We start from the raw sequence: 54,900 nt of genomic DNA, 5'->3' as shown, positions 1-54,900 counted from the left end.
TTGCGTGAAAGGTCGCCGTGACGCTGAGCCAGAGATCGATCAGGTTGTCGTGCGTGCGGTAAAGCTGATGGGCAACAAAAGCAGCGGCATGGATACGCCGGTCATTGTCTGCGCGTTGCTTGAGCTGAAACAACCGTGAGCGCTGAACGCTGCCCGCGAAATATCGAATGCCGGCAGCCCCCAAATCGAGCGCCGATAGAGGGTCGGAAAAGGCTGGCCATGCAAATCGGCGAGCGTCTCAAAGTCAGTGATGGCTTCCTTAATCTTCGTCGGTCTTGCCGACTGCGACAGCTTCTTCAACAGGGTCAGGCGATACCGGTTCTGATCGTCTGGGGTCGTGAAGAGTTCGTCCAGCAAGGCGCGCGCGTCATCGGTGAGATGTGCATTCATCAGCGCGATGAGTTCTACTTTGCGGATCTGCAATCGGATCGGATCAACTCAAGCAAAACACCCGATCTGGGAACCTGGATGCGCCGCTGGATCAAATAATCCACGCATCGATCAAAGATCAGGTGCGGCTTCAGATATGTTCGCGCCATCGTCGCAATCTCGGCGATCAGGTCTTTCCTGGCTTTCCGCCCGAATGGCATGAAGCCATAGAAATCCAGAATGAGATTACGATGGCGCGCGCGGGTCTGTTTGGGGTAGGCTGCTGGCGAGAACTCCGATCCTGTGAGCCCGGGAAGCTTTGCTGCCGCCTCAATATCCGGGGCGTGAAAATCGCGAGGATCGTAGAACGTCTTCGCCGCTTTGAAGTAAGCGCACATCACCAGAAAGCCGATCTGGCTGGCGGGCGAACGCAACTTGGTTGCGATGTCCAACAAGGGTTTTGGCAAATCGAAACATCGTTTGCGCTCGCGGAAGTCGAATACCGGCGGCTTGTCAAACGCCTTTTGCTCGGAGGATGACAGGATTTGCATTCGGGGCATGAGGCTCTCCGTCATAGTGGTGTCCGGGAAACGGTCGTTTGACGGCCCCGTGTTTTGTTGTCCGGCAATATGGCTTGACAACGGAATGTCGGACAAGATGATTGGGATGGAAAAACGGACAAAGACTGCAGAATTAGTTGCGCCGATCGGATACGCGCGCATCTCAACGGCCGATCAATCGCTGGCCCCACAGGTTGACGCTCTGAAGGCTGCCGGTTGCGCCGAAATATTTGAAGACTGTGTATCTGGAGCCAAAACGGATCGGCCTGGACTAAATGAAGCGCTCGATCACCTACGTTCCGGCGACACTCTGATTGTCTGGAAGCTCGACCGTCTCGGGCGCAGCATGAGCCACCTGATTGATACGGTTCGCGATCTTGACCAGCGCGGCGTCGGATTCAGATTTCTGACTGAAGGCATCGACACGACAACGAGCGGGGGCACACTCGTCTTTCATTTGTTCGGTGCCCTTGCCCAGTTCGAACGCGACCTCATCCGAGAGAGAACGCGCGCTGGCCTGAGTGCCGCTGCCGCGCGCGGAAAAGGCGGACGCAAGGCTGTCGTCACTCCTGAAAAACTGGCGCGGGCGAAAATGCTGATCGAAAAGGGCCGGACGGTTCGAGAGGCGGCCCGCATCAAAGTTGGCAAAACCGCACTTTATGACGCGATCAAGTAGGAAACCTCACGAACCACGCCAGACTGATCCGTCGCCCCCCAAATTCAAAGGGACCGAAAACACGAACATTCCGATGGGACCTCACGTACCTTTATGCCGATAGACCCAGAGGTGCACTGACAAAACGTTACATCTCGCGTGTTGACCTTCCCGCGCGGGAGACATGGACACATGTCCCGTGATGGAAGCGTCAGAGGATACCGCGCGCAGGGATTTCCTGTATTACGCAACGGCCGGGGCGGGGTCGTGGCCGCAGGGGCCGCGCTCTGGCCACTGGTGAACCAGATGAACCCTTCCGCCGATGTCCGCGCCTTGGCACAGATCACTGTCGACATTTCCGATCTCGCGCCTGGAACGCAATTGACCGTCAACTGGCGCGGAAAACCTGTCTTTATCCGTCATCGCACAGAGGCAGAAATGGCTCAGGCTCGGGCAGAGGCGGTCTCTGACCAGCCTGACGGCAAGGCGCGCAACCCCAATCTGCCCGCCGATGCGCTGGCGTCGCGTAGCCCTTAATTGGGCTCTGCCTCACTTTGTGTGGCGCAACTATCCTGAAACAGGAAAATTCAGGAGGGATGGTTGTGAGCTCGAAGAAGCATTGGTCGCCCGGGGCCGAAGTTTCGGTTCAATGCGTTGAGCGAAGTGATTTCGGCGGGTGATCGTATCGGGAGCTGACACCAAGCGGCATCTGCCCAGACTGTGGATTGCATTCACGCCGACGTCACGGCTGGCGGCGTCGGCGGTTGCAGGATTATCCCGCCCATGGAGAGGAGGTAACGGTTGATCTCGCGATTTGCCGTTGGCGATGTTTGGCACCCGCTTGCCCACGCCGGACTTTCGCAGACCAACTCACCTCGATTGCGCATCCGTTTGCACGTAGCACTTCGCGTGTCGGGGAGATTGTCAGTCATCTTGGGCATGCAACCGGCGGACGGCCTGCCGAACGGCTCTTGCACCGTTTGGGCCTTGGCGTCAGCGATTACACGGTGCTCAGGCAGTTGAAAAAGCGTGCTCAGGGCACCGCCAAGCCGCCGACGGTCATCGGGATTGACGACTGGAGCTGGCGGAAGTCGCAAACCTACGGCACGATCATTGTGGATCTGGAGCGTCGCGTGGTGATCGACATTCTTGAGGATCGAGATGTCGTCACCTGCACCAACTGGCTCAAGCGACACCCCGAGGTGAAAGTGATTAGCAGAGATCGGTGTGGTCTCTACGCCTAGACTGCACGGCAAGGGGCACCGCAGGCGAAGCAGGTCGCTGATCGGTTCCATATCGTGCAAAACCTGCGGCAGGCCATTGAGGAGCAAATGAACCTCCACGGCCCTGAGACCGGCAGAGCGCTGCTGGCCGACGCCGACAATATCACCGCAGCCGGCAGCCTTCTGAAGTCACGCCTTGCGCACAGGACATCTCGGGAAGAGATTTTCACCACCATCCATGCGCTCCGAAATCAGGGGCTTAACTGTAGCGAGATCGGGCGACGAACAGGGTTCCCGCGCCGCAGCATCGCGAAATGGCTGCAGTTCGAGACGCACCCACCGGACCGCAAACAGGCCGCTTTGAAACCGACTTCGCCGTGGTACTTTGAAGAATTCCTGAGCCAAAGCTGGAAGGACGGCATGATGTACGAACAGGAGAACGGCACTGGCCGAAGCGGCGGCTGCGGCAGGGAAAATGTTGCCACTTTGGCCCTTTCTGTTTGCAGGGAGGGCGGGAGATTTTAGTCGTGGATTTATATTTGAAGGTCCGCCTCGCGCGTCGGGGCGGTATGAGCGAACGGGAGGCCGCCGGCCATTTCGGGATCTCGCGTGCGAGCGTGAAGAAGATGATGATGTTTTCGGTCCCGCCGGGTTATCAGCGAACGGCGCAGATCAAGCGGCCCAAGCTGGACGGGTTCACCGGCTTCATCGACGAATGGATGCAAGACGATCTGAACCGTCCCCGTAAACAGCGCCACACCGCCAAGCGCATTTTTGAACGGCTTTGCGACGAGCACCAGTTTCAAGGCGGCTATACGACGGTCAAGAACTATGTCCGGGAACAAGGGCGGCGCAGCCGAGAGATGTTTGTCCCTCTGGCACATGCCCCCGGCCATGCCCAAGCGGATTTTGGCGAGGCGATGGTCGTGATTGGCGGGGTCGAGCAGAAGGCATATTTCTTTGCACTGGATCTGCCCTACAGCGATGCCTGCTTTGTGCGTGCTTATCCTGCGGCGGTCTCCGAGGCTTGGGTTGATGGCCATGTTCATGCTTTTGCATTCTTCGGCCGGGTTCCGCAGTCGGTTCTTTATGACAACGATCGATGCCTGGTCGCGAAGATTCTGCCGGACGGCTCGCGCAAGCGGACCAAGCTGTTCAGTGGGTTCCTGTCGCATTACTTCATCCAAGATCGTTATGGCCGACCGGGTAAGGGCAACGATAAAGGCGCTGTTGAGGGTCTGGTCGGATATGCCCGGCGCAACTTCATGGTGCCTATCCCACATTTTGCGACATGGGAGGCGTTCAATACCTGGCTGGAAGAACAATGCCGCAGGCGCCAGAGCGATGTCTTGCGCGGTCACAGCGACAGCATCGGGCAACGACTGGTCCGCGATCTTGATGCGATGATGGATTTGCCGGCGTCACCGTTTGATGCCTGTGACCAGGCCAATGGTCAGGTGAACTCACAATCCCTGGTGCGCTACAAAACCAACGATTATTCGGTTCCTGTCGCCTACGGGCACCGCGATGTCTGGCCTCGTGGCTATGTCGATCAGGTGGTCATTGGCTGTGGTGGAGAGGTGATTGCCCGCCACAGCCGGTGCTGGGACCGGGAGGATATGGTCTTTGATCCCGTTCACTATCTGCCGCTGCTGGAGCAAAAGACCGGCGCGCTGGATCAGGCGGCCCCATTGGTGGAATGGGAGCTGCCAGAGGAATTTGTGACCCTGCGCCGCTTGATGGAAGCCCGCATGATCAAGGCGGGGCGGCGTGAGTATGTGCAGGTCTTGCGGCTCTTGGAGACATTCGAGATGGCAGACCTGCAGGTTGCCGTCAAAAACGCACTTCGCATGGGTGCCATTGGGTTTGACGCCGTGAAACACCTCGTGCTGTGCCAGGTCGAGAAGCGGCCGCCCAAGCTGGATCTGGATGTCTATCCGTATCTGCCAAAGGCCAATGTCGGCACGACGTCGGCGGCCAGTTATATGTCCCTGATGAAGCGGGGGCAGGCAGCATGAGCGACGCTCCCCAAATCCTGCTGAACTACCGCCTCAAATCGCTGCGGCTGCCGACCGTTCTGCGGGAATACAGCAAACTGGCCAAGCAGGCCGCAGCCGAGGGACTGGACCATGTACAATTTCTTGCACGTCTGATCGAACTGGAGATGATTGACCGGGAACGCAGGATGATCGAGCGCAGGATCAAAGCCGCAAAGTTCCCAGCCGTCAAAAGCCTGGATAGCTTCGACTTCAAGGCGATCCCCGCCCTGAACAAGATGCAGGTGCTGGAGTTGGCGCGTTGCGAATGGATCGAACGGCGCGAGAATGTCATCGCGCTTGGGCCTTCCGGCACCGGCAAAACCCACATTGCCCTCGGCCTCGGGTTGTCGGCATGCCAGAAAGGCCTGTCTGTCGGTTTTGTCACCGCCGCAGCGCTTGTTCATGAACTGATGGAGGCCAGAGACGAACGCAGGCTCCTGCGGCTTCAAAAACAGATGGTTGGTTACAAGCTGCTGATCATCGACGAGCTGGGCTTTGTGCCACTGAGCAAAACCGGGGCTGAGCTGCTGTTTGAATTGATCTCCCAACGCTACGAGCGCGGCTCCACGCTGATCACAAGCAACCTGCCATTAGAAGAATGGACAGAAACATTTGGGTCAGAACGCCTGACAGGCGCACTGCTCGATCGCCTGACCCACCACGTCAACATCCTGGAGATGAATGGCGAAAGCTACCGCCTTGGCCAGAGCAAGGCGCGTCAAGCAGCGCCCAAAACCTAAACCTCAATCAGCACAGATTGGCCCTGACGGTCCAAAGCATCCGGACAACCGCCCGCTATATAACAAGCGCGGCTGCCCGGATGCTGGCGCTCGTCTTCACGCTGATTATCCCAAACCCAAAGTGGCAACATTTTGCGCTGCCCTTTGGCTCACTTTTACTCTGCCGTTGACAGGCAGCCTGTGTCCGTATGATCCAAGAGCGTGGTTACGAGGGGAGTCAGTCGCATTAAAAGCGGCTGGGGGCGGGCGGGCGCAGAGCCGAAAAGCAAACGAAGGGCCCCGCCGTGGAGCACCAGATCCTGGAGCCGGTCCGGGGCCCGGAAACGGGGCATGCGATCTCTCCGGTCATTGCGGCCGCGCTGTGCATCAAACCCAGCGGAAAGCTCACCTCGGATCAGGCGCGGAAAGTCGACACGCTCAAAGCCGGTTCTCCCGCCTTCACAACGATGCGCAGCCTCGCCATGCGTTTCAACGGTATCATGCGTGGCCGCCAAGCGGGTCCGCTCCCTGCATGGATCGACGACGCCATCGAAACCGGCCTGACGCCCATTGTGCGCTTCGCCCGCACCTTGAACCGGGACTTCAATGTGGTCAAAAAGGCGATCGAGATGCCCTGTAACAACGGCCAGGCGGAAGGTCAGATCAACCGCCTGAAAACCCTCAAGCGCGCCATGTACGGCCGAGCCGGTCCAGAATTGTTGCGGGCGAGAATGCTACCGTTCCGCCACACAGATTGAGGCAGAGCCCAATTAAAGGCTACGCGACACAACCGTTTGATGACTGGCGCCCGATCTTGCGTGTGTCCCCGGTCCCGTGCACCCGGTAATACAGCCACGACAAATAAAGCACGTGGGTTCCAAGCGGGTTGTCAGGACCCGGCGGCCAATAGTCAGGCCATTCGGGGTTGCGCTCTTTCATTGATGGAGTGGGCCGCCAACTGGGCCTCTCCACCTTCCTTATAACCTCTGTATATCCTCGGCGGGTCAGCTCTTCCGAGGCGGGGACACTTGAAGGGTAGAGTTTGTAAACACTTTCGTCTTCCGACCAGTACTGGACTGCACGCGAGTCAATGTCGCACATAATTGCACCGTGCTGAAGGTTATCGAAGTGGTCTTGCCAGGGATCCGCACTGAAGGACAGAAATATTTCTGCGTACCGCCGAGGGCTCCTGCTCCTGAGCACGGAGAAGGGAAGGTGTTCCCAGAAGTCCGATCATAGTTGTCGAGACGAACTGGCACCGTGTTTTCTTTGAATCAGTAATATACTTTGCCTCGCCCTTTTGTTGATGAACGGATACGACCTCTAGCTGCTAGAGCTTCAACCGAAAATTGATGACGTTCTCGTGAGGCGGCGAGACTAGAGATATCCACGTGTTTCAGCGCAATAGTTGCGATACTTGGTGCCGTATTGTTCGCACAGCCATGGCTCTTCTGCGAGCGGGGCAAGGGCCAGCGCGGCAACTCCAACGATGACGACAGGCCAAACCCAAGGTGAGGCGAAGAGAAGACCCAAACCTATTAGGATGGCCATGTCGGCAAGATACTGCGGATTCCGAGAGAAACGGTAGAGACCCGAAGTGATCAGCTCGTCTCTCACCCCACTGGTGGCTTTCAGTCCAATGATGAATGCCCCCCACCAGGCGATCAGATTTCCGATTGCGATCAAGAACGGCCCGACTGCCCAACGGAGCGCGTTGGGCATAGAAGCGGATTTCCAATCCACGATGCCCAAACCGATCACCGCCCCAAACACGGCCAATGTGAGGCCCCATGCAATGATTGGTATGACTGAATGCTCTCTGTTTGGAGGCCAGATGCGCTTGGACGGGCGGACGATCGACCAAAGGAGCGCACCAATCAAAACCAGACCGGACAGCAGGCCTACGACCACTAGTATGCCTTGGGCAATCGTCATGAGCGGTGTCCGAACACCTGCGCCTCCTGATGCGCATTGTCGGTCGCTTCGAATTCAAGCGTGGAATGCTCGATTGAGAAACGTTCATGCAGCACCGATTTGACGTTTTCTTTAATTTTGTCGGCCTCACCCATCCGGTCGCGTTCGACAACAATATGGCAGTCCAATGCCGCAGCGTTCTCCTGCATTTGCCACAGGTGGACATGATGCACGTCCACAACGCCATCGACAATCTGGATCGCTCTGACCACGTCATTTCCATCAATATCTGGTGGGCTCCCAAGCATCAGGGTTCGAATTGGGGCCCCTATTTCGGTGAAGGACAGATACAGGATGTAGCGCATGCCGATGGTGATGGCCGGCTCCACCCAACGCATATCATAAAGTATAATGAGCGTCCCGCCGACTATGACGGCCACTGAAGCCAACGCGTCCGAAAGGTTGTGGAGAAACAGCGCGCGGATGTTCACGCTCCCCTTCTGCATCGAATAGGTCAGCATTGCGGTCAGCGTGTCGACCACAAGCGCAATTCCACCGAGAATGACGACGGTCCACCCCATGACTTCGGGTGGATCAATCATGCGCATGCCACCTTCGTAGATCAGGTAGAAGCCGATCACGATCAGGGTGGTGTAGTTGATCAGGGCAGCGACGATTTCGACCCGGCCATAGCCCGAGGCATGCGCTCATCGGCCGGGCGGCGCGCCCTGCGCGCGGCGGAACAGGACAAGCGAGGCCATATCGGAAAAGTTGTGCAGCGCATCGGCGATAGTGCTAGACCGCCGCCGACATATGCCCCCGACGATTTGCGCAACAGTAAGTAGCCCATTCGCCCAGATCGCATCGCAACCCGTCGATCCCCAGAATTCGGATCGATATTCGCGTGCCCGTGATCATGCGGCATTGGCAGGCTCCTCATGCGCGTGTGTCGCGCGTCGGTCAGTCTTCAGGCGGCCGCTGCGGAAACCACGTACGCGCGCATTCATCCAGTGGCGTATTATATGACGGTAAAGGGCACCACGCAGCCTTCCAAAGGATTGCTCATGGGACAAATAGAAGGCGTCGGGCGTATCGTACACGCCGAAATCTTGCACGATGCCGGTTTTCTGAATGTAGGTATCTTCTCCGTTCCAGGCGACGGGAGGCGCGCCAAGGCAATCCGTGCCCGCGCCATAACCGCAGAGACTGTCCGTGTCCGAGAACGATCTTTGCAGGACTTCGAAGAAAGCGTCATCCAGGATGAAGCCTTCAAGGTTGATCCAGGCCCCTTGAAATTCGATCTCTACCCACGAGTGGAGAATTTCCTCTGGAGCAAGCGGATACACCAACTCTGGGACAACACCGCGCTGCAAGCCTTTGTGGATCGTAAACCCATGCAACCGGCAACGAACGCCAACACCACGCAGCAGCGCCATTAACAGGCTGCTGAAAAAGTCGGGGCTCGACGCTGTTTCAAGAACATGATTCACCCTTGTTACGGCAGCGGTGGCGAGGGTGGCGATGCGTGGGACGGACAAAACGAGCGGTTCGCTGTTCAGCTATGTTGACCTTGAAGAGCGAATTCCTGCGGTTCATCCGCTTCGCAAGATCAGACAGATCGTGAACGATGCACTTACGAGCCTCGATGCCGATTTCGATGCGCTGTATACTGACTTTGGTCGCCCCTCGATTGCGCCTGAGCGCCTGATCCGGGCGAGCCTTCTCCAGATCCTGTTTTCGATCCGCTCCGAGCGGCAGTTGATGGAGCAGATGGATTACAACCTGCTGTTCCGCTGGTTTGTCGGCCTGGGCATCGACGACGCGGTGTGGGTTCCCACGGTGTTCAGCAAGAACCGCGACCGCGCCGCTACTGACCACCGAGATGTCGCGCAAGGTCATGGCCGCGATCCTCGCACACCCCGAGGTCAAGCCGCTGCTGTCGGACGAGCACTTCTCGGTCGACGGCACCCTGATCAAGGCGTGGGCTTCCATGAAGAGTTTCCAGCCGAAAGAATACGCCCCGCCGCCACAGGATGGTGATCCTGGTGGGCCTCCGCCACCGCCAACCGACGATACCGCACTGAACGCCGACCAGCCCCAGCCGACAGAGACCCAGCCGATGACCGATACGCCTCGCCAGCCCCGCAACGCAGAGGTAAACTTCCGGGGCGAGAAGCGCTCGAACGCCACTCATGCCTCGGTTACGGATCCGGATGCCCGCCTTTACAAGAAGGCCCCGGGCGCGGCGGCGATGCTTTGCTTCATGGGACATACACTGATGGAGAACCGCAATGGCTTCGTGGTGCAGGCAGAGTTGACCCACGCAGATGGGTATGGTGAGCGCAAGGCGGCCCTTGAGATGATCAACCGGCATTCACCGGGCTCGACCCGACGACTGACGCTTGGTGCGGACAAGGGATACGACAGTGCCGATTTCGTTGCTGAACTCAGGCGCATGGTTGTGACACCGCACGTCGCGCAGAAAGCCCGGCATTCCGCAATCGATGGACGGACCACCGGGCAGCCCGGCTACGCCCTGTCTCAGCGGCACCGCAAGAAGATCGAGGAACCGTTTGGTTGGGCAAAGACCGTCGGCGGCATGGCGCAGACCACGCTTCGCGGTGTTGAACGTGTCTGGCGCCCGCTTCACGTTAACAATGGCAGCGAATAACCTGGCGCGCCTACCAAAGCTCTTGGCTTAGGAACCGCACAATGGAATACATTTACAGCGTATTGATCGACAAGAACTCAGGATCATGGACCGCGCGATGTCCAGCGATGGAGGAATTCGGAGCCAGAACCGGCGGAGAAACGAAGGAAGAAGCTCTGACCCATCTCCACAGCATACTTCTGATGATCTTGCTTGATCTTGAGGAAAAAGAGCTGGCGATACCAACCGACAAAATGGTCCTCAATGGCGCGAAAATTACCATCAACACAGGCACCGAATGAGTTTTTCAGCAGCCTGCTAAGAGCGTGCCTTTCGTATTGCACTGCCCGTAGCCGTCGGAAAGTACCTCGGATGCGGGGATGTCGTCAGCTCGATTGTATCCGAACGCAATTTCATTTCGAACGAAATCATAGGCAGCTCCGATCCGATCGTATTCGGATAAGTCGCGCCAGCTGCGGCTCTCTATTAGATGCGCAAGAGGCGCGGCATCAAAATCCAGTAGTTTGGTGGGTGCAAGTAGGGGGTTGGTTATCTGCAACGGAGTCGCTCCTCGAATCGTCTTGGAACAGACTAGTCTCTATAGTTACTGTAGCTTCAACCCCTTCTTTTAGAAACGATCTCTCGCAACTACTTGTCCGTGTGAACTGCTTTGTGGTGTTCACCGTGTGCGTCGCGTAGGATATTGACACCGCCCCAGGCCGCGATCCCGGCGATAATCACACCGACGACTAGGTCGGGCCAGTTCGTTCCCAGCCAGGCAACGAGGCCACCTGCGACTACGATTTCCGAGGTTTGCCGCAAAGTCGTTCCAGCTGAAAGTATTGGCCGCGCGGATGTTGACGTCCGGATCTTTGAGCCGAGCGAGCAACCAGACACAAACTGAGTTGATGGCCGCCGCGATCAGCGCCATGACGATCATAACGGTGCCAAGGGGATCCGACCCACCGACATAGCGGCGCCAAGCATCATAAAGGATCCCGATGGCGAACACGATCAGCAGGCCGCCCGAGACATTCGCCGCGCCACGTTTCCATTTCGCAGACCGCGACAATGCAAACAGACTGATTGCGTAGACCAAGCTGTCTGAAAGGTTGTCGAGCCCGTTGGCGATCAGGGCACTGGAATCCCCGAAGGTCCCAGTTGCGAAAAAGGCCGCAGCAAGACTGATATTGAGACCGAGAACGATCCAAAGTGTGCGTCTTTCTGCTCGTTTTTCTGCCGCCATACTTCCCATTCCAATTTGTGAACTATGATCTTTCAACCTCTCTGGCAGATCAGGGTTCCGGATTGATTATTGATGGTCAGTTCCACGTACGACCGTCGGGAGCTTTCAGGCAGGCGCCCCAACCAATGCAGAGCATAGCCCTTTTTATGGGGCGATGAGATCGCGATTTGAGACGGTTTCAAGTTCAAACCATAAAGTTCAATTGGTTCGTGGCGCGGCCAGTATTATAGCTGCGCCGAGCAAGCAAACGGCTGTGCCAAGCGCATCCCACCTGTCCGGTCTGTGACCCTCTGCAAGCCACATCCACAGTACCGAAGCCGCAATGTAGACTCCGCCATAGGCGGCAAAGGCGCGGCCCGCAGCAACCGTTTCGACTTGCGCCAGAAGCCACCCGAATACCACCAAGGCTACAATACCGGGTACGAGCCAAGCCGCGGATGCGCCGAGGCGCCACCAGCTCCAGATCGCGAAACACCCGGCGATCTCGGCCAAGGCCGCAAGCGGGTATGCAAGCGCGGCAGGCATCTCAGGCGCCGATCTCGTCATGTTCGGTCAAACATTCGGAATGATCCCGCAACACCTCAAGCACCTTGCAATCGGCAGTACGTCCACCGCTGCATTCGTGAACCATGCGTTTCAGTTCGGTGCGCAGCGCCTTCAGACGGGCCATGCGCTGCTCCACCTGCTTTAGCTGGCGACGCGCAATCGCGTCGGCTTCTTCGCAGGGCCGATTGGGCTGGTCGCTGAGGTCGAGCAGCTCGCGGATCGCATCAAGCGAGAAGCCGAGTTGTCGCGAATGGCGGATGAAGGACAGTCGGTCGAGCTGTGCGTTGTCATAGCGCCTCTGTCCGCCTTCAGTCCGGCCAGGTTCGGGCATGAGCCCGATCTGCTCGTAGTACCGAATGGTCTGCACCTTTGTGCCGGTCTTCTTTGACAGAGTGCCGATCGTGAGCATCTTCGCCTCCATGAAAAAGTTACAGTCTTTGTAGGTTTTGCCGCCCCAATAGACAAGTGCCGGATTCACAGACGCGTGAGTTTAAGCCACAACGTGATTTCGCGCTTGAACCTCTAGTAGCTAGAGGATGTAAACGCGACAATAATCAAGAACCAAAATCAGGCGCGCAGGTTTGTCCCTTACATCGGCACAGAAATTTCTTTGGGTTTTGGCAGGCGTCGCGTCGCTTGCCTTCGTATGGCTTTTGCTCTGGTCGGACTATCGCGCTGACCGCGCCCGAACCGACAACGATCCAGCGTTTGTCGCTGCATTCGAATTGACGGACCACCAAGGTGTGGTTCGCACGGAAGAAGACTTTTCGGGGCGTTGGATGTTGGTATTTTTCGGCTTCAGCAACTGCCCCGATGTCTGCCCGACGACACTGTCTGAGGTCGCGGCGGTGATGGACGGTCTGGGCGACAATGCCGCGAGGGTCCAGCCGATTTTCATAACCATCGACCCCGAACGGGACACGCCCATGGCACTCGCCGAATTCGTTCCGCTGTTCGATGCGAACATCATCGGGCTGACAGGTACGCCCGAACAGATCGCCGCTACATCCGAAACGTTTCCGATCTTCTTTGAACGCATCGAAGAGGCTACAGCTCCGGATGGCTACACAATGGGCCACACGTCACATCTGTTTCTATTCGACCCCGAGGCAGGCTTTGCAGACTCATGGCCCTATGGCACGTCCGCTGAAGAGATTCTCGCCGATCTGGAAGAGAGGATCTGACCGACATGAACCGCGTACCCGCAGAAACCGCCCTCGGGCTGGCATGGATCGTTGCCCTCGTCGCCTCGCTTGCTGTACTTTTCATCGGCGAAGTGATGGGGCAGACACCCTGCGTGCTGTGCTGGTTCCAGCGCGCCTTCATGTTCCCGCTCGCGATCATTCTCGGCCTCGGCCTTTGGTGGCGAGACGGCAGCGTCGGGCGCTATGGCATCGCTCTGGCGCTTGGTGGTGGCGTGGTCGCCCTGTGGCACATGGGCCTCTACGCGGGCCTGATCCCCGAACGCATCCAGCCCTGCACGGCCACCGGCCCCTCTTGCACCGATGATAACCAATTGGTCTTCGGCATTCCGATCCCGCTGATGGCGCTGGTCGCCTTCGCACTGATCGGGTTCCTGTCGGCACTTTCATTGAAGGAAACACAAACATGAATCGACGCGGCTTAATCCTGTCCGTTCTCGCCCTCGGCGTTGCCGGTTTCGGCGGAGCCACTTGGTACGCGACTCGCCCCGGCCCCGCGGCCGAAGCAAAAACCGTTGCGCCGGAACTCGCGGACGCGATGATCCGCTCTTACTCGCCCATCCTCGGACCTGCCGACGCGCCCGTCACGATTGTCGAATTCTTTGACCCGGCCTGCGAGGCTTGCCGCGCCTTCCATCCGATCGTGAAGGACATCATGGCACAGCATGGAGATGCCGTCCGCGTCGTTATCCGCTACACCGCGTTTCATGGCGAGGCATCCGAGGAAGCGATCCGCGTGCTCGAGGCAGCACGCATGCAAGGCGTTTACGAGCCGGTGCTCGAAGCCGTTCTGCGGGATCAGCCGAGATGGGCGTCGCACGGCGCGCCTGAGCCCGGTCTGATCCTCCAGATCGCCGCCACTGCCGGACTCGATGCAGAGGCCGCGCGCACGCAAATGCTGGCACCGGATGTCGTTGCGATCCTGAATCAGGATCGTGCGGACGTCGAAACCGTGGGAGTTCGCCAGACTCCTACTTTCTTTGTAAACGGCAAGTCGCTCGATCCATTCGGGGAGGCAGAACTGCGTCGATTAGTGGCCGCGGAAGTTGCTGCCGTGCAAAGCTGAATGGAAAAGGCAGGACCAAAACGATGAAAAAGATTATTATGACGGGCACACTGGCCGCGCTCTTGACCTTTGGAGGGCTCTCAGTACCCGCACTGGCCGGACCCGTGGATGTCGTCGTCGAAAGCGCCTGGTCCCGCGCCTCCATAGGGATGAACCGCCCCGGGGCCGCCTACATGACGATCCGCAACACTGGCGACGAGCCGGTGACGCTGATTGGTCTTTCAACACCCCTCGCGATGATGCCCGAGATCCACGAGACGAAGACCAATGCCGAAGGTGTGAGTTCCATGAGCGCGGCAGGTGAGATCGCGATCGCCCCGGGCGAGAGCGTCGCGCTTGAGCCGGGCGGCCTCCACGCGATGTTGATGCGGCTACAACAACCCATGACGGAAGGGGAAACCTTTCCGCTGACCCTACTTTTTGTCGACGGGGGCGAGGTGACAGTCGAGGTGCCGATCCTTGGCATCGCCGCACGCGGACCGGAAGACTAATGCGACGAAGGACGATCGCAGGATACGGCGCGGCCGGTGCCGGTGCAATTGCCTTGACGCTCTTCGTCGGTTGGTGGCGGGTCGACGGACCCGGTGCGCCCGAACCTATCGAGCAGCGGCCTATGGCTCTGACCGAGATGGATTTCCGCCTGACTGACCATGAAGGCAACGAGGTCGGGCCGGAAACCCTGATCGGGCGACCGACGATGGCGTTCTTCGGTTTCACTTACTGCCCCGATGTCTGCCCGACCACGCTCTCGGACATTTCAGGTTGGCTCGACGATTTAGGAGACGAAGCCAAACAGTTGAACGTGGTTTTCATCACGGTCGATCCCGAGCGCGATACCGTCGAGGCGATGGCAGAATATGTCAGTTATTTCCACCCAGCGATCCGCGGCTGGACGGGACCGGAGGGGCAGATTGCGCGCATCGCGGACGGCTTCCGCGCTGCCTACGAGCGGGTGCCCACGGAAGGCGGCGACTACACGATGAACCACACGGCCAGCGTCTTCCTGTTCGGTGCCGCTGGACGGTTCGTCACCATGATTGACTATCATGAACCGAGGGAATTCGCGGTACCGAAGATCCGCCGCGCGTTGGAAGAAGAAACGGAGGGAGCGACATGAGGCTCAGAACTTTTGCGGCAGGTGTCGCGCTTGCGGGGACCGTTTCGGGGGCGGCTATCGCATTCTTCGATGTTCTGTCGAAAGAACCCGTGCCGCCAGAACTTGCCCAGGCAGGTAGCTGGATGCCCCAGCGTCCTGAAGCTCCCCGGAGCCTGGATATTCCGTTGTCGCTGCCAGCTACGGCGTGGGTGGAAGATACACCCGGCTTCGGCCCCTTGCCCCTGCTGCAGGCCGCTGTTGTTGACAGGCCGATGCAGGCCATCGAACCGCCCCTGTTGACTTGGTCTCGCGACATCTCTTCTGGTGAAACGCTCGACTCCTTGCTTTCCGAAGCCGGTCTTGCGGGAGCCGACAGGGCGGAAGTCGCCCTTGCACTTGGCGCGGAATACGATCTGCGACGGTTGCGGCCGGGGAATTCGGTCACTGTTGTTTCGACTATGGATGGCAGCCCCCGCACCGTCTCGCTCGCCGTCGAGGACGGGGTGCGGATCGAGGTGCTTTTTGGCGAGCAGGTGTCCACGCAGGTCGTGGCGCCGGATCCGGAGATCGTAACCCTTGCTGGGGAGGCCGTGATCGACACCTCGATCTTCGCGGCACTCGACAATGCCGGCATCCCCGCCCGATTTGCCGTGGACCTTGCGCAAATGCTGGGTGGAACCGTGGATTTCCGCCGTGAGATGGCTGGAGGCGAGACACTAAGGCTTCTCTGGCGCGAGACGCGCGTCGGCGATGACAAGATCGGACAGCCGGACCTCGCCTTCGCCGCACTGGAAATCGGCGATTCGCTTTACGAGATCGTTTGGCCGGACGACGGCAGCGGTCAGGCGACGATCTACGTCGATGGCGAGGTGCTTCGCGTCTTTGCACAGCCAGTCGAGGGCGCGCGCCTCAGCTCGGTGTTCGGGCGCCGCACACATCCTGTCTACGGAAACGTCCGGATGCACACCGGCGTCGATTTTGCCGCGGCAAGCGGGACGCCGGTACGGACGACGGCACCGGGCCGGGTCAGCTTCATCGGCTGGCGAGGCGGTTATGGACGCGTGGTCGAAATCTCCCATGGCTCCGAGACCATGACGCGCTACGCGCATCTCAGCGCCGTGTCGGAGGGCCTAACACAGGGCCAACGCGTGGCGGCGGGAGATGTGATCGGCCGCGTTGGCGCAACCGGCACAGCGACAGGTCCCAACCTGCACTACGAAGTCCTCGTAGATGGGCGTCCGACTGACCCTCTCTCTGACGACAGGCTCGCCGAAGCCGCAGAGAACGAGGTGGATGATACCGCCGCGCTGTTGCGTCTGACCGAGGCGCGCGCGCTTCTGACTGAAAACCTTGACAGCGAAATTGCCCAGACGACAACCGAAAGGCTCTGACCCATGAAACGCATGACCCAAGCTCTGACCATCGCGCTCGCCCTGTTCCCGGCGGCCCAGGCCCTCGCAGAGGCAACAGCGATAGACGTCCGCAAGACCAACGGATGCGGCTGCTGCCTGTCCTGGATGAACCATCTCGAGGAAAACGGATTCGCGCCGACGGGCGAGAACATGTTTGGCGGGTCGCTGGTTCGTTTCAAGCTCGACAACGGCGTGCCGCAGCGCATGGTCTCCTGCCATACCGCGCTCATAGAGGGCTACGTGATTGAAGGCCATGTCCCGGCCGCTGATATCCGCCGCCTTCTTGAGGAACGCCCGGACGCCGTCGGCCTCGCCGTTCCGGGAATGCCCTATGGCTCGCCCGGCATGGGGCCGGAAGAAAACCGTGAAGCTTATGATGTCTTCCTCATCCGCGAGGACGGGTCGACCGAAGTCTTTTCAAGCTACGCCGAAGGATAATCTGGCCCGCTTATGGAAAACCTGTCTCCGATAATGCTCGGCTTTCTCGGAAGCCTTGCCGCCGGATCGCTCACGGCAGTCGGAGCAATTCCCGTGCTGTTCGGGCGCATCCCGTCGCGGGCGACGCGCGATCTGTCGCTCGGCTTCGCTGCCGGCGTCATGCTCTCAGCCTCGTTCTTTTCTCTGATCATCCCGGCGTTGGATGCGGCGGAGCCGATGTTCGAGAACGGCGCGATGCCTGCGGCCATCGTTTGCGTCTCGATCCTTTTGGGCATGGGGGCCGTTGCATTGATGAATGAAAGGCTGCCGCACGAGCATTTCAGAACGGGACGCGAAGGGCCCGAAGCGGCGTCCTTACGGCGGGTCTGGCTGTTCATCATCGCAATCACGATCCACAACTTCCCGGAAGGCCTCGCGGTCGGAGTTGGCTTCGGTTCCGGAGGTATGGAAGGCGGTCTGCCACTCGCCATCGGCATCGGGCTTCAGAATGCGCCTGAAGGGCTGGCCGTTGCGGTATCCCTGTTGGGCGAAGGATATCCGAAGCTGCGCGCCTGGGGCATCGCCGCGCTAACGGGAATGGTCGAGCCGATTGGCGGTTTGCTCGGGGCCGGCATCATCACACTGTCGGAACCGCTGCTGCCATGGGGCTTGGCCTTTGCCGCAGGCGCCATGCTTTATGTCATCAGCCACGAAATCATCCCCGAAACCCATCGCAGCGGCCATCAGAACAAGGCAACGCTCGGCTTGGCCGTCGGGCTCGTTTTGATGCTTTTTCTCGATGTTTGGTTGGGGTGACGCAATGCCAGTGCATAAACTATCTCCGGTGATCGGCATTTTTGCGGCGCTTGCCGCTTTCGTAATCGATCAGATCACAAAAGCCATTGTTGTGGCGAATGCGGCCTCTTTAAGCACTGGAATCGCCGTGTTTCCAGGTTTTAACCTTGTCTTTTATCGCAATGATGGCGTCACTTTCGGATTACTTGGCGGCGCACCATGGTGGAGCCTCATAGCTCTCGCTCTTGCCATCTGCGGCTGGCTGGGGGTTATGCTGTTTCGCGCCGAAAATGCGGTTGAAACGCTCGCTTACGGAGCGATCATCGGTGGAGCCTCGGGCAATGTCATTGATCGTGTGCGGTATCGGGCTGTAACGGACTTCCTGGATTTCTACATCAACTCAACGCATTGGCCTGCCTTCAACATGGCCGATGTGTTTGTCGTCAGTGGCGTGGGGCTCTTGCTCGCCGCACCCTGGATCAGTGCGCGGCGTCCGATCAAGTCGTGAAGCCGGCAATTCTGAACTGCTTCGCTCTGCGCAAACGTCTGCTCTCGCGGATGACGCTTGGTTTCGCCGCCGGGCCGCTGACCGTTCTAACCTTCCCGCCTTTCTCGATTCTCCTTCTTGTTCCCGTTGCCTATTCTGCGTTGTTTGTCGGTCTTCGCGACCTCTCCTTCGGGCGTGCTTTTCTCGTCGGCTGGGCGTTTGGTCTCGGCCAGTTCGGTTTCGGGATTTCGTGGATCGCGGAAAGTTTCTACGTCGAACCCGAGCGTTTCGGGGCGCTGGCGACCCCGGCCGTCGCGGGATTGTCCGCAGGTCTCGCGATTTTCCCGGCCATTGCCGCCGTGCTCTTCGTCGAAATCGCGCGGCGCGGAGCCATGGGCAGTCTCCTGGCCTGCCTCCTGTTCGCGACCTCCTGGACCGCGGCCGAGTGGTTGCGCGGTCACGTTCTGACAGGTTTTCCGTGGAACCTCGCCGGCTACGCTCTGGTCGATTACGCCGCCCTTCGCCAGCCCGCCGCCTGGGTGGGAAGTTATGGGCTAAGCTTTCTCACCGTGTTCGTAGCGGCACTCCCCGGCGCGGCTCTCATGGCGGTCGGGCGACAACGATTGATCATCTCGCTAATGCCGCTGGCCGGCATCGTGACGATGTGGGCCGTCGGCACGCTTCGCCTCCAGTCGGATGCACCACAGCCACCGGATGTCGACCTGCGCATCGTTCAGGGCAACGTTCCCCAAGAGGAGAAATGGGCGCCCGAGAACCGCGAGGCGACCTTCGCGCTCTATCTCGAGCTTTCAACCCAGCCCGGCGATTTCGACGTTCTTCTCTGGCCGGAAACCGCCTTTCCCGGGTTCCTCGATGAGGATGCCCAGGCGCGGGCCCGCATTGCCGCTGCGCTACCGGACGGCAGCGTGCTGCTAACCGGAGTGCCGGACCGTGTACTGAGCGAGGATGGCACCCGATATTTCAACACCGTCCAGGCTTTTGACGATACCAATGAGATCCTGACCGGATACGCGAAACACCATCTCGTGCCCTTTGGCGAATACGTGCCATTCCGCGGCTGGTTGCCGATCGAGCGGCTGACGGCGGGGCTGGGCGATTTTACGCCCGGACCGGGTCCGCGCACCCTTGCGCTTCCGGGTATGCCGCTGGTCGCCGTGGCGATCTGCTATGAGATCATTTTCCCGGGCCATGTGGTCGACGACATGTTCCGACCCGACTGGATTTTTAACGCGACGAACGATTCCTGGTTTGGAACCAGCATCGGACCCGAGCAGCATCTGGCTTCCGCACGTATGCGCGCCGTAGAGGAAGGCCTTCCTGTCATCCGAGCCGCGAATACGGGCATCTCTGCGGTCATCGACGCGAACGGAGAGATCATTGCGCGGCTCGATACAGGGGAAAGGGGCATCATCGACGCTGATCTTCCCTCAGCGCAGCCGCCTACGCCATATGCGCTTTTCGGGGACTGGATGTTGCTGGCGCTCATCTTGGCTTCGTGGAGCTGGGCTCTGGCGGCCAATGCGACGGCTAACTACCGCCGCATGAGAAAGACCGTCATGCAAAGATGTGGATAGGCGTTCCGTCCTTCACCATTGCATAGATGTCCTCGATCTGCCGATCTGTGACTGCGATGCAGCCAGCTGTCCAGTCGCGGATGTCCGTCGGGTCGATGCCGGGGCGTGGACCACCATGGATGAAGATGTCGCCGCCGGGGGAAAGGCCCTGCGCTGCGGCAAAGGCGATGTCGGCCTCATTTGGATAAGAGATGCCAACTGAAAGATGATACGTACTTTCAGGGTTGCGCTTATCGACTATGTAGGTGCCCTCCGGGGTCCGACCGTCTCCCTCGAATTGCTTGTGACCCTGAGGAGCGAAGCCCAGCCCGATCGGATAGGTTTGCAGCACGCGATCGGATCCGTCGAGAACAAGCAAACGCTGTCCCTTGTAGAGCCGAAGTCGCGTCACTTCGGGTCCGTCATAGCTGCGGAACTTGCCGGCACAGCCCGACAAAAAGGCCGCTAAGCCACCCAACAGGACGGCGCGGCGGGGAAATCGGATGGTTTTCACTGCTCGATGCCTCTTTCGTGAGGTCTGATATGGAAATAATGTTACCTTGCAAATGCCGCGTGATCAATGTCCGTGGGCAAGCGCGGCCTTTGCGATCTGTGGCCCAACCTGCTCGCCACCGGACGGCGGTGCCTTGGCCTCTTGGCTGTTGAGCAGGCGCAGGGCGTTCGCCACCACCAGCAATGACACACCCACGTCGGCTGCAATAGCGCCCCACATCGATGCCATTCCGAACGCGGTAGCGACAACGAAAACTCCCTTGGTCGCCAAGGAAATACCGATGTTCTGATGGATAATCGACATTGTCCGGCGCGAATGACCGATCAGCCAAGGCACCTTGCCGAGGTCGTCGGTCATAAGGGCAATGTCCGCCGTCTCGATTGCCGCGTCAGAACCAACCGCACCCATCGCGATGGCATAATGCGCGCGCGCCATTGCGGGTGCATCGTTCACCCCGTCGCCGATCATGGCAACCATGTCATGAGTTTTGACCAGTTCTTCGATGGCTGTCACCTTGTCTTCGGGCAGAAGCTCAGCGCGCACCTCGTCGATACCGACCTCGGCGGCAACGGCGCGCGCTGTTCGCTCGTTGTCACCGGTCAGCATAACGATGGTTTTCACGCCTTGCGCGTGAAGTTGCGCCACGATGCCCTTGGCATCAGGGCGGATGCGATCGCGCAGTTCAAGAATGCCCGTCACGCCGGATTCATCGCCGACAGCGACAAGGGTGCTGCCGGCGCCTTCGATCCGCTCCCGCAGATCCTTCGGAATGGCGTCGCCGAAACCCTTCTCCTCGGCAAACCGGTCCGACCCCAGCCAGATGGACCGTCCGTCGGTGCGTCCTTCAAGTCCCCTGCCGGGAATGGTGCGGGTATCCTCTGCGGCGGACACCTTGACGCCGTCGGCCTCCGCCCGCGCGAGAATGGCACGCGCCAAAGGGTGCGACGAACGTGCCTCCAGCCCTGCGGCGAGGGTCATCAGATCTTGTGCTGAAGCCCCGCCCAGCGGGTGCACCGCCGCCACTTCCGGCTGACCCATGGTGATTGTGCCGGTCTTGTCCATGGCCAGCGCCGTGGTCCTGCCCGGCGCCTCTACATAGGCACCGCCCTTGATGAGGACGCCCGCCCGCGCCGAAGCGGTGAGCGCTGCGACGATGGAGACAGGGGTCGAGATGACCAGAGCGCATGGGCAAGCGATCACCAGCAGCACGAGGGCATTGTAGAACCAGTAATCCCAGGCTCCGCCGAAGATAAGCGGCGGCAGTAGCGCAATTGCGACGGCGAGAGCCATGACGATAGGCGTGTAGATGCGGGCGAACTTTGCCACCCACTGTTCCACCGGCGCGCGGCGGGCATGGGCGTCGCCGACCATGCGGATGATCTTGGCCAAGACGGTATCCGAGGCGACCTTCGTGGCGCGCACAGTTAGTGTACCTTCGCCGTTGATCGTGCCCGCATAGACCTCGTCTCCGGCCTCTTTGGGTATCAAGGCACTTTCGCCGGTGATCGGCGCCTGGTCGACCGCGCCCGCGCCACCCGTCACCTCGCCGTCGAGCGGGATACGGTCGCCACCGCGTACAATAAAGCTTGAGCCTACGGCGACTTGCACCGCCGGCATGTCGGTCTCGCTTCCGTCATCGTGGATCACGCGCGCCGTAGGTGGCGCAAGATCCAGGAGCGCCGACACAGCGTTCCGCGCGCGCCCAACGCTCCAGCTTTCGAGAAAGAGGGACAGCGAAAAGAAAAAAGCCACTGTCGCTGCCTCGAAGAATTCACCGAGCCCGATGGCTCCGGCGACTGCGACAACCATCAGCAGGTTCATGTCGGGCGACAGCCGACGTGCGGACGACCATGCCTTCGGTGCCACAAGCCAAACGCCGAATAGGATAGCAACTGCAAAAAGCCCTGCCTCGGCCAGCGGCATCGGCGCTTCGCCGTGCCCCGCGAAGAGGCCGAGCGCCCCCCCCATACCGGTCTCGACGATGTGCCAGAGAAAACCCGCCGCCCAGAAGCCGCCGCTGAGAGCCGTAAACAGCCGCTGTCGTGCAAGATGGGCCGCTTGGTCGACCGACGCGTTCTCGGCATTCCACGGCTTCGCCGTCATGCCGGTGCTCGCGACAAGTTCCGCAACTTCGTCGTCCGATACACTCTTTGCGCTGTCGAGAATGGTCATCCTCCCGTTGATTACATCGAACGCGAGATGCTCGGCCCCGCCGATCTGCGGGCCGATTACCTTATTCAAGATCGCGACCTCCTCGGCGCAATCGAGGCCAGACACCTGAAAACTGCGCCCGCCGGTTGGCGCGGGAGTCGTCGGTGCGATGTCGCCGCACTTTCCGGCGCTACCACAGCAACTGCCGCCGCTTGCCTGGGCGTCTTCGGCGTGATCGTGATCGTGGCGGTGGGTGTCGGACGGCATGAACGGACCTCTGGATTCGGGTGCTTTGTCATGACATAGCCCCTACAGTAGCTAGAGCTTCAAGAGAAAAGTTCGGTGGTATTTCCGTTTGTTTTCTTGCTAGACGGTCCGACGACAGCCTCAATCACGGCGTGAGGCATAAAAAGCCGATACGAAGAAAAACAGAAAAGAAAGGAAACTCGATGCAGGTTTTGATGCTGAAGCAAAAAATGATGGTTGCGGTGGCGCTTTTGCTCACGACAGGATGCGCCATCCAGCCGACAGGGCCGGACGACACGGCAGACCAGACGGGCAACGTTCCCGAAGCCGTGGTTGCGATGGCTGCTCCGGATCAGGATGTTGCAACCGCGCGCCTCGTGCCGGAAGACGGCTGCTATTGGTACGAACACAGCGGGCCGGTCGAAACGACGCTGCTGCCGTTGCGCACGGCGAACGGTAATCCGATCTGCGTGGCACGCGAAGCTTGAGGACGCGTCAGACGTTGCATCAACGCGCCTCAGACCTACGCACCACACTCAACTTCGCGCGGTGACACTGTCCTCCGCTGAGTACAAATGTGCCGTCGATTCGATCTCAACGTTGGGATAAAGTTCGTTAATGTGAGCCATGACCATCCGCACGCAACCCGAACTGGCTCGACCGCCGATACTTCTCGGATAGGGCGTGCCGTGTATTCGAAGATAAGTGTCGCGGCCTCCGACGTACAGATAGATGGCTCGTGATCCCAAAGCGTTTTCGGGGCCGGGTTCCATCCCGTCGGCCCATCGTGCGTTTTCCGGATCCCGCTCGATCATGTTCTGGGTCGGTGTCCAATGCGGCCACCTCACCTTGCGTTTGATCGTGTAGACCCCAGGCTCGTATAGGTTGCCCCGGGCAATGGCCACACCGTAGCGCATTGCGGTCCCGCTCTCCTCGATATGATAGAGATACCGCGCGACCGCATCGACATGGATGTCTCCTGGCACGAGCCCGGGTTTCGCAATCACGCGTTGGGGCAAAAAGCGCGGGTGTAGGCCCCAAGGGTTTGACGCGGCCGGATCGAATCCGGGCGGCGTGACTTGCGCGTCCCATTCAGCCTTCTGTGCCTCGGTGGGCCAGGTATCGGCCAACAGGGGGCTGGAAACAGACGCGGAGAATAGCGCCGTTGTTGTTTGAATGAAGTGTCGTCTTGTCAGCATGTCGTACCCTTTCGGTTCCCACCAGAATCTATGGCAAGAACGGTATCTGTTCACTTTGATTAGATAGGACTTCTAGTGGCTAGAGGTTCAAGGACATATTTTCGTGAAAACACACGATCCTTGTGATCCGCAATTTACCATCCGCTACTACGAAAAGATCGGCGCGCCGCCCAGCCTGACCCGGCCTGTTCCCGAGACCACGGTTGCTGCAGAGTCAGATCCTGTCGAAGCTGGCTATGGAGGAAGGCCATATCGCCCGCTTCGCCTGAGCAGCGAACGGCAGTGTGGTGAACTTTGACTTGCACGGTGACGGGGGCAGGCAAAGCAGCAACGACAAACAGGGCCGCGCAGTGTCCAAAATACCGGGCGTCTTGCTCGCCGCCTTCACCAGTCATCATAGATGGTGAAGGCACAACCGCACGGAAGCGCCGGCCACAGCGGCCTTGCGCACTGGCGAGGAGTATCTCCAAATTCGAGCACCTTGATTGCCAAGGTTCCGGCGGGCTTTGCCTCCTCCTACCGGAACTTTGGCCGACTGGCACGCACCCGTCAGGATACCGAGCGATGACGCTCATCTCTTAGGTCGTGGTGCGCCACATCCGGAACCGGCCCTGCCCGGTCACTTCGCAGATCAAACCCCGCGCTTCCATCCAGACGAGGTTGCGCTGGACGGCGGCGCGGCTGGCACCGGTCAGGGTCTCGGCCATTGGGGCGGAGACGAGGGGCCATTCGGCCAGCACGGCGCGCAATGCTGGTGGTGTCTTGCCAGAGAGCGGGGCCATCATGGTTTCCGCCCGCGCTGACCATGCCTGGATATCGTCGAGGTGCCGCATCGCGGTCAGGCATGCTGTTTCCATTCCCTCGAGCCAACGCTCCAAGCGCTCAGCTGGTGGGCCACTGGCGCGCAGCCCCCCTGCCCCGCGCATAGCCAGAGGCGCAAAGATAGCCCCTCCATTCGAATTCGGGCCTTCGCTGGCGGCAATGCGTGCGGCGGTAACCGCCGCTTCCATCCGGTCGCCCTGTTGCCCGAGGCCCGCAAGGCTCCAGAGGTGAAGCCCCATGCAGGCGCGTGTGATCGGGTGCAGGTCGACGGCTTGCGCCATCAGGTCAAGCCAACCGCCCGCGCGATCCGCAAAGGTTTCGGCTTCACCTGCTATGTTTTCGGGGTCACGGCGATCGAGGAAGGCGGACAGGTCCACCTCTGGGCCGGGACCGCCTGTTAGACGCCGCACTGCCCATCCGACACGCGCGAGCGCTGCAGTGTTGTCCTGCACGCCGGACAGGCGCATGGATATCCAGAGCGCCAGCCGATCCGGGCCAATACGGTCACCCACAAACCAGCTGAGGTCTGCCGCCTCCATCAGCGCGAGCCTGTGCCGCCAGCCTTTCGGGCCACGGCGCAGCCGGTCATCCAACGCGCCGATCCGACCAGCCACACGGGCGAGACGCGCGGCATTAACCGCCTCTGCCTTCCGCCAATCGTCGAGGACTGCGGTTTCACGCAGCTCTGCTCTCGGTCCGGGCAGCAGATAATCCGGCTCCACTTCCATCGGACCGGGCAGGAACCACAGGTCGTCCTCAGACGTCTCTTCAAGCCCCTCCGAATCCACTAGAGGATCGTCAAAACTATCATAATGTGTAGATACTTGAGGCTTCATATGTGCAAAATACGGCACTTTTGCATTTTACCCAAGTGTTTTGTCAGGGTGCGCCCACACACCTTATATAGCACGTGCGCGCGGTGGTCTGCGAGATCTCTCTGATCACGCTCAGCGTATGGAATCCAAGGGGTTTTTGATGAGCAGCACCACAGAGAGAGCGGTTGCATTCGTTTACAAACGGTCGTTTAGTAATGATATACGAAACTGCAAAAAGACTGTTTTGATGCCCTTGATCGGTTATGCCCGCGTATCCACCGAGGATCAGACCCCCCTGCCCCAGTCGCAGGCCCTGAAATCCGCGGGCTGCGCCGAGATCCACGAAGAACAGGCCTCGGGCGGCAATCGTGCGCGGCCGGTGCTGGCGCGGGTGTTGGAGCGCATCGGCAAGGGCGACACGCTGGTGGTCGTGCGGATCGACCGCCTTGCGCGATCCCTGTCGCATCTGCTGGAGGTGATCGAGCGGCTGGAGGCCAAGGGTGCGTTCTTTCGTTCCATTCAGGACCCGATCGATACCGGATCCCCGCAAGGCAAGTTCACGCTGCAGGTCTTGGGCGCTGCGGCCGAGTTCGAGCGCGCCCTGATCCGGGAACGCACCAAGGCCGGCCTCGCCAGCGCGCGCACAAAGGGCCGCGTGGGCGGGAACCCTGGGCTGCGTGCCAAAGACCCTGCCGCTCTTCGTAAGGTACGGCTGGCAAGACAGGACGGCTACATGGAGCGCCTGAACGAGACGGCACAAGACTGGGTGCCCCATGTGCGCCGGTTGCGCCCCGACTTGGCATGGGAAGACGTGGTGCGCATCATCAACGGCCCCTTGCCCGAGGCGCGTCGCTGGACCCAAAGCCGTCTCTTGCGCGCTGTGAAGGCTTATGTCCGCGACGGCTTCCTGCCTGCCGAGGTGCTGGCCCGCGCCGGGCGCCGCGAAACCGACGATCGTCTGCCCGCCATCGTCGCCGGCATCAAGGGCGCGGACCCCGACATCACGCTTCAAGCGATCTGTGAACGGCTGGAATCTATGCGCGAACGCACGCCTCGTGGCCGAACGAGATGGCAGCCCTCATCGGTCAAGATGCTGTTGGAGCGAGCCGAGAATCTGGGAATGATTGAAGAGACTCAGATTCGTTCTTTGGAAGCAAAACCGCCTATGTGAATCGGGTACATCTTGCGTTTAATAGATGGCAGCGACACAAGCTCTTGACGCGTTGGATCCGCGAAATAAGATAAGCCATTGTAAATAAATGATTTCATCGGGTACCGGCCCACCATTTGAAAAAATCCTTGCCTGTCAAACGCTTTCCTGACATTTTTGCGGAAGAACGCTAACCATCAGTTTCCGGCGGTTTTGCGTTCCTTCTCAAGATAGACCCGGAAGACGGGCGGCGGGACGGGCATGAACGAGCAGCGGATCAGAATGGATCAAAAGATCCAAACGATGGCGACACGTCTAAGCAAATCGCTTGATGTGAATATGCGCAAATCGTTTCTACCTGATGAACGAAAGGCTCTCAGACGGTTCTCATCCACGGAGGTTGCTCAGATCCTCGGGGTAAGCCAGGATTTTCTGCGGAAGATGTTCTTCGAGGACAAGCTCGATCTCGGTGACATCGAGACGGATGCCCGCGGCCGCAGGTTCTACACTGCAGAGCAGATCGACATAGCGCGCCACGAAATTGCCCGGTCAAGCACGAAGTTCCAGCATATTGTTCCTCGTCGTCGGGAAGGGGAGCATATACAGATCATTTCGATCGCCAACTTCAAAGGGGGCGCGGGAAAGACGACAACGGCGATCCATTTGGCCCAAAAGCTCGCCCTTGACGGTTATCGAGTTCTGGCAATCGATCTCGACCCGCAAGCCTCAATGACCACAATGTTCGGTTTCCGGCCGGAAATCGACTTCCCTGAAGCCGGAACGGTGTACGATGCCCTACGGTACGAGGACCCTATCCCCTTTAGAGACGTTGTGCGCAAAACGTATTTCCACAACCTCGATCTAGCTGCGGCCGGATTGCTGCTCTCTGAGTTCGAGACCGAAACCGCACACGCCCTTCGAAACAATATCAGGCCGCCGTTCTATCAGCGGCTTGCCCTTTGCATTAATGAAGTCGAGACAGACTACGACATTGTCGTCATCGACTGCCCACCCCAACTCGGGTTTACCACATTATCAGCTTTGGTAGCGTCGACATCCCTAGTCGTCACTGTCATTCCAAGCATGCTTGACGTCGCCTCGATGGCCCAATTCCTGCAGCTCACATCCAGCCTCATGGCAACGATTGCTGATGTAGGCGCATCGCCCGACTGGGACTTCATGAGGTTTCTAATCACTCGTTTCGAGCCCAATGACGGCCCCCAAACCCAGATGGCGGCATTCCTGCGGACCATGTTCACGGATGACGTTCTTACACAGCCTTTCCTGAAATCCTCCGCAGTCTCTGACGCTGGGCTCACGCAACAGACACTGTTCGAGATCGCCAGAACGGATTTCCATCGCCAGACGTACGATCGGGCTATCGAGTCCATCAACGGGGTTGTGGCGGAGGTCGAAGGGCTCATCAAAACGGCATGGGGGCGTAAGTAATGGCACGCAAAGTCACATTCGACATTCCCGAGGATGAAGAAAAGCAGGAGAACTCGTCGATTTCTCCGACTCGAACCCAGTCACGAGCCCCTGCCCTTTCGGGAATGGCCCGTTCTCTTCAGGATGCGGCACAATCTTCAATTCAAGAAATCAGTACCGACCTTATTGATGATTCCGAGTTCCAGGATCGTCTGGCCGTGGATGACGAAGATGACATCAGGGAACTGGCTGAAAGCATCGACAAGCAGGGACAGCTTATCCCAATACTTCTGAGCCCCGAAGGGGGGCGATACAGGATCATCTATGGGCGCAGGCGATTAGCGGCCCTTCGACTTATCGGCAAGCCCGCAAAGGCTCTCATCAGAGGCTTGGATGAGGATCAAGCGATTCTTGCACAAGGCCAAGAGAACAGCTTCCGAAAAGACCTCAGCTGGATCGAGAAAGCCCTGTTTGCACGTTCTCTCATAGAGTCCGGCAAGGACGAGGGGCTGGTCTGTGACGCCCTCAACATCGATCAGAAAGCCAGGAAAGCCGGTGACAAGCTCACGGGACTTGCTCGCATGAAACAAGTCACTTCCTGTATTCCGACTGAACTCATCCAAAAGATCGGGGCGGCACCCGGGGTTGGACGGGATCGTTGGTATGCTGCCGCAAAGTCTTATGAGAGCCTTGGCTTCTCTGGAGATGAAGGGTTTCCGGCCGGAAACCGAGAATTCCATGATACTCTCATGAAATCCAGAGGTTCAGGCAAGACCTCCGACGAACGCTTTGCGGTCTTTGAAGGTCTCCTGAAACAGCACAAGCCCACTGCCCCATCGGCAATCCAGACAAGACTCGGGATGGTGAAGGTCACCAAGAGAAACGTGATCATCACCGTCAAGAACGGAGATGACGGGCTTCATACGTGGATCTCTGAGAATCCAGAGGCCGCTCTTCTCGCGTTGGCGAACGCGAAGGCCGCTAGTCCGGGGCAGATCATTACCCCAGAGAAAATGGAACCCATAGGTAACCCAGTCTCCGGCAGGGATCAGGATCTTGATGGTCCTGACATAGAAGATAACGAAAACTGAGCAGAAAGGAGGACAGGCCAGAAAAGGAAAGACCCCCCGAAAGCAGTGCTTCCGAAGGGCCTCGATTAGCTTAGACACCTGATTGATACCCCGAAGCCGAATCGTTTTCAACACCGTTCGCGGTGAACGGGGAAGCTTTTTCAGCCGACATCATCATGAGACAGGTATTTTCTCACACACCCGCCTTGGCGGAACGATCTCCTGTACCCTGTACGAACCCGTACAGAGTCATCGAGCCGATCCGAACGCTTCGCAAAGAACTCGGTTTGACACCAAATGACCTTGTGACACTGCAGGCCTTAATCAGCTTCATGCCGAAGAAGGCCGGAGAAACAGCTTCAATGACTACCGTCTTCCCCTCAAACGCATCGTTGTCTGAGAGAACGAACGGTCTGAACGAGAGAACGATCCGACGGTGTATCGGACGCCTCGTGGACGCCAATTTGATCCAACGCAGGGATAGCGCAACCCGCAAACGGTTCCCTCTTCGCTACGGTGGATTGATCAGAGATGCCTTTGGCTTCGATCTACAGCCAATGTTCGATCGGGAAAGTGAGCTCACAGAACACGCAAAACAGCTTGTCGGCGATCAGGAAGAGCTACGGTCACTCAGGGCGGAGGCGCTGTCTCTTCGTGTCGAAGCTTTGCGCCAAGCAAACGATGATGAGACATTCACATTTCTCCAAAACGTGCGCAACATCCTACGCCGTGCAACACTCAAAGCCGACGAAATCATAGAACTTATCAAGAAGTTGGCAGAGTTGGCCGGAGCGACCATCAGAGAGTTTCCGGCCGGAAACCGTGAAGCTCAGGAAACGATGCCCGACCAATTGTCCGGCAACGACGGACAAAATGTCCGGCACGTAGAACCCACAAGATTGAATATAAAAAAGGATACTACAGGTGCTCTCAGCAGCTCTGGATTTAAAGACGGCCGAGATCCAACAACTATGGCTTGGACGGACCTGAAAAACGTATCGGACTTCTTCCCAAATGAACCAAGAGATCATCAATCCGTTATGAACATGTTGGCTGATGTCGGGAATTTGCTGAGAATAGAACAAGGCAGGATCATGAGACACCTTAGAGAAAGAGGTCCAGGGCAGCTCCTTATTGCACTCGACGAATTAATTTTGAGAGCCAGCACAGGACAGGTGAGGAACACCAACGCGTACCTAGACGCAATGATGAGGCAAGGGATGTGATGGTCTTATCACGGTCACTCAACCAGCTTGTGATTGAGGGTAGTCTTTGATGCTCCGGCGAATTTTCCCGGATAGTTCCAACCATAAGGTCATCGAGAGGAAAAGAAGTGTTGGTTTGAGGGTGACGGGAAGTGAGATCGGGAGAGTGGCTTCCGACGCCCGTCGTGGGGAATATCTGAGGACCACAGCTGTCCAGAAAATCACCCTGTCCCCTTCGCGGGATATCCCTTTCGACAAGCTGGTGCTGAGCCAGTCCAACGTGCGGCGCATCAAAGCTGGCGTGTCCCTCGAGGAACTGGCCGAAGACATCGCTCGCCGCGGTCTTTTGCAGAGCCTGAGCGTGCGGCCCGTGTTGGCTGACGATGGCACCGAGACCGGCAAGTTCGAAATCCCGGCTGGTGGCCGCCGGTTTCAAGCATTATCCCGGCTGGTGAAGCAAAAGCGTTTGGCAAAGACCACGCCCATTCCCTGCATCGTCCGCGATGCTGCATCCGACATCCTAGCCGAGGACGATTCCCTTGCAGAAAACATGCAGCGCGTCGCCCTGCACCCGCTCGATCGGTTCCGCGCGTTTGTGTCCCTGCGAGACAAGGGACAGACCGACGCAGAGATTGCTGCCGCCTTCTTCTTGACGCCGCAGGTCGTGAAGCAGCGCCTCAAACTCGCAGCCGTCGCCCCTGCCCTGCTTGAGATCTATGCCGAGGATGGCATGACGCTGGAGCAGCTCATGGTTTTCACCGTGAACCCCGATCACGCGCGTCAGGTTCTGGTCTGGGATGTGATTCATTCATCCTGGAACAAGGAGCCATTCCAGATCCGGCGCATGCTGACCGAGACCTCGGTCAGGGCGTCCGACCGGCGTGCAGTCTTTGTGAGTGTTCAGGCCTACGAAGCGGCGGGCGGCACGATGCTGCATGACCTGTTCCAAGGCGATGACGGCGGTTGACTCGAAGACCCTGCCCTGCTCGATCGGCTGGTGGCGGACAAACTCCAGGCCGAGGCTGAGACGGTTGCGGTTGAGGGCTGGAAGTGGATCGAGGTCGCACTCGACCTGCCCTACGGCTACAGCCACGGGCTGCGGTCTCTGTCGGGTGATCCGGCACCGATGACGGATGACGAAGGTGCAGCTCATGCCAAGCTGCTCGCCGAATACCGGGCGCTTGAGGAGGAATACGTGGGGCAGGATGGTACTGATTCTGCTCTTGCGGGGCAGGGGGCTGATCGTAGTCTCGCCGATGGCCATGCCAGTGCCGCTCATGTCTGAACTATCCTCATGTCGGGTGGTCGACCGAAGGGGACTGCCGAGGTCCTGCGCCATAACGATCTCGTGGCACAGGACGGTGAGAGCCGTGTCGAAGGGCAGGGCGGATGAGGCCGAAGCCTCACTTCTCGAGGCCCTGGCATGGCGCAGCCGCGCCTATTGACGCCTTTGTGGCTTGGTGTCGATGAACTAGACGGTCATCGGACTATTGCGTGCCTACCAGCACTGGCAGGCCATCCTCTCGCCATTCCGGCAAACCGCCGTCAAGGCGGCGCGCATTGAAACCGTGTTTGCGCAGGGCGGCCACAGCCTGATGGGCATAGATGCAATAGGGGCCCCTGCAATAAGCCACGATTTCGGCGGCTGGATCGAGCGTTGGGACAATCCGCTCGATCTCCGTCAGCGTCGCATTGAGCGCGCCCGGAATGTGACCCGCAGCGTATTCATCTGCGGGGCGGACATCGAGCACGGTCACAGAACCCTCGGCGATCCGTGCTGCGAGGTCTTCCCGGCTGACCGGTTCGGGTGCATCCTCGCCGCTTGAAAGCCCTCGCAGGATACGCTCGACCTGCGCGAGGTTACGCTCGGCAACGATGCGCAGAAGGTCCATCAGCGCGAGGGTCTTCACGTCGGTCAGCCGGTAGATCACTGCCTTGCCGTCACGGCGGCTGGTGACGAGTGCGGCCCGGCGCAACTGTTGCAGGTGTTGCGAGCAGTTGGCGACGGTGAGGCCTGTCTTTTCCGCCAGCGCCTCCACTCCTCGTTCTCCTTGCGCCAATTGTTCCAGCAACATCAGACGCGCCGGTGCAGAGAGCGCGCGGGCGACAAGCGCATATTCCTCGAGTAGGGCTGTCTTCGGGCTGGTTGACATTGGGAACTCCAAGTCCTAAACGTTCAAGTGATAAATTGAATGATAGCGATTTCGGCGCTTTCCGCAACCCCAGGGGTCGAGACCATGTCTGAATCCATCCTGTCCGCAGAACCTGCCATCCGCCTCAGCATCTTTCTAGGCGTGCTGGCGGCGATGGCGCTTTGGGAAGTGGCGGCGCCGCGCCGCAGGCGAGAGATCCCGCGCGTCATCCGCTGGACGAACAACTTGGGCCTCGTGGTGCTCGACACTGTAATCCTGCGGCTGACCTTTCCGATTGTCGCTGTCGGGCTGGCCGTCATGGCCGAGGATCGCGGCTGGGGGCTGTTCAACAATATTGACGCGCCCGTGTGGGTGGCCATCCTCGTCTCGATGCTGCTACTCGATCTGGCGATCTATCTCCAGCACGTGATGTTCCACGCGACTCCCGGCTTGTGGCGGTTGCACCGGATGCACCACGCTGATCTTGATTTTGACGCCACGACAGGCCTGCGCTTCCATCCCGTGGAGATCCTCATCTCCATGGGGATCAAACTTGCGGCGGTTGCCGCCCTCGGCCCCCCCGCCATCGCGGTGCTGCTGTTCGAGGTGATCCTGAACGCCACCGCGCTCTTCAACCACGCCAACATCGATCTGCCGCGCCCGGTGGACCGGGTGCTGCGCCTGTTCGTCGTCACGCCGGACATGCACCGCGTCCACCATTCCATCGATCCACGCGAGACCAATTCGAACTACGGTTTCAACCTGCCGTGGTGGGACCGGCTGCTTGGCACCTACATCGCCCAGCCCGCGAAGGGCCACGAGGGGATGGAGATCGGCATCGAGCAGTTCCGCACACGCCGCGATCTCTGGCTTGACCGGATGCTGGTTCAGCCGGTCCGTGGTCCGGCAAGTGGTCATGCGCTCGATCCACAGAACACGAAAAAGGAGCCCGCCGAATGACCTCCAGCGACTTCACGCGCGGCATCCGCGAGAACCGGGTGCAGGTCGCCCACCAACTGATCCAGGTGATGCTGGTGGGTTTCGCCATCGGCATGACGCGCACGGTGGTCCCCGCGCTGGCCGAGAGCGAGTTCGGGCTCGAGCGCGGCTCGTTCCTGCTGCTGGCGTCCTTCGTCGTGGCCTTCGGTGCGGTGAAGGCGGTGATGAACTTCGTCGCCGGGCGCTGGTCCGAACGCATCGGGCGCAAGCGGGTGCTGTTCTGGGGTTGGGTCGTGGCTCTGCCGATCCCGGTGATGATCTGGTACGCGCCGGACTGGAACTGGATCGTCGCCGCGACCGTGCTTCTCGGCGTCAATCAGGGCCTCTGCTGGTCGATGACGCAGACGGCCAAGCTCGACATCACCAAGGCTGAGGAACGCGGGCTCACGATGGGGCTCAACGAGTTCTCGGGCTATGTCGGCGTGGCGATCGCGGGCATCTTGACCGCCTATGCCGCCGAATGGCTGGGCGCGCGGACGGGGCTTCTGGTCTTCGGCATGGCCGTGGTCCTCTTGGCTCTGTTGCTGACCGTGGTCTGGGTCAAGGACACGCTCCCGTGGGCCAAGGCTGAGACGGCCGCGCACAAGGCCGCACCCCCGAAAAACCCGCCGCGTTATCCGCAGGGCGTGTCCGAGCACCCCAGCACGGGCGAGGTTTTCGCCCTGATGAGCTGGCGTGACCGACGGCTCTTCGCGATCTCACAGGCGGGGCTGGTCGAGAAATTCGTCGATGCGCTGGTCTGGGCACTGTTCCCGGTCTTCCTTGTGGGGCAGGGCGCGACCCTGACCGAGGTCGGCTGGATCGTCGGCACTTACGGCTTCGTCTGGGGCGGCTCGCAGCTTGTCACCGGGCGGCTGTCGGACCATGTCGGCCGGTTCTGGCCCGACGTTCTGGGCATGTGGATCTGCGGCGCGGGCGTGGCGATGGTGGTCATGGGCACAGGCGCGCTCTGGTGGTCGGTGTCGGCCGGGGTGGCGGGCTTCGGCATGGCGCTCCTTTACCCGAACCTCTCCGCGGCGGTGGCCGATATCACGCCGCCCGCCTGGCGCGGCTCTGCCATCGGCATCTACCGCTTCTGGCGTGACCTCGGCTATGCCATCGGCGCGCTCGGCCTCGGGCTGGCGGCCAGCCTGACCGGCGCTGCGGAAGCCGCCTTCTGGTTCGTCGCAATTTCCATGTTCGTCTCCGGTGCCGTGCTCTTCTGGCTCGGCGATGAAACTCATCCGCGATTGAACCCCGCCAGCCCAAGGAAGCTTGCAGATGCCTGACACGCTTGCCCGCCCTCTGGGCTTCCTTTCGATCTTGTTGGGCGTCGCCTCGATCGCGCTTCTTGCAGTTTCTGTCTGGGGCTTCCGGGCGGGCGGCTGGCCCTGGCCGCAGGCCTATGACCTTGCCGGCTGGGGCGCCTGGACGGCGGGTGCCGGCGTCATAGCCGCGCTGGCCGGGCTGGTGGTCTGGCTCCGCCGCAGGAGGGGTGGATCTGGCGCGGTCTTGCTGGGGCTGATCCTGTCGCTGCCCGTCGCGGGCCTTGGCGCCGCCTTCGAGATCGCCGCCCGTATCACGCCGCCGATCAACGACATCTCGACCGACACCGAAGACCCGCCCGTGTTCTGGTTCACGGCCACGCCGAGCGACTACCCCGCGCAGAACGCCGGGCCGCAGCGCGCCGCATATCCCGATGTGCGCCCGCTGGAGCTGTCGCTCGCTTTCGACAAGGCTTTCGCGGCCGCGCTCGCCCTCGTGGAGGAGCGCGGCTGGGAGGTGCTGTCGGCCGATCCCGCGGAGGGTCAGATTGAGGCCATCGCGACAAGCCGCCTGTTCGGCTTCGAGGACGAGGTAGCGATCCGCGTCACCGAAACCGATGCCGGCGCCCGCATCGACATGCGTTCGCGCTCGCGCCTCGGCCAGATCGACCGTGGCGCCAATGCCAGGCGCATCGAAGCCTTCCTGTCCGATCTCGAAACGCGCGCCCGGACCTGAGGACCGACCATGAAACACCTGATCCTGCTGAACGACCCACCCTATGGCACCGAGCGCAGCTTCAACGGGCTGCGCATGGCTCACGCGCTGGTCAAGAACGACCCTGAAGCAGACATCACCGTATTCCTGATGGCCGACGCGGTGCTCTGCGCCAAGGCGGGGCAGAAGACGCCCGATGGCTACTACAACCTCGAGCGCATGCTTCGCCGGGTCCTGTCCGCGAAGGGGCGTGTCCTGATGTGCGGCACCTGCATGGATGCGCGCGGCCTCGCCGAGGGCGACATGATGGAGGGGGCAAGCCGATCGACCATGGATGAACTCGCCCAGGCGACTCTCGCCGCCGACAAGGTCCTGGTGTTCTGATGGCTCAGATGCTGACACTCGCCGCCCTCGCGGACGATCCGGATCGCTTCCACCTGATCGATGTGCGCGACGCCGAAGACTACGCCACGGCCCATGTGACGGGCGCGGTGCATATCCCGCTGGCCGAACTCGAGGCTCGGGTGGGTGAAATCCCTACCGGCAAAACACCCGTGACCATTTGCGGCAAAGGCGGCGGGCGGTCCGCCGAAGGCGCGGACATCCTGAACAGGCTCGGCCACCCATACACCCTATGGCTCGAAGGCGGCACGAACGGCTGGCTTGCGCAGAACACCTGAACACCAAGAAACCGGAACGGAGGAATACCGGATGAACCTGAAACACCTACTGTTGGCGACGACAGTTGCACTTGGCGTCCAAACAGCGCCTACTCTGGCGCAGGACGCCGCAGTTGAGGCCATGCAGGAATACCTGATGTTCTCGGAATATGAGTCCGGCATCATCCTGCCTCAGCAACTCGACCAGACTGTCTTCGAGACCGCGCTTTTTGTAGACACCCGAGATGCGGGCCAGTTCGAGGAGGGCACGATCCCCGGTTCCGTCAATATAGAGTGGCGTGAGGTTCTCGACCGGATCGACGAGATCCCCGAGGACCGTATGACCATCCTCTTCTGCAACACCGGCAGCCTGTCGGCCCAAGCGGCCTTCGCGCTGCGCGTGGCCGGGCGGACCAACGTCGTCGTCATGCAGAGCGGATTTACAGGCTGGCAACAGGACGCGGCCTACAAGCCCTGAGCACGGGCCAAGTATTAACGGGAGAGTGGGTCTTGCGAGACATCTATCTGGATTTCAACGCCAGCACCCCGGTTGCCCCCGAGGTCGCCGATATCATGCGCTATGCCCTGGAAACGGGGCATGGCAATCCTTCCAGCGGCCACTGGGCCGGGGTTCCTGCCCGCCTGATGGTGGAGGAGGCCAGATCGCAGGTCGCGGCGCTTGTGGGCTGCGCGCCGCAAGAGATCGTGTTCACAAGCGGTGGCAGCGAGGCGAACAACCACGCGCTGAAGGGTGTGTTCTTTGCCAGCGGCAAGGACCAACCGCATTTCATCACGTCGAGCGCCGAGCATCCGGCCATCGTAGCGCCGCTTCGATTCCTCGAGCACTTCGGGGCGCAGGTGACCTGGTTGCCAGTTGATGGCACGGGGCTCGTCGACCCCGACGATCTGCGGCGCGCGATGACCGACGACACTGTGCTCGTCACCATCATGCATGCCAACAACGAGACGGGGACGATCCAGCCCATCGCGGAATGCGCTGCGATCGCGCGCGAGCACGGCGTTCGCTTCCACACCGATGCCGCGCAGTCGGTTGGCAAGATCCCGACCAGGGTGGACGACCTTGGCGTCGATCTGTTGACGATGGCCGGGCACAAGTTCCACGCACCGAAGGGCGTCGGCGCGCTCTTCATCCGCGACGGCCTGCAACTGGAGCCGTTCATCCACGGCGCCGGGCATGAGAGCGGTCGGCGCGCGGGCACCGAGAGCGCGATGCTCACAGCCGCGCTCGGCGTGGCCGCCAGTCTTGCTTCGGGCCTGGGGCCAATGGAGCGGGTCCAGGTCCTGCGGGATCGCTTCTGGGCCACGCTCAAGGATGCGTTCGGCGATCACGTCGTTCTCAACGGCCATCCCGAGCGCCGCCTGCCCAACACGCTCAACGTTGCCTTCGTCGACCGCGTCGGTGCGGAGATACTTGCGGCCATACCGGAGGTTGCGGCCTCGACCGGCTCCGCCTGCCACTCGGGACGGGTCCAGCTGTCTCCAGTGCTGGATGCGATGGGTGTTGCGCCGCAGGTCGGCATGGGTGCGATCCGGTTCAGCCTCGGCCGCACCACGACCGCGGACGAGATCGACCATGTGGTGACGCGCCTTCGCCGGGTGCTGAGTTGACGGAAACGAGGCGGCCCTTCCCGGACGGGTGCGCGGCTGACCCCGTGCTCGAGGGTCTCCCCGACGCTTATGCCGAATGGCGCCGCAGCACGCTCGGCCGGATCACGGACGCGCTCGAGGAGCGTCTGCTGCTTGACCGGATCGGCCCGACCCGCGGCCTGCGCATCCTCGATGTCGGCTGCGGCGACGGTATGCTGGCCACCCGGCTCGCACAGGGCGGCGCACGGGTCACAGGCCTCGAAGCCTCGGCAGAGATGATCGCCGCCGCGCGCCGCCGGGCGAAAGCCGCCGGCGTCGAGGTCGATCTGTTCGAAGGGGACGCTGTCGGCCTTCCATTCCCGGCAGGACACTTCGATTGCGTTGTGTCGGTCGCCACGCTCTGCTTTGTCGACGATCCGCGCCCGACGATCCGGGAGATGGTCCGCGTCCTGAAACCTGGCGGCCGGCTGATACTCGGTGAACTCGGGCGCTGGAACCTTTGGGCGGCGGAGCGACGCGTGAAGGGCTGGCTCGGCTCGAAGCTCTGGAATGCAGCGCATTTTCGGAGCAGGCGCGATCTGATTGAACTGGCAGATCAAGCGGGGCTTTGTGATGCTGCCGTAACCGGTGCCGTCTTCTACCCGCCACACGGGATTGCTGCCCACCTCATGGCGCGGGTCGATCACATGATCGGCACCGTCACAACAACCGGCGGTGCGTTTCTCGTTCTCACAGCTACAAGTCCAGTAGAACAACAAGTAGACCTTCAAAGTAGCTTTGATCGCGCAAGTGAACAAAGCCGAAGCAGCAAAGCGTTAGACGTGAACGAGGGAAAGACGTGACCCGGAAAACCACAAACGACTGGCTTGCCGCAATGGCAACAGCATTCTCGCTCATCGCCTGTTATGGAACGCTTGCGGCAATTGCCGTCCTGGGCGCGCTTGGTGTGACGATTGCTTTGAATGAAGTTATCTGGGCGGGAGCCATCGTCCTTTTTGCCGCCCTAGCGCTTGTGGCGTTGGTGTTTCGCTGGCGACGGCATCGCCAGAATTCCCCAATCGTTTTGGCCGGCATCGGCTTTTTACTGATCGCCTTTACCATGGTGATCTCTTACGAGCGTATTGTCGAACTCGCGGGATTTGCCTTCCTTTGCGCAGGAACGTTCGTCGATTGGCGCATTGGTCGGGGGCGAGGAAGTGACGTTGCCTGAGAAGCCGCCCATCCTTGCCGACAAACATCACGACGCCCCATCGGCCTTCACGCCCGAAAGCCTGCTCCGCGAGGCGCGCCGCCAGAAGGGTGCAGAGGCTGTTGCGGTTCCGAAAGTCTGCCTGCTCGATCCCGATGGCGACATCGTGCGTCAACTGCGTGCAGAGGGCCGGGCGGAGCGGCACCAAGGATGGGTCTGCTACCACACTGACATGTGGATCTTGGACCTCGATGGCCACGAGATTGGCGTGGTCGGCTGCGCTGTCGGCGCTTCCTTTGCCGTGCTCGTCGCCGAAGAGATGTTCGCCTCCGGCTGCGAACTTCTCATCAGCGTCACCTCCTCGGGACAGATCACGCCACAGGGCGCGCCGCCTTATTTCATTCTGATCGACCGGGCGCTGCGGGATGAGGGCACGAGCTATCACTACGTCCCGCCCTCGGACTGGAGCGACGCGCCCGAGCGGCTTCTCTCCCGGCTGAATGGCGCGTTCGAGGGCGAGCCCCGCGTGCTGACGGGTTCAACCTGGACCACCGATGCCCCATTCCGGGAGACCGAAGCTGCTATCGCGGCGGCACGGGCCCGTGGCATTCTGGCTGTCGAAATGGAGGCGGCAGGGCTTTACGCCTTCGCACAAGCGCGAGATCGGGCCGTCATCTGCCTCGCCCATGTGACGAACCAGATGGGAACGATCGAGGGAGACTTCGAAAAGGGCGAGGCAAATGGGACCGCTGATGCCTTCGCTGTGGTATCGCGGATTGTCGACCGCCTCGGTTGACACACAGACTCACTATTGGAACTGACCATGGCACTCCCAATCTGACAGAGCGCGACACAAACTGGCTCTGCTGCTCCAGATCAAGGGCTTCGGTAGACGTGTCGGCATTGAGTCCTGTGGTGAGGACTCAATGGTTTTGCCAAGGACCGGTTCCGGACCCGGTGAAAGTGAAAGTGTCCTTCGGGTTTTGTGACTGACGGATGAGGGCCTTTGGGGTCCCTCAGATGGGTCCGGGCCGGGTTCCGGTCTGCCGTTCCTGACGAAGGACATTCCCATGCAAACAGGTGTCTTGCGCGTGTTGCGCGCGACCGCTGCCTTGTGGTGGCGACACAAGGAACTACGCCGAACCGGACAGACGGGGCAGGCACAACGGCTCGAGCGCGAGACTGTCCTGCGTGACCTCGGCTATCTGAAGCAGGCGGCGTTATTGCCAAACGCACATGTGATCTGCGGAGAGGGCGGCACGTTCATCCATCTTGGTTGGACCATCGTGTCCACCCTCGCGCCGATCGAGCGTTTTCCCTTGGCCACTCTTGCGGTCGCACGAGGGACCCCGTTCATCGATATCCGACCCGTCACCGATGTCATCGCCTTCGCGAACTTGCCGCGGGTGATGCGGGACGGATCGGACGACCCTGAACCCTCGGGCCCTGGCAAGTCCGTCTCGCTGACCGACTACATCGACATGGTCGAAGGACTCGGCACGAGGATCCTCAACGATCCGCGGTCCCATCAGTCAGCCTGATCACCACTTACTCTCACCAAAACTCGAAAGGAGGCCAGACATGGCCCGATCCCGCACGCCCAAATTCGATGCCTCCGAGGTCATCACAAACGAAATCATCCGCATCATCGAGCGCGGCGTCCTGCCGTGGCGCAAGCCCTGGACCGCAGGTGGCAGCTCTCGCCCCCTGCGCGTGGGCGGTGAACCCTACCAGGGGGTGAACAACTTCCTGCTGACGATGCGGACCGTGATGGCGGGCCACAGCTCGCCCTTCTGGATGACGCTGCCGCAAGCCAATGCGTTGGACGCAAAGGTCCGCAAGGGCGAGAAGTCCTCTGTCGTCGTTTATTACGGCCAAAGCCGGAGGGACGCCGGCGATGAGGATGACCGCAGCGACGGGGATGATCACTCCGAGGAAGCCCACATCTTCCGCTTCCAGAAATCCTACCGCGTGTTCAATGCCTGCCAGATCGAGGGCTTGCCCGACAGCTTCTTCCCCGACCCAAAGCCAGCGCCCCAGCATCCTTCTTCCGAGCCCATTCCGCACATGCAGGCGTTTTTCGATGCCATCGACATCACAACCGTCTTCACGGGCACGGAGGCGTACTATTTGCTACCCGTGGACAAGGTTTACATGCCATCCATCACGCGGTTCCAGGACCCGCGCAATTTCTACGGGGTCTGGGCCCATGAGCTGGCCCATGCCACGAAAGCTCCCCATCGACTGAACCGCGATTTCGGATTCTCGAAATTTGGCAACACGTCCTATGCGCGCGAGGAGATCGTCGCGGAATTGACCTCGGTGTTCCTGGGTCAGACGCTCGGCTTCACGGCGCATACGCTCGAGATGAATGCCGCCTATCTCCACAACTGGTTGCGCGTTCTTCGGTCGGACAAGGGTGCGATCTTCAAGCACGCCGCAGATGCGCAGCGCGCCTGCGACTATCTGATCGCCAGATCGGAGACGGGCAGGGCAGGGCGCAGCGCCGAGGCCGCCTGACCACACAGAGAACGGAGACTCGCATGTCACGTAAGGAACCCAAGACGCTGCGGGTGACCTGCTTCAACGACGGCCGCCGCAAGATCATCGTCTTCAAGCGCGGTGCCTATTGGTGGAGCCCGTCCGAGGGTGCCTATCCACTCTCGGCCGCGCTCGAGACCATCAAGGAAAACGGTGGCTGGGTCGAGACCATCCCCAACCCGAATTACAGACCCAAAGGGCTGTTCGGGTAGGGCGCCTTCGGCCTCGATTCATCCGCCAAGCGGAAAAGAAAAAGCGGGCTTTGAGAAGGGTGTTTCAAACCTCTCAAAGGAGATCCCCATGTCCATGACCGTTCAACCCCAGCCAGACCGTCCGGATCCGACCGTGATCGCGGTGCAGAACGACGCGTTTCGCAAGCTCGCGTGCCTTGGGGTGCCGCCCGCGCAGCCCATCCAGGGCCGGATGCATGTCACCCGCTCGCTCATGGAGGCCGGTGACGGCTTCATGGCCGAGGCGGTGAAGGCGACAGGTGAGTTTGCCACATTCGAGCCCGAGAATGATCCGGAAGGTTGGCACGATTTCGGGGCGGTCGAGATCCGGGGCGAAACTGTGTTCTGGAAAATTGATCTCTATGAGGCGGGTTCGGACTTCCGCTACGGGGCTGAGACCCCGGACAATCCCGCCACCACCGTGCGCGTGCTGACCATCATGCTGGCGCGCGACTGGTAGAAGGGCAGGGGACTCCTCCCCCTGACATCCGAGACGATGAAGGCCCACTGACCCCTCAAAGGGAAAGTGGGCCTTTTGTCGTGGTGATCCCTGAAGCCGGGGATTGGTCACGCGCGTGAAGGCGCGGGCCACACCTCACCCACCTGGAAGGATATCCCATGACCACAAGCTTTGCCCCTCTCACCGTTGCCATCGGCGATCTTGTCGCCCACCCCGCCAATGTGCGCAGCAACTCCTCGGAAACCTATGATCCTGAGAACATCGCCCATCTGAAGGCAAGCATCGCCGTTCTGGGTCTCCTGCAGCCGCTCATGGTCCAGAAGCTCGACGGCAAATACGCCGTGCTGGCTGGTGGCCGACGCCATGCCGCGCTGAAGGAGCTGGTCGCAGACAAGGCCACCAAGGGGTTCACAGCGAAGACCAACGTGGACTGCCGCCTCGTGCCCGAGGACTGCGACGTCACCACGGCACTGTCGCTCGCCGAGAACATCACCCAGGCACCGATGAATGCCATCGACGAGTTCGAAGCCTTCGCCCGGATGATGGAGGTCGACGGCCAGACGCCCGAGACGATCGCAAAGACCTTCGGCGCCACGGTGGCGGCCGTGAAAGGCCGGTTGCGCTATGGCCTTATCCACCCCGATATCCGCGCCGCGGCTCGGGGCAAGGTGATCACGCTCGACACAATGAAGGCCTTCGCCGAGCACCCAAGCCAGGAGGCGCAGCGCGAGGTTTTCGAGGCGCTCACGAAAGACGGCGGCTATCTGCAGGCCTACACGGTCCGACAGGCCCTCAAGTCCCGCGGCGTGCAGGTCAGCGACGATATCGGGGCTTTCGTGCGCGAAGACTACGAGGCGCGCGGCGGCACCGTCGCAGCCGATCTGCTGGATGAGCATTCCGTGCTTGAGGATGCGGCTCTGGTCGAGACCATCTTGCTCGAGAAGCTCGGTGCCGCTGCCGAAGAGACCCGTTTGAGGCTGGGTTTTGCCTGGGCCGATGCGATGGTGCGCTATGACTACGCGACCATGGCCGACTATGGCCGCGTCTATCCCGGCCCGATCGATCCGGATGAGGCTGCCCGGAAGCGCATCGATGAGATCACCGCAGAACTCGAGAAACTGCAGCTCGAGATGGAGGATGAAGGGCTCGAGGAGGACGCCTACAATGCCCTCTACGAACGTGTGGACGCTTTGGAAGAGGAAGCGCGCGATCTGCAGGAAGCCTACAGCGCCGAGGACCTCGCGCGGTCTGGGGTGATCGCGTCCTGGTCGGGCGGGCAGGTGACCCTCCATGTTGGCCTCGTCCGCCCGGAAGACACCGTCAAAGAGGAGGGCGCGCGCGGCTCCTCGGCTGGCCCGACCGGGGAAGAAGCCCCGGACGCCGGCAAAATCACCTATCCAGCCTCACTGGCCGAGGATCTCCAGACAGAGCGTGCCATGGCCCTTGGCGCTGCGATGGCGCTGCATCCGGAGGCCACGCTCGATCTGACGCTCTTCAAGCTGGTCAGTGACGTTCTGGTCAGCGGCATGAGTGTCACGCAGGCGATCAAGATCGATGCCCGCAAGGAATACCGCAGCCATGCCAAGATGGACGAGATCGACGAGACCTCGCTCGAGCTGGTGGCGGCGGCGCATGATGTGCTTGATCTGTCCTGGCTCGATGACACCCGCGCGCCCGCCGATCAGTTTGCTGCGTTTCGCGCGCTGAAGGCCGGCGAGAAGGCCAAGCTCGTCGCCTATGCCACCGCCAGCACCACGCAGTCCTGCTTCGCACGGGATCCTCGGCGCGACAGCCTGATGCATGCGTTCGAGATCGAGATCATGCCCGATATCCGCGCCCACTGGACACCGAATGCGGCCCTCTTCAACCGCTTCAAGAAGGCCTGGCTCCTGAAGATCCTCGGCGAAGATTTGGGTCTCGCCCAGGAGGCGGTGACGCTGGCTTCGTCGAGCAAGAAGGAGATCGTCGCCTTCTGCGACAAGCTCTTCGCCGAGCCTTTCGCCACGCTCACCGACGCGCAGCGCGCTGCCGTGGCCGCCTGGTGCCCGCCCATGATGCAGACCGCCGGTGTCGCCTGTGATGAGGCGGAGCCCACTGCGGAAAATCCCGAGCCTGAGAGCGAGGTCGCGCAAGCGGCCTGAGCCATCACGCGACCCGCGCGAGGCATTCCCCGCGCGGGTCGACCCTTCCAAACCGAACAGAAAGACATCCTCATGGCTATTCTCAAGTTCTCTGCGTCCGCTGTTGCGGCACAGATCGCCCATGCGCGCGCCTGCAAAACCTTCCTGCCCAACTGGAACGGGCCCGTGGACAGGCCCGCCCTGATCCTGATCGTCGGCAATGGTGTGCATCTGCGCTCAAACGGCATCGATGGCACGACCACCCGAATCGTCACCACCGAACAGGCCGATCCCTCTTTCGCCTTCGCCGACGGCATGAACCCGTTTCGGGACACCGACTGGATGGCGCAGCGCCGCATGGCGTTTCGCGATCTGACCGGCCAGTTCTACACCGACATCCTGGATGACGTGCAGGTTCTCATCGACCGGGGGCGGGGGGCCATCCGGCTGGCCACCGATGGCCACAGCATCCGCGTCTTCGTGCGCCGGGCCTCGGACTATCTCATCGGCGGGACCTACGAGGTGCCCTCGGGCCTCGGCGGCACCTTCCGGGTCATCCTCAAGGATGCCTGCGACACCTTCGCGATCGTGCAGAACTGCGGCAATTGCGAGGATTTCGACGCCATGCAGCCCTACCGCGTGCCGCTCGATGCGCTGATGGAAATCGATGACCGGAGGGCGGCGTGATGGGTTGGCTCTTCTACACCGACGGCCGCGTCCAGACCTACGCGGATGAGAAAGCGGAGATTGCTCGGCTGTGCACCTTCGAGGGCGAAAGGCGCAAGACGGAACTGGTCAAAGCCTGCAAGGTGGGTTCGACTTGGTACGCGGCGGCAAAGGTCACAAATATCGACGGCACCCCTGTCGAAGACACGACCTATGTCACCGATGCGGATGGCTCCATCACTTTCGCCGCCGTATTCCTTACCCGATATGATGACGGCTGCTGGGGCTACAAGGACATGGAGGAAAGCGCGGGACCGGTCGAATCCCGCGCGCCACTGAGCCTATTGGCCCTGCTGTCCGAGCTGAAAGACCCAGACAGCTATGCTCATGCCTGGCGCCAGCGCTGCCAGGACTGGGCTGCGATCCCGGACTACGAGGAAGGCGACAAGATCAAGCTCGCAGCACCTGTGACGCTCACCGATGGCAGTACCTGCCAGATTGTCACCGCGACCCACTACAGGCGCGGGCGGCAAAAGCGCCGCTGCTACCGCATTGAGGAAACTGGTGGGCTCGTACGCCTGTCGAAGGCCTCGCTTGCGGGCTCGGAGCTGCTCAGCTCCGCGAAAGGTGCGGCTAGCCCGGTGCTGGCGGAGTTCCTGGCGGGGCGAAATTAGGTCCTGCGCCGGACGGTTCATCGACCTGCCCGGCGACAGCAGATGCTGCGGCTTGTCTTGACAAGGCAATGCAAATGCATTACCTATCGCGGGCAGCAAAGAACCTTTTCTTCAGGAGACTGCCATGACAGCCCTCGCACAAGATGTCTCGAAACTCACGGATCGGTATCAGACGACCGTGCCGGCGGGTGTGCGCAATCAGCTCAAGCTGGGCAAGGGCGACCAGATTCGTTACTGCACCGAGCCGAGTGGCAGGGTCTATATCGAGCCCGTGCGCAGCGACGAGGAAGATCCCGTGCTCGGAGCCTTTCTCGATTTTGTCGAGGCCGATATCAAGGCGCATCCGGACCGCATTCGGGCGTTCGATGGGGCTTTGCATGACCGTCTTGCAGCACTGGTCGGAGACGTTGACGTCGATCTCGATGCGCCGCTATCGCTCGAGGATGAATGAGCGGCGATAGCGTGCCCGCCCAAGCGCCCCTTGTCGTAAACGGATGGTCGATTTATGCGCATCCGCTCTTTCTGGATCAGCTCGAAGGGCTGATTGAAGAGGTCGAGGCGCGTAAGGCACGCGATCCTAAGACCTGGCGCAAGAAAAACCCGACGAAACGGCTGGCCGCCATCTTCAAGCTGGTGACCGAGGCCATACCGGCAGATCCGGGTGCCGCGGCCTTCCGGCAAGGCGGCACACTCGGCGATCGTCGCAAGCATTGGTTCCGGGCGAAATTCTTCCAACAGTATCGGTTGTTCTACCGGTTCAACAGCGATGCGAAGGTCATCGTGGTGGCCTGGGTGAACGACGACAAGACCCTGCGCGCATATGGCAGCAAGACGGATGCCTATGCGACGTTCAAAGGGATGCTGGAAGATGGCAACCCACCTGACAATTTCGATGCGCTCTTGAAAGAAGCTGCAGCGGCAAGCAAGCGGTTCGAGAAATCCCTTGAAGCGGTGCCCGATCGGTAAGTGGGCCAGCTTGCTGTGACCCTTTGGCATTATCGTTTACGACGCCACGCTTGAAGATGTAGCATCGGCTGATAATACGGTCGGAGAAAGCACAATGAATGAGACGGAAAAGGATAGGCAGCACCTCGGGCTAGAGGAGCAATGTGCGCCTGACCTGACGGGGCACCGTTTCCCAATTGCTGTGCACGTTGCAGACATGCCCGATGACCTCGGCAAGCTGCTGGATATCGGGCTCGAGGAGCATTTCCGTGGCGGCTGATGTCAATTCGTATGACGCGTGGTTTCGCGCGAAGGTGCAGGCCGCGCTGGAGGAGGAATGCACGGGAACATCCCAAGTTCAGGTGATGCAGGCCGCACAGGCATTGATTGATGCGAAACGGGAGGTCGAACCCAAGTCCTGACCAAGCCTTGGAAGTCAGCGCGGTCTGACCCCCGTCACCCTGAAAAGCGAAAGCGGGCTTTTTGTCCTTTGGAACTCAGACCCTGATCCAAAGGAAAATCCCCATGACCAAGCCCAAACCGGCAAACCCGGCTCTCGCAATCTCCGAAGCCGATCTCGCCTCCGCGCTAGCGCTTATCGGCACGGAGATCGACCACCAACCCCTGCGCAGCTCAGCGCTCGCACGCATCATGCGCGAGACGTTTCATGGCAGTGATACCGGGGGCGCCTGGGACTGGCGGAAGGCCTATGACCTGATGCAGGCGGCGGCTGTGCAGGCGCTGCTACGTGGCGACAACAGTGAGGATGATTACTCTGCCGCAAAACTCCTTGCGTCACGTCTCCTGACGGAAACGCGCCGGTCGGAGCAGCAAATCCGGTTGCAGCAGTTCTCCACGCCGTTGCCATTTGCGGCGCTGGTCTTGCGGGCTGCGGCGATCCGCAAGGGCGAGACCGTGCTGGAGCCCTCGGCTGGCACCGGTGCCCTGGCAGCTTTCGCTGCCCGGGCCGGTGCCACGCTTGTGCTCAATGACATCGATCCTTTTCGCCAGAGCCTCCTGCGCGCGGTCTTTGGTGGCGATGTGACGGGCCATGACGGCGAGCATATCGACGATCTGCTGCAGACGCCGGTTCTACCCGACGTCGTGGTGATGAATCCGCCCTTCGCCTCCTCGGTCGACCGATCCCGCGACAAGCACATCGCTGCCAAACATCTCATCGCGGCTGCAAAGCGCCTGGCACCAGGTGGGCGCCTGGTGGCGATCATGCCGCCGGGGTTCACGCCCGAACGCGATGCCGCGCATTGGTCCCGCGCCTGCGGTCTCCTGACGCTACGATTGGCGCTGACGATGCCGGGGCAGGTCTACCGCAAGCTCGGCACCTCTGTCGAAACCCAGCTGATGGTCTTCGACAAGGTGCAGGAGGATGGGGAGATGATCCGCGCTATTGTGTGCGATCTGGATGAGGCCCTTCCTTTTGTCGACTCCGTGGCCGCGACCCGGACCAAGATGCGCCACGTACAACAGGCGGCAGCGGTTACTACTGCGCGACCGACCGTTGCACCCTCTGCCCCGCGCAAGACCGCCGCTGCGCCTGTTGCCGCCTCCAAACCCCGGGCCAATGCCGTCCGTCCGCTCAGCTTCACAAGCTTTGAGACCCCTCGCGACAACACGCCGGTCTCGGACATCTATGCGCGTTACCGGCCGCAGCGGATCGCGATTGCGGGTGCGCAGGAACATCCCACGCCGCTCGTTGAAAGCATCGCCATGGCCTCGGTTGCCCCGCCCATGCCCTCAAACACGGGCAGTGATGACTTGCGCCTGCCCGCCCGGTTGATCGAGGAGGGACATCTCTCCGAGGCGCAGCTGGAAACCATCATCATGGCGCATGACGCCCATGGGCGCGACCTGCCGGGTCGGTTCGCGATCGATGACGACCAGACCAAGCTGACGCGCGCCGATGATGACCCGGATGCACGAGCCTATCGCCTTGGCTATTTCCTCGGCGACGGCACCGGTTGCGGCAAGGGCCGCGAATGCGCGGGGCTCATTCTCGTGAACTGGCTGGCCGGTCGCAGAAAGGCGATCTGGGTCTCCAAATCCGCCACGCTCATCGAGGACGCCATCCGCGACTGGACCGATCTCGGCGGCTCGCCAGCCGACATCCAGCCGCTCTCAAAATGGAAACCGGACCAGCCTGTCCCTATGGGTGACGGTGTTCTCTTCGTCACCTACGCCACGCTGCGGTCCGCGGGCAAATGCGGCACCACACGACTGAGCCAGATCCTCGACTGGATGGGCGAAGACTTTGAAGGCGTACTGGCCTTTGATGAGGCCCATGCCATGCAGAACGCGGCCGGGTCCGAGCAGGGCAGGGGGGTCAAACCCTCCCAGCAGGGCCTTGCTGGCCTGCGGCTGCAACTGGCAGCACCCCGCGCTCGCGTCTTCTACATCTCGGCTACCGGCGCCACGAGCGTGCACAACCTAGCCTATGCCGCGCGGCTGGGGCTCTGGGGGCAGGGCCCCGAATACCCCTTCCCAAGCCGCGAGAGCTTCGTCTCGGCGATGGAGGCGGGCGGTGTCGCGGCGATGGAAGTGGTCGCCCGTGATCTCAAGACGCTCGGGCTCTACACGGCGCGCGCCCTCAGCTTCGACGGGGTGGAGTATGACGTGCTCGAACACGCGCTCACTCCGGCCCAGATCGAGATCTACGACGCATACGCGGCTTCGTTTCGGACGATCCACCACAATCTCGAAGCCGCGCTGACGGCGACCGGCGTCAACGACGCCTCTGGCGAGACCAATGCCTCGGCCGCTCGCGCCTCGGCCAAGTCCCGCTTCGAGAGCACGAAGCAGCGTTTCTTCAACCATCTCCTGATGGGCATGAAGGCCCCGACCATCATCCGCGCGATCGAGGATGATCTGGCGGCGGGCAACGCCTGCGTCATCCAGGTGGTTTCGACAGGCGAGAGCCTGCTGAAACGCCGGCTTGAAACGATGGACCCCGAGGATGAGCTCGTCGAGGGTGCCTTGACGCCGCGTGATTATGTGCTTGGCTACCTCGAACAGGCCTTCCCAATCCATGCGCAAAAGCTGGTCGAGATCGACGGCAATATGGTGGCCGAGCCGCTCCGCGATGAAACTGGCGCGCTGGTCGTCTCGCGCGAGGCGCTCGCTCTGCGTGACGCGGCCATGATGGAGTTGATGACGCTCGCCCCGATCCCCTCGGCGCTCGATCAGATCCTCTGGGCCTTTGGCGACGAGGCCGTGGCCGAAGTGACCGGAAGGTCGATCCGACCTCTGAAGGCGGACGATGGCCACCTCTTCATCGAGAAGCGCGCCGCCAGCAGCAATTCATCCGAAACCCAAGCCTTCATGGATGGTGAGAAGGATATCCTGATCTTCTCCGATGCGGGCGGGACGGGCCGGTCCTATCACGCGGCGCAAACGGCGAAGAACCAGAAACGGCGGCGGCACTACCTGCTGGAGCCGGGCTGGCGCGCCGATGCGGCCATCCAGGGGCTGGGCCGCACGCATCGCTCGGCTCAGGTCAGCGCGCCCTTCTTCCGGGTCTGCACCTCGGATGTGCATGGCGAGAAACGTTTCACCTCGACGATCGCCAAACGCCTCGACCAGCTGGGGGCCCTGACCAAGGGTCAGCGCGAGACCGGCTCGCAGGGCATGTTCCGCGAGGAGGACAATCTCGAAAGCCCGATCGCGCGGGCGGCACTGCGTGGGTATTTCGCCGATCTTGCCGCCGGGCGCGCTGAGGCGATGAGCTACGAGAGCTTCACCGACTGGACGGCCCTGCGGCTGATCGACAAGGACGGGGTGCTCCTTGAGGAGCTTCCCCCGATCCAGCGGTTTCTGAACCGGGTTCTGGCCCTGCCCATCCACATGCAGAACGCACTCTTTGCCGAGTTCACGCGCCGGATCGCTGATCAGACCGAACGGGCGCGCGCGGCGGGCACGCTCGATCTCGGCGTCGAAACCCTGCGTGGCGAAAGGATCGAACAGGTCTCCACAGAGGATCTCTGGACCTGCCCGAAATCCGGCGCCGTGACGCGGATCATCGGGCTCAAGGTGACGGACCCGGTCCATGTCCTGGGCGCCGAAGAGGCCATATCTCGCAATCCGGACAAGCTGCCGATGGTCAATCGCGCCTCCGGTCGCGCGGCGCTCATCTCGGCGCGGCCCATGCAGATGTATGACGAGGACATTGTCACGCTGATGCGCAAGGCGGTGCGGCCAAACGGGTCGAGCTATCTCGAAGAGGCACGGTTTGAGTCCTCGGCTTGGGAAGAGATCGACAGGCCCGAGTTCGCACGTCTTTGGGATGCAGAGGCTGCGTCCTTGCCAAAAACCACCACGACCAAGCTCTACCTGCTGACCGGGCTGCTGCTGCCGATCTGGAAGGACATTCCGACCACCAATGAGCGCATCTACCGGGTCACGCCCGATGGGGCGACCGCCATGATCGGGCGCACGCTGAGCGAGGAAGGAGCGGCCGCGCTGCGCGCCCGCTTCCTCGTCTCCAACCCGCAAACACCGCAGGAGATGCTGACCGCCGCCCTCGGCACCACCGCACCTGTCGATCTGGGCCGGGGTCTCACCCTGACCCGCCGCCGCGTCGCAGGCGAGATGCGTCTCGAGCTGGGCGGCGCGGACAAGGGCATGATCGACGGCCTCAAGGCCGCCGGCTGCTTCACTGAGATCATCGCCTTCCAGCTGCGGGTGTTCCTGCCGCATGGAGACGGGATCGACACGGGCCGCATTCTGGCTCGGATCGTCGGGCAGGGAACCACCAAAGCGGCAGAACAAGCCGCCTGAAAAGTCAAAGCGGGCTTCCGGTCGGGCGTCGCGGATCTGGGTTTCACCGGTCTGCGCTTTCCGGCCGCGCGCTGACCAATGCCACGCCCGGCCCCCCAATTACAGACAAGAGGACAGACCCATGACCAATCCCCAGATCGACTATGCCGCACTGGCGGCTCAGTGGCGCGCGGAGCGTGAAACCACCTTGAAGGCATCCCGCACGGAGCTGCTCGCGCAACTACGTGCGCTTGGCATCAGCGGGGTCACTGCCGAATACGAAGGCTATGGCGACTCCGGCAATGTCGAGGATGTGACGGTGCAGCCTGCAGAGGTCCAACTGCCTGAGCCGCTTGCCACCAAGGTGGGCGACTTCGCCTGGTCGCTCGCCTATCACCATCACCCGGGGTTCGAAAACAACGAGGGCGGCTACGGCACGCTGACCTGGGACTTGCGCAACGACAGCATCACGCTCGATCACGCGGACCGCTATGTCGAATGCTCGCACAGCTATGTAGAGGGTCTTTGAGATGGCCCATCCGCTTCATCATGCCGAAAGCTCTGCCCGGAAATTCGGTGGGGTGCCGTCTGACTATCAGGCTGTGCACGATTGGTTCGATGCCTCGAAAGAGCACCTCGCGCTCTTCACGCACCGAGCTATGCGCCATCATGCCCAAGGCCTGTTCGAGGCCGAACGTGTCTTCGGCTTGACCCTGACCAACAGTGCAGGTCGGGACATTCCCGTGCGCTGGATCGGCGAGCAGCATGTCCGCGAAGACTGTCAGGGCCGGATCCCGAGCATGGCGGACTGGCTGCGACGGATCCAGCCCGAGCCATGGATGGCCAATGGCCACATCGACCGGTATTCCGGCTCCGAGCCCTGCGGCGACCCAAGGGTTGCCTGGGCCTCCGAGGTCGCCGCCGGAAGAACGCTTCTTGGCCTGAAGGATTGGATGGCGGCGCGCGCGACGCAAGCCACGCAAGGTGCCTGACAGATCTCGGTCGTTTGCCAAACGAATGCTGCATGGAAGCCCGGTTGGACGACCGGGCTTCTTGCGTCGTTTCTCCACCATTCTTCGTAAGGAGGTTCGCATGACACTCGAAGACATCAAGGCGGCCGTCGATGCCGGGCAGACCGTGCATTGGGCCAATACCGGCTACATTGTCCACAAGGACGGGCTCGGTCAGTACCTGATCACCTATGTGCCGAATGGTAGCTGCATCGGTCTGACCGACCGGAGCGGGCACCGGTTGAACGGAAAAGAGGTGGAGTTCTTCATAGCGCGATCCGAGGACGGCGCGGAAAATCCGGGCAGCCAATCAAGACCAGACGGGCAGGGGAGGGGCGTAGCACCCGGAGGCGTGGGTGCATTCCCACTCGGACGGCAGATCTGACCCGTGGGCGGGGCTGAAAGGAAAGCAGGCTTTCTGATTTGTGATCCCTCAAGGGGTCGAGAAAGCAATCCCGGATGCGCTGGCAAGGACGTCAGACACCGGCCAATCCAAAAGGAACCATCCCATGTTCGCAGGAACTCTCACCCGCAATGCCGAGACCGCAGCCGCTCAGTACACCGGCATGATCCACTCGACGCGCTTTGACATCGCCATCCAGTTGGAGGCGCGGGCCAAGATGTCTGAACGCAGCCCGGATTTTGACGTGACGGCAGTCAACAAATCAGGCCGCAAGGTGCGCATCGGCACGGCCTGGAACGAGACCGGCAATACCAGCGGCAACCCCTACATCTCGATGCAGATCGATGTCGGCTTGGGTCCGTTCCGGGTCAACGCGGTGCAGACTAAAGAAGCGCGCGCGACCCAAAGCGGGGAGTTTGAGATCATCCCGCTGGTCTCGAACGGCCTGATGAAATCCGGCTCGATCTCGGGCGAGCTCACCGCCATGGACGCCGACAACGCCTTCACCGGCTACATCGCCAACATGATGTTCGATCTGGAGTTCATGCTGATCGAGAACAGCTACAAATCCGAGGAGACCCACCCGGATTACCGGATCGAGGTCAGCTCGCCCCGGGGCACACCGATCCGCGTCGGCTCGGCGTGGATGGCCAAAAGCAGCCGCACGGGCAATGACTACCTGTCACTGCTGATCAACACGCCCGATGGCGACCTGCGCGTCAACGCCGTGCAGAACGAAGAACAGCGCGGCGGGCAGACCTTCTCGATCATCCCGTTCATCGACAGCGGTGAGCAGCCGCAGGACGCGGGCGCGGGGCTCTCCTTGGTCGCCTAATCGGCGCGCGAGGGGGAGACGACCTGAACCGAAAGGGGAGCCGTGGGACCACGGTTCCCCTTTTCCCATGTCCGTTGGCGTGAAGGACGCCACCCGCTTGCGATCAGGTGCAAATGCGATACAATAATATATTAACGCAATATCGAGGGCGGGCGCGTGGCGGCTAGATCAGGGACGGTTCCATGGTTCGAGAGCTTTGATGTTGAGGCAGAGGTTGAAGATCTCCTCGCCCATATCGAGCGCTGCACCGGATTCGCGCTACCCGCCCGACAACGCGCCGTCATCATGTCCCATGCAAGGTCAAAGCTCGACAGGACAAGGCAGGCATATCTGGAGGCCAAGGCGGTGGGAAAGCCGGTGTCCACATCGCGGCGTGCGTATCTGACCGACCTGCAGGACACGATCTTCATGGCGATCCCGGAGGAGAACCTTGCGCTGATGCCGCTAAGCGAACAGGTCCTGAACGACCCTTCATTTTACGCGGACGCTAGGCACAGTGCCGCTGCGATCAGCAAAGATGAGCTTTTCATGGCGCTGTCCCCTTCGCTGAAAGACATGACAGTCCAAGACGCCCGGGCCTTCGTCTCGCAGCTCTGGCACGGCACGATTGACGGCAATGCCCGCAAATACGCCGAAGCCCTGAAGCGCCCCGAGCGTGAACCGCAGCCCTTTCGCCCGGGGAACACCGTGTAAGATCGAGGCCATTTTCTTGGCTTGGGCTGTAACCAAGTTGGCCGCCCCGAACTCCGTTGCAGGCGGCGGCATCCAGTGCAGCGCGCGAAAACCATTGAAGGCGCTGTGGTGACGTCTACTGTCGCCAACATGATGAACCGGGATCACATGCGCGCCTTCTTTCGGCGCACCGCGGCGCTTGTCGCCTTTGTCGCGCTGCTCTGGGCGGTCCAGGTCGTCAATTGGATCTTCGGTTACGGTTTGAACCCGGCCTTCGGCCTGATCCCCCGGCATGTCAGCGGATTGGATGGTGTCATCGCCATGCCCCTCCTGCATGGAAGCTTCGCGCATCTTATGGCCAATACGCCGCCGCTCCTGGTGATGGGTGGGCTGCTGGTGGCTACGACCACGCGGGCCTTGCTGGCCGTGAACGCCGTGGTGATCGGCCTCGGCGGCGGTCT

At 60.9% G+C, this 54,900-nt stretch carries 58 protein-coding genes and 10 pseudogenes (1 of these 68 cut by a window edge); 53 read left to right on the top strand and 15 right to left on the bottom strand.

Annotation, left to right across the window (positions count from 1 at the left end; translation table 11 throughout):
* Positions 1-39: 39 nt before the first annotated feature.
* Both ACK3EW_RS23815 and ACK3EW_RS23810 read right to left on the bottom strand, forming a co-directional pair.
* Positions 40-423, bottom strand: coding sequence for a hypothetical protein (locus ACK3EW_RS23815; protein WP_493809903.1), 384 nt, complete (start codon positions 421-423; stop codon positions 40-42).
* The gene (locus tag ACK3EW_RS23810) at positions 405-929 is read right to left on the bottom strand and encodes a DUF4158 domain-containing protein (RefSeq protein WP_493809902.1); all 525 of its coding nucleotides are present in this window, start codon (positions 927-929) and stop codon (positions 405-407) included. The genes ACK3EW_RS23815 and ACK3EW_RS23810 overlap by 19 nt, the downstream gene beginning before the upstream one ends.
* Positions 930-1,035: 106 nt before the next feature.
* On the opposite strand from ACK3EW_RS23810, the gene ACK3EW_RS23805 reads away from it, so the two are divergent.
* The 6 genes and pseudogenes from ACK3EW_RS23805 to ACK3EW_RS23780 form a co-directional block, all read left to right on the top strand.
* Positions 1,036-1,605 carry a recombinase family protein gene (locus ACK3EW_RS23805; RefSeq protein ID WP_493809901.1) on the top strand — a complete coding sequence of 190 codons (570 nt, stop codon included), beginning with the start codon at positions 1,036-1,038 and terminating at the stop codon, positions 1,603-1,605.
* 181 nt (positions 1,606-1,786) lie between these two features.
* Positions 1,787-2,109, top strand: a pseudogene (gene petA, locus ACK3EW_RS23800) (ubiquinol-cytochrome c reductase iron-sulfur subunit); the annotation flags it as partial.
* A gap of 77 nt (positions 2,110-2,186) precedes the next feature.
* Positions 2,187-3,227, top strand: a pseudogene (locus tag ACK3EW_RS23795) (ISL3 family transposase); the annotation flags it as partial.
* 107 nt (positions 3,228-3,334) lie between these two features.
* Entirely contained in the window at positions 3,335-4,825 is a 1,491-nt protein-coding gene (gene istA, locus ACK3EW_RS23790; protein WP_493809900.1) for an IS21 family transposase, read from the top strand.
* Positions 4,822-5,586 (top strand): IS21-like element helper ATPase IstB, encoded by a 765-nt coding sequence (gene istB, locus ACK3EW_RS23785; protein ID WP_493809899.1) that lies wholly within the window; start codon positions 4,822-4,824, stop codon positions 5,584-5,586. The genes istA and istB overlap by 4 nt, the downstream gene beginning before the upstream one ends.
* Before the next feature lie 191 nt (positions 5,587-5,777).
* Positions 5,778-6,323: pseudogene (locus ACK3EW_RS23780) on the top strand (transposase); the annotation flags it as partial.
* 25 nt (positions 6,324-6,348) lie between these two features.
* Here ACK3EW_RS23780 and ACK3EW_RS23775 read toward each other — a convergent pair.
* The 4 genes and pseudogenes from ACK3EW_RS23775 to ACK3EW_RS23760 form a co-directional block, all read right to left on the bottom strand.
* A pseudogene (locus tag ACK3EW_RS23775) lies at positions 6,349-6,802 on the bottom strand (L,D-transpeptidase); the annotation flags it as partial.
* A 140-nt stretch (positions 6,803-6,942) separates the two neighbouring features.
* A complete protein-coding gene (locus tag ACK3EW_RS23770; protein ID WP_493809898.1) occupies positions 6,943-7,500 on the bottom strand; it encodes a methyltransferase family protein in 558 nt (185 codons plus the stop codon).
* Positions 7,497-8,404 (bottom strand): annotated as a pseudogene (locus ACK3EW_RS23765) (cation diffusion facilitator family transporter). Before ACK3EW_RS23765 ends, ACK3EW_RS23770 begins: the two are co-directional and overlap by 4 nt.
* A pseudogene (locus ACK3EW_RS23760) lies at positions 8,394-8,924 on the bottom strand (transglutaminase); the annotation flags it as partial. The pseudogenes ACK3EW_RS23760 and ACK3EW_RS23765, both read right to left, overlap by 11 nt.
* Before the next feature lie 76 nt (positions 8,925-9,000).
* Between ACK3EW_RS23760 and ACK3EW_RS23755 the strand changes: the two are divergent.
* A pseudogene (locus ACK3EW_RS23755) lies at positions 9,001-10,181 on the top strand (IS5 family transposase).
* A 10-nt stretch (positions 10,182-10,191) separates the two neighbouring features.
* Positions 10,192-10,431 carry a type II toxin-antitoxin system HicB family antitoxin gene (locus tag ACK3EW_RS23750; protein WP_147277946.1) on the top strand — a complete coding sequence of 80 codons (240 nt, stop codon included), beginning with the start codon at positions 10,192-10,194 and terminating at the stop codon, positions 10,429-10,431.
* A gap of 17 nt (positions 10,432-10,448) precedes the next feature.
* Here the strand turns inward: ACK3EW_RS23750 and ACK3EW_RS23745 are convergent.
* The 4 genes and pseudogenes from ACK3EW_RS23745 to ACK3EW_RS23730 form a co-directional block, all read right to left on the bottom strand.
* A pseudogene (locus ACK3EW_RS23745) lies at positions 10,449-10,682 on the bottom strand (transglutaminase); the annotation flags it as partial.
* A gap of 95 nt (positions 10,683-10,777) precedes the next feature.
* Positions 10,778-11,375 (bottom strand): annotated as a pseudogene (locus ACK3EW_RS23740) (cation efflux transmembrane domain-containing protein).
* A gap of 198 nt (positions 11,376-11,573) precedes the next feature.
* Positions 11,574-11,900, bottom strand: a complete 327-nt coding sequence (locus tag ACK3EW_RS23735; RefSeq protein ID WP_009807984.1) for a YnfA family protein — start codon at positions 11,898-11,900, stop codon at positions 11,574-11,576.
* Position 11,901: 1 nt separating this feature from the next.
* Positions 11,902-12,330 carry a MerR family transcriptional regulator gene (locus ACK3EW_RS23730; RefSeq protein WP_039965742.1) on the bottom strand — a complete coding sequence of 143 codons (429 nt, stop codon included), beginning with the start codon at positions 12,328-12,330 and terminating at the stop codon, positions 11,902-11,904.
* Between the two features lie 172 nt (positions 12,331-12,502).
* Between ACK3EW_RS23730 and ACK3EW_RS23725 the strand changes: the two genes are divergently transcribed.
* Genes ACK3EW_RS23725 through lnt form a run of 10 tightly spaced genes read left to right on the top strand, consistent with a single transcriptional unit; the run spans position 12,503 to position 19,991 of the window.
* On the top strand, positions 12,503-13,105 hold the full coding sequence (locus ACK3EW_RS23725; RefSeq protein ID WP_232617642.1) for an SCO family protein: 603 nt from the start codon (positions 12,503-12,505) through the stop codon (positions 13,103-13,105).
* Positions 13,106-13,110: 5 nt separating this feature from the next.
* The gene (locus ACK3EW_RS23720; protein ID WP_009807981.1) at positions 13,111-13,533 is read left to right on the top strand and encodes a disulfide bond formation protein B; all 423 of its coding nucleotides are present in this window, start codon (positions 13,111-13,113) and stop codon (positions 13,531-13,533) included.
* Positions 13,530-14,189: a DsbA family protein gene (locus tag ACK3EW_RS23715; RefSeq protein ID WP_009807980.1), complete on the top strand. Its 660-nt coding sequence runs from the start codon at positions 13,530-13,532 to the stop codon at positions 14,187-14,189. The genes ACK3EW_RS23720 and ACK3EW_RS23715 overlap by 4 nt, the downstream gene beginning before the upstream one ends.
* Before the next feature lie 23 nt (positions 14,190-14,212).
* Positions 14,213-14,680 carry a copper chaperone PCu(A)C gene (locus ACK3EW_RS23710; RefSeq protein WP_009807979.1) on the top strand — a complete coding sequence of 156 codons (468 nt, stop codon included), beginning with the start codon at positions 14,213-14,215 and terminating at the stop codon, positions 14,678-14,680.
* Positions 14,680-15,306, top strand: coding sequence for an SCO family protein (locus ACK3EW_RS23705; protein WP_009807978.1), 627 nt, complete (start codon positions 14,680-14,682; stop codon positions 15,304-15,306). The genes ACK3EW_RS23710 and ACK3EW_RS23705 overlap by 1 nt, the downstream gene beginning before the upstream one ends.
* Positions 15,303-16,676: a M23 family metallopeptidase gene (locus ACK3EW_RS23700; protein WP_009807977.1), complete on the top strand. Its 1,374-nt coding sequence runs from the start codon at positions 15,303-15,305 to the stop codon at positions 16,674-16,676. Before ACK3EW_RS23705 ends, ACK3EW_RS23700 begins: the two co-directional genes overlap by 4 nt.
* A 3-nt stretch (positions 16,677-16,679) precedes the next feature.
* A complete protein-coding gene (locus tag ACK3EW_RS23695) occupies positions 16,680-17,135 on the top strand; it encodes a DUF411 domain-containing protein (RefSeq protein ID WP_009807976.1) in 456 nt (151 codons plus the stop codon).
* A 12-nt stretch (positions 17,136-17,147) separates the two neighbouring features.
* On the top strand, positions 17,148-17,930 hold the full coding sequence (locus ACK3EW_RS23690; RefSeq protein ID WP_027238629.1) for a ZIP family metal transporter: 783 nt from the start codon (positions 17,148-17,150) through the stop codon (positions 17,928-17,930).
* Between the two features lie 28 nt (positions 17,931-17,958).
* A complete protein-coding gene (lspA, locus tag ACK3EW_RS23685) occupies positions 17,959-18,417 on the top strand; it encodes a signal peptidase II (protein ID WP_092465207.1) in 459 nt (152 codons plus the stop codon).
* A complete protein-coding gene (gene lnt, locus ACK3EW_RS23680; RefSeq protein ID WP_102856007.1) occupies positions 18,384-19,991 on the top strand; it encodes an apolipoprotein N-acyltransferase in 1,608 nt (535 codons plus the stop codon). The genes lspA and lnt overlap by 34 nt, the downstream gene beginning before the upstream one ends.
* On the opposite strand, the gene ACK3EW_RS23675 is transcribed toward lnt, so the two are convergent.
* Complete coding sequence (locus ACK3EW_RS23675; RefSeq protein WP_009807972.1) at positions 19,972-20,484, bottom strand: L,D-transpeptidase family protein; 513 nt, start codon at positions 20,482-20,484, stop codon at positions 19,972-19,974. The two genes, lnt and ACK3EW_RS23675, sit on opposite strands and share 20 nt — an antisense overlap.
* Before the next feature lie 63 nt (positions 20,485-20,547).
* Positions 20,548-22,902, bottom strand: a complete 2,355-nt coding sequence (locus ACK3EW_RS23670; protein ID WP_092465195.1) for a heavy metal translocating P-type ATPase — start codon at positions 22,900-22,902, stop codon at positions 20,548-20,550.
* A 182-nt stretch (positions 22,903-23,084) separates the two neighbouring features.
* Here ACK3EW_RS23670 and ACK3EW_RS23665 point away from each other — a divergent pair, with 182 nt between their 5' ends.
* Positions 23,085-23,369 (top strand): hypothetical protein, encoded by a 285-nt coding sequence (locus ACK3EW_RS23665; RefSeq protein WP_092465194.1) that lies wholly within the window; start codon positions 23,085-23,087, stop codon positions 23,367-23,369.
* A gap of 48 nt (positions 23,370-23,417) precedes the next feature.
* Here the strand turns inward: ACK3EW_RS23665 and ACK3EW_RS23660 are convergent, their stop codons facing one another.
* The gene (locus ACK3EW_RS23660; RefSeq protein WP_092465193.1) at positions 23,418-24,080 is read right to left on the bottom strand and encodes a L,D-transpeptidase; all 663 of its coding nucleotides are present in this window, start codon (positions 24,078-24,080) and stop codon (positions 23,418-23,420) included.
* A gap of 103 nt (positions 24,081-24,183) precedes the next feature.
* Here ACK3EW_RS23660 and ACK3EW_RS23655 point away from each other — a divergent pair, with 103 nt between their 5' ends.
* Positions 24,184-24,378: a hypothetical protein gene (locus ACK3EW_RS23655; RefSeq protein WP_123618725.1), complete on the top strand. Its 195-nt coding sequence runs from the start codon at positions 24,184-24,186 to the stop codon at positions 24,376-24,378.
* Between the two features lie 280 nt (positions 24,379-24,658).
* Here the strand turns inward: ACK3EW_RS23655 and ACK3EW_RS23650 are convergent, their stop codons facing one another.
* Positions 24,659-25,738 (bottom strand): hypothetical protein, encoded by a 1,080-nt coding sequence (locus tag ACK3EW_RS23650; protein WP_092465192.1) that lies wholly within the window; start codon positions 25,736-25,738, stop codon positions 24,659-24,661.
* 226 nt (positions 25,739-25,964) lie between these two features.
* Here ACK3EW_RS23650 and ACK3EW_RS23645 point away from each other — a divergent pair, with 226 nt between their 5' ends.
* From ACK3EW_RS23645 to ACK3EW_RS23625, 5 genes and pseudogenes are all read left to right on the top strand, one after another.
* Positions 25,965-26,888: a recombinase family protein gene (locus tag ACK3EW_RS23645; RefSeq protein ID WP_317939113.1), complete on the top strand. Its 924-nt coding sequence runs from the start codon at positions 25,965-25,967 to the stop codon at positions 26,886-26,888.
* 240 nt (positions 26,889-27,128) lie between these two features.
* Positions 27,129-28,316, top strand: a complete 1,188-nt coding sequence (gene repA, locus ACK3EW_RS23640; RefSeq protein ID WP_037239335.1) for a plasmid partitioning protein RepA — start codon at positions 27,129-27,131, stop codon at positions 28,314-28,316.
* Positions 28,316-29,386, top strand: a complete 1,071-nt coding sequence (gene repB, locus ACK3EW_RS23635; RefSeq protein ID WP_317939112.1) for a plasmid partitioning protein RepB — start codon at positions 28,316-28,318, stop codon at positions 29,384-29,386. Before repA ends, repB begins: the two co-directional genes overlap by 1 nt.
* Before the next feature lie 155 nt (positions 29,387-29,541).
* Complete coding sequence (locus ACK3EW_RS23630; protein WP_493809897.1) at positions 29,542-30,591, top strand: helix-turn-helix domain-containing protein; 1,050 nt, start codon at positions 29,542-29,544, stop codon at positions 30,589-30,591.
* A 175-nt stretch (positions 30,592-30,766) separates the two neighbouring features.
* Positions 30,767-31,777, top strand: a pseudogene (locus ACK3EW_RS23625) (ParB/RepB/Spo0J family partition protein); the annotation flags it as partial.
* 280 nt (positions 31,778-32,057) lie between these two features.
* Here ACK3EW_RS23625 and ACK3EW_RS23620 read toward each other — a convergent pair.
* Positions 32,058-32,723: an ArsR/SmtB family transcription factor gene (locus ACK3EW_RS23620; RefSeq protein WP_317939110.1), complete on the bottom strand. Its 666-nt coding sequence runs from the start codon at positions 32,721-32,723 to the stop codon at positions 32,058-32,060.
* Positions 32,724-32,807: 84 nt separating this feature from the next.
* On the opposite strand from ACK3EW_RS23620, the gene ACK3EW_RS23615 reads away from it, so the two are divergent.
* From ACK3EW_RS23615 to ACK3EW_RS23480, 28 genes are all read left to right on the top strand, one after another.
* Complete coding sequence (locus ACK3EW_RS23615; RefSeq protein WP_493809896.1) at positions 32,808-33,662, top strand: sterol desaturase family protein; 855 nt, start codon at positions 32,808-32,810, stop codon at positions 33,660-33,662.
* A complete protein-coding gene (locus ACK3EW_RS23610) occupies positions 33,659-34,969 on the top strand; it encodes an MFS transporter (RefSeq protein WP_317939108.1) in 1,311 nt (436 codons plus the stop codon). Before ACK3EW_RS23615 ends, ACK3EW_RS23610 begins: the two co-directional genes overlap by 4 nt.
* Positions 34,962-35,681: a DUF1499 domain-containing protein gene (locus ACK3EW_RS23605; RefSeq protein WP_317939107.1), complete on the top strand. Its 720-nt coding sequence runs from the start codon at positions 34,962-34,964 to the stop codon at positions 35,679-35,681. The genes ACK3EW_RS23610 and ACK3EW_RS23605 overlap by 8 nt, the downstream gene beginning before the upstream one ends.
* Positions 35,682-35,690: 9 nt before the next feature.
* Entirely contained in the window at positions 35,691-36,044 is a 354-nt protein-coding gene (locus ACK3EW_RS23600) for a DsrE/DsrF/TusD sulfur relay family protein (RefSeq protein ID WP_394379382.1), read from the top strand.
* Positions 36,044-36,340, top strand: coding sequence for a rhodanese-like domain-containing protein (locus ACK3EW_RS23595; protein ID WP_317939105.1), 297 nt, complete (start codon positions 36,044-36,046; stop codon positions 36,338-36,340). Before ACK3EW_RS23600 ends, ACK3EW_RS23595 begins: the two co-directional genes overlap by 1 nt.
* A gap of 31 nt (positions 36,341-36,371) precedes the next feature.
* Positions 36,372-36,797, top strand: a complete 426-nt coding sequence (locus ACK3EW_RS23590; protein ID WP_317939104.1) for a rhodanese-like domain-containing protein — start codon at positions 36,372-36,374, stop codon at positions 36,795-36,797.
* A gap of 32 nt (positions 36,798-36,829) precedes the next feature.
* Positions 36,830-37,948, top strand: a complete 1,119-nt coding sequence (locus ACK3EW_RS23585) for a cysteine desulfurase family protein (RefSeq protein WP_317939103.1) — start codon at positions 36,830-36,832, stop codon at positions 37,946-37,948.
* Positions 37,949-37,992: 44 nt separating this feature from the next.
* Complete coding sequence (locus ACK3EW_RS23580) at positions 37,993-38,769, top strand: class I SAM-dependent methyltransferase (protein WP_317939102.1); 777 nt, start codon at positions 37,993-37,995, stop codon at positions 38,767-38,769.
* Positions 38,766-39,137, top strand: coding sequence for a MerC domain-containing protein (locus ACK3EW_RS23575; protein WP_317939101.1), 372 nt, complete (start codon positions 38,766-38,768; stop codon positions 39,135-39,137). The genes ACK3EW_RS23580 and ACK3EW_RS23575 overlap by 4 nt, the downstream gene beginning before the upstream one ends.
* Positions 39,124-39,912 (top strand): nucleoside phosphorylase, encoded by a 789-nt coding sequence (locus ACK3EW_RS23570; RefSeq protein WP_493809895.1) that lies wholly within the window; start codon positions 39,124-39,126, stop codon positions 39,910-39,912. Before ACK3EW_RS23575 ends, ACK3EW_RS23570 begins: the two co-directional genes overlap by 14 nt.
* Before the next feature lie 274 nt (positions 39,913-40,186).
* Positions 40,187-40,657: a hypothetical protein gene (locus ACK3EW_RS23565; protein WP_493809894.1), complete on the top strand. Its 471-nt coding sequence runs from the start codon at positions 40,187-40,189 to the stop codon at positions 40,655-40,657.
* A gap of 40 nt (positions 40,658-40,697) precedes the next feature.
* Positions 40,698-41,636 (top strand): ArdC family protein, encoded by a 939-nt coding sequence (locus ACK3EW_RS23560; RefSeq protein WP_394379388.1) that lies wholly within the window; start codon positions 40,698-40,700, stop codon positions 41,634-41,636.
* A 23-nt stretch (positions 41,637-41,659) separates the two neighbouring features.
* Positions 41,660-41,869 (top strand): DUF6330 family protein, encoded by a 210-nt coding sequence (locus ACK3EW_RS23555; protein ID WP_394379390.1) that lies wholly within the window; start codon positions 41,660-41,662, stop codon positions 41,867-41,869.
* An 88-nt stretch (positions 41,870-41,957) separates the two neighbouring features.
* Positions 41,958-42,347 (top strand): DUF3768 domain-containing protein, encoded by a 390-nt coding sequence (locus tag ACK3EW_RS23550; protein WP_493809893.1) that lies wholly within the window; start codon positions 41,958-41,960, stop codon positions 42,345-42,347.
* Between the two features lie 158 nt (positions 42,348-42,505).
* Positions 42,506-44,488 (top strand): ParB/RepB/Spo0J family partition protein, encoded by a 1,983-nt coding sequence (locus ACK3EW_RS23545; RefSeq protein WP_493809892.1) that lies wholly within the window; start codon positions 42,506-42,508, stop codon positions 44,486-44,488.
* 72 nt (positions 44,489-44,560) lie between these two features.
* Entirely contained in the window at positions 44,561-45,154 is a 594-nt protein-coding gene (locus tag ACK3EW_RS23540; RefSeq protein ID WP_025042408.1) for a hypothetical protein, read from the top strand.
* A complete protein-coding gene (locus ACK3EW_RS23535) occupies positions 45,154-45,807 on the top strand; it encodes a DUF6927 domain-containing protein (RefSeq protein WP_067923936.1) in 654 nt (217 codons plus the stop codon). Before ACK3EW_RS23540 ends, ACK3EW_RS23535 begins: the two co-directional genes overlap by 1 nt.
* A gap of 124 nt (positions 45,808-45,931) precedes the next feature.
* Complete coding sequence (locus ACK3EW_RS23530) at positions 45,932-46,258, top strand: type II toxin-antitoxin system PrlF family antitoxin (RefSeq protein ID WP_493809891.1); 327 nt, start codon at positions 45,932-45,934, stop codon at positions 46,256-46,258.
* On the top strand, positions 46,255-46,773 hold the full coding sequence (locus ACK3EW_RS23525; protein WP_493809890.1) for a type II toxin-antitoxin system YhaV family toxin: 519 nt from the start codon (positions 46,255-46,257) through the stop codon (positions 46,771-46,773). Before ACK3EW_RS23530 ends, ACK3EW_RS23525 begins: the two co-directional genes overlap by 4 nt.
* Positions 46,774-46,867: 94 nt before the next feature.
* Complete coding sequence (locus ACK3EW_RS23520; protein ID WP_201259266.1) at positions 46,868-47,032, top strand: hypothetical protein; 165 nt, start codon at positions 46,868-46,870, stop codon at positions 47,030-47,032.
* A complete protein-coding gene (locus ACK3EW_RS23515; protein WP_009820264.1) occupies positions 47,022-47,174 on the top strand; it encodes an antitoxin PaaA2 family protein in 153 nt (50 codons plus the stop codon). Before ACK3EW_RS23520 ends, ACK3EW_RS23515 begins: the two co-directional genes overlap by 11 nt.
* A 103-nt stretch (positions 47,175-47,277) precedes the next feature.
* A complete protein-coding gene (locus tag ACK3EW_RS23510) occupies positions 47,278-51,540 on the top strand; it encodes a strawberry notch-like NTP hydrolase domain-containing protein (RefSeq protein ID WP_493809889.1) in 4,263 nt (1,420 codons plus the stop codon).
* Between the two features lie 121 nt (positions 51,541-51,661).
* Positions 51,662-52,048, top strand: coding sequence for a DUF6878 family protein (locus ACK3EW_RS23505; RefSeq protein ID WP_493809888.1), 387 nt, complete (start codon positions 51,662-51,664; stop codon positions 52,046-52,048).
* A gap of 1 nt (position 52,049) precedes the next feature.
* On the top strand, positions 52,050-52,511 hold the full coding sequence (locus ACK3EW_RS23500; RefSeq protein ID WP_493809887.1) for a DUF6915 family protein: 462 nt from the start codon (positions 52,050-52,052) through the stop codon (positions 52,509-52,511).
* Between the two features lie 100 nt (positions 52,512-52,611).
* On the top strand, positions 52,612-52,914 hold the full coding sequence (locus tag ACK3EW_RS23495; protein ID WP_493809886.1) for a hypothetical protein: 303 nt from the start codon (positions 52,612-52,614) through the stop codon (positions 52,912-52,914).
* Positions 52,915-53,038: 124 nt separating this feature from the next.
* On the top strand, positions 53,039-53,767 hold the full coding sequence (locus ACK3EW_RS23490; protein ID WP_493809885.1) for a DUF736 family protein: 729 nt from the start codon (positions 53,039-53,041) through the stop codon (positions 53,765-53,767).
* Between the two features lie 156 nt (positions 53,768-53,923).
* Entirely contained in the window at positions 53,924-54,460 is a 537-nt protein-coding gene (locus ACK3EW_RS23485; RefSeq protein ID WP_493809914.1) for a hypothetical protein, read from the top strand.
* Between the two features lie 147 nt (positions 54,461-54,607).
* Positions 54,608-54,900 carry the 5' portion of a rhomboid family intramembrane serine protease gene (locus tag ACK3EW_RS23480; RefSeq protein ID WP_493809915.1) on the top strand. Its footprint extends 289 nt past the window's final position, so only the first 293 of its 582 coding nucleotides appear in the window; its start codon is at positions 54,608-54,610; its stop codon lies beyond the right edge, outside the window.

It is taken from the genome of Marivita sp. NO-S04 (assembly GCF_059070475.1).
Note: the sequence above shows the minus strand (reverse complement) of the source record. Positions and strands in the feature narration are given on the sequence as shown.

What these genes read in the sequence shown, in the direction of transcription:
- ACK3EW_RS23810 (WP_493809902.1), bottom strand. Translation starts at nt 929, where the DNA reads ATGCCCCGAATGCAAATCCTGTCATCCTCCGAGCAAAAGGCGTTTGAC.
- ACK3EW_RS23805 (WP_493809901.1), top strand. Translation starts at nt 1,036, where the DNA reads ATGGAAAAACGGACAAAGACTGCAGAATTAGTTGCGCCGATCGGATAC.
- istB (WP_493809899.1), top strand. Translation starts at nt 4,822, where the DNA reads ATGAGCGACGCTCCCCAAATCCTGCTGAACTACCGCCTCAAATCGCTG.
- ACK3EW_RS23770 (WP_493809898.1), bottom strand. Translation starts at nt 7,500, where the DNA reads ATGACGATTGCCCAAGGCATACTAGTGGTCGTAGGCCTGCTGTCCGGT.
- ACK3EW_RS23750 (WP_147277946.1), top strand. Translation starts at nt 10,192, where the DNA reads ATGGAATACATTTACAGCGTATTGATCGACAAGAACTCAGGATCATGG.
- ACK3EW_RS23735 (WP_009807984.1), bottom strand. Translation starts at nt 11,900, where the DNA reads ATGCCTGCCGCGCTTGCATACCCGCTTGCGGCCTTGGCCGAGATCGCC.
- ACK3EW_RS23730 (WP_039965742.1), bottom strand. Translation starts at nt 12,330, where the DNA reads ATGCTCACGATCGGCACTCTGTCAAAGAAGACCGGCACAAAGGTGCAG.
- ACK3EW_RS23720 (WP_009807981.1), top strand. Translation starts at nt 13,111, where the DNA reads ATGAACCGCGTACCCGCAGAAACCGCCCTCGGGCTGGCATGGATCGTT.
- ACK3EW_RS23715 (WP_009807980.1), top strand. Translation starts at nt 13,530, where the DNA reads ATGAATCGACGCGGCTTAATCCTGTCCGTTCTCGCCCTCGGCGTTGCC.
- ACK3EW_RS23710 (WP_009807979.1), top strand. Translation starts at nt 14,213, where the DNA reads ATGAAAAAGATTATTATGACGGGCACACTGGCCGCGCTCTTGACCTTT.
- ACK3EW_RS23705 (WP_009807978.1), top strand. Translation starts at nt 14,680, where the DNA reads ATGCGACGAAGGACGATCGCAGGATACGGCGCGGCCGGTGCCGGTGCA.
- ACK3EW_RS23700 (WP_009807977.1), top strand. Translation starts at nt 15,303, where the DNA reads ATGAGGCTCAGAACTTTTGCGGCAGGTGTCGCGCTTGCGGGGACCGTT.
- ACK3EW_RS23695 (WP_009807976.1), top strand. Translation starts at nt 16,680, where the DNA reads ATGAAACGCATGACCCAAGCTCTGACCATCGCGCTCGCCCTGTTCCCG.
- ACK3EW_RS23690 (WP_027238629.1), top strand. Translation starts at nt 17,148, where the DNA reads ATGGAAAACCTGTCTCCGATAATGCTCGGCTTTCTCGGAAGCCTTGCC.
- ACK3EW_RS23670 (WP_092465195.1), bottom strand. Translation starts at nt 22,902, where the DNA reads ATGCCGTCCGACACCCACCGCCACGATCACGATCACGCCGAAGACGCC.
- ACK3EW_RS23665 (WP_092465194.1), top strand. Translation starts at nt 23,085, where the DNA reads ATGCAGGTTTTGATGCTGAAGCAAAAAATGATGGTTGCGGTGGCGCTT.
- ACK3EW_RS23660 (WP_092465193.1), bottom strand. Translation starts at nt 24,080, where the DNA reads ATGCTGACAAGACGACACTTCATTCAAACAACAACGGCGCTATTCTCC.
- ACK3EW_RS23650 (WP_092465192.1), bottom strand. Translation starts at nt 25,738, where the DNA reads ATGAAGCCTCAAGTATCTACACATTATGATAGTTTTGACGATCCTCTA.
- ACK3EW_RS23645 (WP_317939113.1), top strand. Translation starts at nt 25,965, where the DNA reads ATGCCCTTGATCGGTTATGCCCGCGTATCCACCGAGGATCAGACCCCC.
- repA (WP_037239335.1), top strand. Translation starts at nt 27,129, where the DNA reads ATGAACGAGCAGCGGATCAGAATGGATCAAAAGATCCAAACGATGGCG.
- repB (WP_317939112.1), top strand. Translation starts at nt 28,316, where the DNA reads ATGGCACGCAAAGTCACATTCGACATTCCCGAGGATGAAGAAAAGCAG.
- ACK3EW_RS23630 (WP_493809897.1), top strand. Translation starts at nt 29,542, where the DNA reads ATGAGACAGGTATTTTCTCACACACCCGCCTTGGCGGAACGATCTCCT.
- ACK3EW_RS23620 (WP_317939110.1), bottom strand. Translation starts at nt 32,723, where the DNA reads ATGTCAACCAGCCCGAAGACAGCCCTACTCGAGGAATATGCGCTTGTC.
- ACK3EW_RS23615 (WP_493809896.1), top strand. Translation starts at nt 32,808, where the DNA reads ATGTCTGAATCCATCCTGTCCGCAGAACCTGCCATCCGCCTCAGCATC.
- ACK3EW_RS23610 (WP_317939108.1), top strand. Translation starts at nt 33,659, where the DNA reads ATGACCTCCAGCGACTTCACGCGCGGCATCCGCGAGAACCGGGTGCAG.
- ACK3EW_RS23605 (WP_317939107.1), top strand. Translation starts at nt 34,962, where the DNA reads ATGCCTGACACGCTTGCCCGCCCTCTGGGCTTCCTTTCGATCTTGTTG.
- ACK3EW_RS23600 (WP_394379382.1), top strand. Translation starts at nt 35,691, where the DNA reads ATGAAACACCTGATCCTGCTGAACGACCCACCCTATGGCACCGAGCGC.
- ACK3EW_RS23595 (WP_317939105.1), top strand. Translation starts at nt 36,044, where the DNA reads ATGGCTCAGATGCTGACACTCGCCGCCCTCGCGGACGATCCGGATCGC.
- ACK3EW_RS23590 (WP_317939104.1), top strand. Translation starts at nt 36,372, where the DNA reads ATGAACCTGAAACACCTACTGTTGGCGACGACAGTTGCACTTGGCGTC.
- ACK3EW_RS23565 (WP_493809894.1), top strand. Translation starts at nt 40,187, where the DNA reads ATGCAAACAGGTGTCTTGCGCGTGTTGCGCGCGACCGCTGCCTTGTGG.
- ACK3EW_RS23560 (WP_394379388.1), top strand. Translation starts at nt 40,698, where the DNA reads ATGGCCCGATCCCGCACGCCCAAATTCGATGCCTCCGAGGTCATCACA.
- ACK3EW_RS23555 (WP_394379390.1), top strand. Translation starts at nt 41,660, where the DNA reads ATGTCACGTAAGGAACCCAAGACGCTGCGGGTGACCTGCTTCAACGAC.
- ACK3EW_RS23550 (WP_493809893.1), top strand. Translation starts at nt 41,958, where the DNA reads ATGTCCATGACCGTTCAACCCCAGCCAGACCGTCCGGATCCGACCGTG.
- ACK3EW_RS23545 (WP_493809892.1), top strand. Translation starts at nt 42,506, where the DNA reads ATGACCACAAGCTTTGCCCCTCTCACCGTTGCCATCGGCGATCTTGTC.
- ACK3EW_RS23540 (WP_025042408.1), top strand. Translation starts at nt 44,561, where the DNA reads ATGGCTATTCTCAAGTTCTCTGCGTCCGCTGTTGCGGCACAGATCGCC.
- ACK3EW_RS23535 (WP_067923936.1), top strand. Translation starts at nt 45,154, where the DNA reads ATGGGTTGGCTCTTCTACACCGACGGCCGCGTCCAGACCTACGCGGAT.
- ACK3EW_RS23530 (WP_493809891.1), top strand. Translation starts at nt 45,932, where the DNA reads ATGACAGCCCTCGCACAAGATGTCTCGAAACTCACGGATCGGTATCAG.
- ACK3EW_RS23525 (WP_493809890.1), top strand. Translation starts at nt 46,255, where the DNA reads ATGAGCGGCGATAGCGTGCCCGCCCAAGCGCCCCTTGTCGTAAACGGA.
- ACK3EW_RS23520 (WP_201259266.1), top strand. Translation starts at nt 46,868, where the DNA reads ATGAATGAGACGGAAAAGGATAGGCAGCACCTCGGGCTAGAGGAGCAA.
- ACK3EW_RS23510 (WP_493809889.1), top strand. Translation starts at nt 47,278, where the DNA reads ATGACCAAGCCCAAACCGGCAAACCCGGCTCTCGCAATCTCCGAAGCC.
- ACK3EW_RS23505 (WP_493809888.1), top strand. Translation starts at nt 51,662, where the DNA reads ATGACCAATCCCCAGATCGACTATGCCGCACTGGCGGCTCAGTGGCGC.
- ACK3EW_RS23500 (WP_493809887.1), top strand. Translation starts at nt 52,050, where the DNA reads ATGGCCCATCCGCTTCATCATGCCGAAAGCTCTGCCCGGAAATTCGGT.
- ACK3EW_RS23495 (WP_493809886.1), top strand. Translation starts at nt 52,612, where the DNA reads ATGACACTCGAAGACATCAAGGCGGCCGTCGATGCCGGGCAGACCGTG.
- ACK3EW_RS23490 (WP_493809885.1), top strand. Translation starts at nt 53,039, where the DNA reads ATGTTCGCAGGAACTCTCACCCGCAATGCCGAGACCGCAGCCGCTCAG.